Here is a 57671-nt window from a genome sequence, read left to right as displayed (position 1 = left end):
AAAATATTCTCCTAAAAACATTGCTCCTACTCCTACTAATGCAGAAGTAATGATTTTTGAAATATGGGCAATTTTAATCTCAGTAGAGTGAGACTGGTTTTCAGGGTTTGATAAATAAGAAATACTTTCTCTTATAGAACCAAATAATTGTTTAATCAAGTTTGGAAGTTTTTGTAATTTTTGGTTAAATCTGCCAATAATTTCTCCTACGATGCTTCCAACAATACTATCTACACCTACTTTAATAAAATCTTTGATTTTACCAAAAAATGAATGAAGTGCTTTTTTCATTTCCTCTATAAATGTATCAAAAGATTGTTTCTTTGCTTTAAAATATCTTACTAAAGCATTCATTATTTCTTTCAACATCCCAAATAACGCTGCAACAAACATAGCTTTAACTGCGTCTTTACCTGCCTTGTTCGCCATTCTAACTGCTGCTTTCTTTGCTATTGGTTTATACATAGCTTTCTTTGCTCTTTTCTCAACCTTCAGCATCTTCTTTGAATCAGCAGCCAATTTATCATTTAATTTTTTATTATTTTCAGCCTTAAGATTTCGCTTTTCGGCATCTGAGATCTTCATCTTATCAATTTTTTTATTAGCTCTTTCAACTTGTTCTTTTAGATTTTTTTCTCTTACTTCTCCATCCTTTATATACTCGCTATTAGATTTTGCACCTTTACTTTTATTAAGTGATTCATTAGTTGCTGCTAAATTTTCTGATTTATTGGCTAAATCAGAAGGTTCGATATCTGCTATTTTCCTCCATGGGTTTTCAAAAATCTGTTTTCTTGGTATGACGTGATCCAAATTTGCTTTATCATTAATTTTTAATGTTTTACCAGTATATTCATCCTTTAAGTTTCCAGATTTTTGCTTTTCTTTCATAGCATTATTTGCATTAGTATACCTTTTATCTTTCATTATTTTAGCACCTTCTTCTTTTGTATAACCATTAGGATGTTTATCGTTATACTGCTTAAGAAGCGTGTCACTTGTCATATCTAAACCAATTTGATTCGCAAATTGATTCCATATTTCATCTAAAATAACATCCCCTAATTTATCCGGTGAACTAATTTCTTTGCATTCGAGTTCTAATTTTTCAAGATTAGAAAACTCCATTGTAAATTGCTGTTCTAATAGTTCTTCTAGCTCATCATAGTTTAAATTTTCAGACACAAACACTTCTTCAGTATTCAATACTAATAATTCATTTTCCACTGCTTTCTCACTCCCCTTTAAGCGCTTCAAACTTAGCTTTCATAGTTGGATTTTTTCGAGTCAATTTTTTAACGGAAACATCGTCCAACTTATTGTTTGCGAGGCGGAGTTGGTTTTCTGATGTGGTTAGGAATTTCTTGACTTCTTCCATGCGTTTGATGGCCTTGTCAATTTCGTCAATAGCCTTGCTGAAGTTGACTGAAGCTGAATTGTAGTTTTTAGCAAAGGCAAGCTTAAAGGCATCCAAATCTTCTTCAAAATGAGTAATATCAATGTTTTGCTCACGGATAAGTGCCAATTCCTGCTTGTATTTTAGGGAATTAAGGGCAGCATTTCGTAAGAGTCCAATCAACTGAATAAAGAATTGAGGACGAATGACATACATCTTCTCATATTCATGGCTGACATCGACAATCCCAGTATTGAAGTAATCATTGTCAGCCTCAAGCATACTTACCAAAACTGCATACTCACAGTTCTTCTCACGACGATCCTTGTCCAACTCTTTGTAGAAATCGGCATTCTTATGCTTCTTCTCCGTTCCATCAGCTTCATTTTTCATCTCAAACATGATGGAGATGAATTCTAGCCCATTTTCATCAAAATCACGGAAGATAAAGTCCCCTTTAGAACCACGAGCTGAGACTTTATTGTCCTTTTCAAAGTAAGCATTTGGAAAGGCAAAGCTACGAACCTTGTTAAATTCACTCTCCGCATACTGCTCCAGACTTTCACCAATAGCCTTTGTAGATTGTTGGGCTTTGAAATTCTTATAGAACTCAACCTGCTCATTAGCTGCCTTAAGCTGGGCTTCATAGTTTTGCTTAACTGAAGTCAGAGAAAGCTCGTTTTCTTTTTCTTGTAAAAGGAGCTGATTTTTAACCTGGTCGCGTTCTTTTTCAAGATCAGAAAGAGTTTTTTGTAATTGATTCTCATGCTCTAAACGTAAGGTAGCCAGCTGATTCTCAAGTGCTTGAACTTCTTTTTCCTTCTCCAGTAGACTTTGACTAGCACTTTGCTCTACTTCCTTTTTGGCCAATTCTTTTTCGGTATCAAAGTTGTTAATTTGACTTTGTAGTTGGGCAATTTCTTGGTCCTTTTCCGCCAGTTTGGTCTGTTGCTCATTCAAGGATTTTTGCTCAGCTAAAGCCAACTCTTGCTTCATACGATCATGCAATTCTCTATCAAATTCTACCGTTCTCACCTGTGACAATAGCTCAGCATATTGACTTTCATTGACTGTAAATACTTCCCCACAATTAGGGCATTTAATTTCATTCATGATATTCCTCTATATCCTTTTGCTATATTCATTATAGCATGGATAAACAAAAAGAAAAAGTTGGAATCAATCCAACTTTTAATCGACGTATGTATCTTCGTCTTTGTTGAGGTAGGCATAAGGTAGACCGATTAAGAGACCACCACCAATAAGGTTACCGATAAAGGTAACACCCCAGTGACGAAGAATATTAGGAATATCAAAGTGAGCAAGCTGATCAGAAATCATACTAAATTTTGCAATGGCAAATGAAGAGAAGTTTGCAGCAAGGTGTTCATTTGATAAAAAGACAAACATATAAACTGCTGAAATTACCAAAAAGAGTTTTGTCGTACTATCTTTAACTAGAACAAAAGACATAATGGCAATATTAACAAAGAAATTAGCCAAAATTGCTTCGAGCAAGACTAAATCACTTGGTCGAGCCAGTTTCTTTTGGACTGTTGCGGCTAAGAAACCATCCGTTGTTAGATGAGAAAAGGCTGATGTATTAGCAAATGCCCATCCGATAAGGATTGCTCCGATAAGGTTGAAGAATGTACAGTAGAACAAAATAGCCAAGGCTTTTTTCAAATCAATCTTTTTTAAGAAAACACCAGCTGTTAGATACATCATATTTGAAGTTACCAGCTCAGCATTCAAGAAAACAATATAAGCCAGTCCCCAAGCGAAAATAAAGGGGAAAAGGAACTTACCACTGTTTGGTACGATAGAACTCGATAAATCTGCTGCAATAGCTCCAGCTGCAGTCGTTACGGTTAAAAATGCTCCAGCAAACATGGAACGGATAGCATACTTGAATTTATTTTTATTGAATAAACCCTCTTTTTTATGACAGTTATACTCTATTTTGGCAATGAACTCTGATGAAACCATAATAACTCCTAATTTTTTTCTTTGTGAATATTATAACATAAATAACAAAAATGTGATAGCTTCTTTTTTACCATAAAACACTAAAACTTTGGTAAAGATTTCAAAAAATCAATTCTTAATATATTTGATTTAGTTTAATATGGCACTTCTTGGCCACATTGGCAAGATTTTTCACTAACTCCTCGTTTCTTTTGCTTTTTCCAAAATGAAAAGTAAAAGATTTTCCATCTTTCCTTGTAAAGTACAGATGATACCTGTCCCCATTCATTCTTCTCCCTCGAACGTAATCAATATCAATCTGTCTAATTTCAGCTAGAGGAACAATCCTTTTTCTAAAAAGAATAATCGTGTGAATGTATAATCTTCCCTTTGCAATATGAAAAGGATCCAACATACTCCCACCACTTTTTAAAGATGTCTTAACTCTTTGGAAAAAAAGATAGAAATAAAATAGTGCTAAAAAAATTAACAAAAATCTAATGACCTGATTTTTCCAAAGGACTTCAAAAACTGAAATACGATAACCATACATATTAAAATAATCCCTTTTTTCTTTATTATACCACTTTTGTTGAGAGCCTGGGTCTATAGAAAAATAAGAAAAAGACTGAACAGAGTTCAGACCTTTTCATGAATATTTGATGTGATACCTTTATCTAGTCAAATCAATTCGTTGACCAATTTTTCCAATGATAATAGCTCCGATGATTAAGGAAGCAAATTCTCCGATACCTGTAGTGAACCATGTCAAGAAAAATGGAGCTTCAGCAACAAGATACAATTCAGCCGCAATTGTTACCATAGATATTGAGAATAGAATTGAAAAGAAGAAATGATCTTTTCGAATCAATCCATTAAATAGATAGTCTTTGCTGTATTTGCTAAACAAGATGACTCCAAGACTTAGGAATACTAAAGTCGATCCACCTCCAACAGCAACATCGATAACTCCAAAACTAAAGAAATTAGCAATCATACATCCAATAGTAACACCGATGATATACTTAGGATTGTAAAAAGCTAGGAAATTCATCATTTCAGAGATACGGAACTGATAAGCACCAAAGCTAATAGCATTAAGCGGTGGCGTAATTGTTAAAACCACATAGATAGCAGCGACAATGGCAATATCTGCCATATCACGAACAGTAAGTTTTTTCATGTTTTCTCCTTTAGCGGCCCTGCCGCGTGTAATATGCTTGGTGAAAGAAGCTAAGCACCAAGGGTTGAACAAGTCAACTTTACGAGTATAGCACATTTATCAGCTTTATGCTATACTAATCATATGAAAACATATATAAAAAAATTCTTTGATAACGAGATTTTATCCTATCTATTTTTCGGAGTTGCGACTACCGTAGTATCGATATTTGTCCGCATCGTCATCTTTTATCTAACACAGCAAGAGCTAGTTGCGACTGCTCTAGGGAATATTGCTGGGATTCTATTTGCCTTTTTTACAAATGACACATTTGTATTTAAGCAAGAAAGAAAAAACTGGTTTAATAGATTAATTAAATTCACCTCTGCAAGACTTATCACCTTTTTATTAGATCTTCTACTAACTTTTATTTTTGTGACAAGCTTCCCACAAATTATTGGTTACTTTGTTGGAAATGATATTAATACAATTAATACAGTTGAAATCTTCATTGCACAAGTTACGATGGTTGTTCTCAACTACGTTTTTAGTAAGCTTTTTGTATTTAAGAAGAAATAATCACTTTTCTTGCAATTAATATAAATTTACGATATAATGTAGTCTGTAAAAATTTGATTAAATTTCGAAAGGAAAAAGAAAATGTTAAAAGATCTTAAAGCATTTTTGCTCCGCGGTAATGTCGTAGACCTTGCTGTCGGTGTGATCATCGCTACTGCATTTGGTGCTATCGTAACTTCATTCGTTAACGATATCATCACTCCACTTCTATTAAACCCAGCTTTGAAAGCTGCGAACGTTGATCGTATCGCTGAACTTTCATGGAATGGTGTTGCTTACGGAAGTTTCTTGAGTGCTGTTATTAACTTCGTAGTTATTGGTACTGTTCTTTTCTTTGTTGTTAAAGGAATTGAAAAAGCTCAAAGCCTTGGTAAGAAAGAAGAAGCTGAAGAAGCTCCAGCAGGTCCAACTGAATTGGAAGTTCTTCAAGAAATCAAAGCACTTCTTGAAAAAAAATAAACATTTAAAAGGATTTAGATCTTGTCTAAATCCTTTTTTATTGTTATATTTCATCTTTTAGATGACTCTTGAGTTACACCATATTTTTTGATATAATGAGGGAAGTTTCCACCCTTAGTGTAATGGATATCACGTAAGATTCCGGTTCTTGAGATGGGGGTTCGATTCCCTCAGGGTGGATTATAGATAGAATATTATTAATAATTAAAAAAGCAGTGTATTATCACTGCTTTTTTTTTATATCTACACCTGCTCCGATAATTCTTCCCACTCCAGCATAGCTTCTTCTTGACGTTGACTAATCTTATCAAGTTCTGCTTGTAATTGCATGAGTTCATTGGCATCATTGCTAGTTAGCATTTGCTCAGAGATAGCTTGGGCTTGAGTTTCAAGTTCTTCAATTTCTGTCTCAAGATTTTCAACTTGTTTCATTAACTTCCGAAGCTCTTTTTGAGTCTCCTTCTGAGCTTGATAATCATTAAGGGAAGAACTTTCCTTCTCTTGATTGATAGCCCCTAATTGCACCTCTTGAGTAGCTGCTAGCTCTGCTTTCTTTTGGATATAGTAATCATAATCTCCAAGGTATAGGGTTGAGCCATTTTCGGACAATTCTAGAACATGAGTAGCTACTCGATTGATAAAGTAACGGTCATGGCTGACAAATAGAAGAGTCCCATCAAAGTCAATCAGTGCATTTTCTAAAACTTCCTTACTATCTATATCCAAGTGGTTTGTCGGCTCGTCCAATATCAAAAAGTTATTATTTTCCATAGAGAGTTTAGCCAGCAATAAGCGAGCTTTCTCTCCACCTGAAAGCATACCGACTGATTTCTTAACATCGTCCCCTGAGAAAAGGAAGGCACCGAGGCGATTACGGATTTCCACTTCTGGTGTTAATTTAAAATCATTCCAGAGTTCGTCTAGTACACTATTACTTGGTGTTAGTTTGCTTTGAGTTTGATCATAGTAACCAACCTCAACATTGGCACCAAAACGCTTCTCTCCTTTGATAAATGGAATCTGATCCACAATAGACTTAATAAAGGTTGTCTTCCCAATACCATTCGGACCTACAATTGCCATGGCATTCAACTTACGAAGATCGAGATTGATTGGCTCAGATAGTATTTCCCCATCATAACCTATAGCAGCATTTTCAACCGTCAAAACGACATTTCCTGAAACTTTATCAGAGCGAAATGTCATATTAGCTGATTTCTTAGCAGATTCAGGCTTGTCCAAACGCTCTATTTTCTCCAGTTGTTTACGTCGTGATTGTGCACGCTTAGTTGTCGATGCTCGAACGAGATTGCGATTGACAAAGTCCTCTAAGGCAGCAATTTCCTTTTGCTGCTTCTCGTAGTTTTTCGCCTCTGTCGCGAGCTTTTGCTCCTTTTGTTCTACGAAACTTGAGTAATTGCCAACATATCTATCTAAAGCATGTCTAGTCAAATCCAAAGTTATAGTCGCAACCTTGTCAAGGAAATAACGGTCATGGCTGACGATAATTAAAGCACCACTGTAATTTACCAAATAGTTTTCTAACCAAGCAATGGTTTCAATATCAAGGTGGTTAGTTGGCTCATCTAAAACTAAGAGATTTGGTTTTTCTAGGAGCATTTTTGCTAGTGCCAGACGTGTATTTTGACCACCTGATAATTCCTCAATTTTCATCTGCCACATAGATTCATCGAACTTGAAACCATTTAAGATAGCACGAATGTCCGCTTCATAAGTAAAGCCCCCAGCCTGACGGAAACTCTCAGACAAGCGGTCATAATTAGACATCAAATTTTCTAAATCTGCACCTGTCTTTTCACCCATCTCTAGTTCCATTTGTCGAAGATGTTTTTCGGTACTACGTAAATCATCAAAGACATGTAACATTTCGTCATAGATAGTATTTTTTGATTCAAAGCGACTATCTTGTGCTAAGTAGGATAGAGAAATGTCTTTTTTCTTATTTATTTCTCCACTAGTCGGTTCTTCTTCTCCAACCAATATTTTTAATAATGTAGACTTTCCTGCTCCATTTTTTCCAACGAGAGCGATACGATCTCTTTCATCTACTTGGAGATTGATATTATCAAATAAAACTTCTCCTGCAAATGAGCGTTCAATTTTATTAGCTTGTAAAATAATCATACAGTTAGTATAGCATGTTTCTCCTAGCCGTTCAAGACTTGAAATTAAGCTATATTTCATAACTTTTCAGAAACTCATGCTATCGTTTTACTATCACTTTAAATCATGATATAATGAGAACGATTAATACATTAGAAATAAGGAGTTGTACTATGACTTATCAAGAAAACTTCCAAAAATGGGCTGATTTTGCTGACCTCCCAGATTACCTTCGTCGTGATTTGGAAAGCATGGATGAAAAAACTAAAGAAGATGCCTTCTACACAAATCTTGAATTCGGTACTGCTGGTATGCGCGGATTGATTGGTGCCGGTACCAACCGTATTAACATCTATGTAGTACGTCAAGCAACTGAAGGTTTGGCTCGTTTGATTGAGTCAAAAGGTGGAAACGAAAAAGAACGTGGTGTAGCCATCGCTTATGATAGCCGTCACTTCTCTCCAGAATTTGCCTTTGAGTCTGCTGCAGTTCTTGCTAAACACGGCATTAAGTCGTATGTTTTTGTAAGTCTCCGTCCAACTCCAGAGCTTTCATTTGCCGTTCGTTACCTCAACTGCTTTGCGGGTATCATGATTACTGCTAGCCACAACCCAGCTCCGTTTAACGGATACAAGGTTTACGGTGAAGATGGTGGTCAAATGCCTCCACACGACGCGGACGCTTTGACAACCTACATCCGTGCCATCGACAATCCATTCGCTGTAGAAGTTGCGGATATTGAAGCTGAAAAAGCATCTGGTTTGATTGAAGTCATCGGTGAAGCTATTGATGCTGAATACCTCAAAGAAGTCAAAGATGTTAACATCAACCCTGCCTTAATTGAAGAATTTGGTAAAGACATGAAGATTGTCTACACTCCTCTTCATGGTACTGGTGAAATGTTGGCTCGTCGTGCTCTTGCTCAAGCAGGATTTGACTCTGTACAAGTCGTGGAAGCTCAAGCAACGCCAGACCCAGACTTCTCAACTGTAAAATCACCAAACCCAGAAAGCCAAGCAGCCTTTGCACTTGCTGAAGAACTTGGTCGCCAAGTAGGCGCTGATGTTCTTGTTGCAACTGACCCTGACGCTGACCGTGTTGGTGTTGAAGTTCTTCAAAAAGACGGTAGCTACCTTAACCTTTCAGGGAACCAAATCGGTGCCATCATGGCTAAGTATATCTTGGAAGCTCATAAAAACGCTGGAACTCTTCCTGAAAATGCGGCCCTCTGCAAATCGATTGTTTCAACTGACTTGGTAACGAAGATTGCTGAAAGCTACGGCGCAACCATGTTCAACGTCTTAACCGGTTTCAAATTCATCGCTGAAAAAATCCAAGAATTCGAGGAAAAACACAATCACACTTACATGATGGGATTTGAAGAGAGTTTTGGTTACTTGATCAAACCATTCGTACGTGATAAAGATGCTATCCAAGCTGTTCTTGTCGTTGCTGAACTTGCTGCCTACTACCGTTCACGCGGTTTGACACTTGCTGACGGTATCGAAGAAATCTACAAAGAATACGGCTACTACGCAGAAAAGACAATCTCTGTTACCCTTTCAGGTGTCGATGGTGCTGAACAAATCAAAGAGATTATGACTAAATTCCGCAACAATGCTCCAAAGGAATGGAACGCAACAGAAATCACAGTCGTAGAAGACTTTAAAGCACAAACATCCACTGCCGCTGATGGTACTGTAACAGCCTTAACGACTCCTCCAAGTGATGTCTTGAAATACACACTTGCTGATGGTTCATGGATTGCAGTTCGTCCTTCCGGTACTGAACCAAAAATCAAGTTCTACATCGCAGTTGTTGGTGAAAGTAATGAAGATGCGCAAGCAAAAATTGCTAATATCGAAGCTGAAATTAATGTCTTTGTAAAATAAGCAAGATAAAAGATGAGATAAAGCTATCTCATCTTTTTTTCGTATCAAATCTAAGCATTTTTAAAGACTTTATGGCATACTAGTTTTATCAAATTAAATGAGGTATTCTTATGGAACAATTCTTAGAAAATATTAAAGATCTTGAAGTGACAACAGTTGCGCGTGCACAAGAAGCCATCGACAAAAAAGAAACAGCGACTTTCTTTATTGGACGCAAGACTTGTCCTTATTGCCGTAAGTTCGCTGCTAAATTAGCAGCTGTCGTAGCTGAAACAAAAGCTCATATCTACTTCATTAATAGTGAAGAACCAAGTCAACTTGATGCTTTGCAAGCCTTCCGTTCTACCTATGTTATTCCAACAGTACCTGGATTTGTTCATGTTGCAAATGGTCAAATCAAGGTTCGTTGTGATTCATCTATGACAGAAGAAGAAATTAAAGAATTTGCTGGATTATAATAATCAAAATTATAAAAGGAAGGTTTAAACCTTCCTTTTTATATGTCCGTTAAAGGTGTTGCAGTATCTGGTGAAGTGTCATAAACTTGAAAGTCTACTCCTACTCCTAAATCTGCCTGAGCCAACTGATTGACCATCGTCATATGAGCTAGTTCTTTAATATTATTCTCTTTAGACAAATGTCCTAGGTAAATCTTCTTAGTACGATTACCAAGTGTACGAATCATTGCATCAGCACCATCTTCATTTGAGAGGTGGCCTAGATCAGATAGGATTCGTTGTTTGAGTCGCCATGCGTAAGAACCCGCTCGAAGTATTTCTACATCATGGTTTGACTCAATTAGGTAGCCATCGGCATTTTCGATTATACCTGCCATACGGTCACTGACATATCCTGTATCCGTCAGCATGACAAAACTCTTATCATCCTTCATAAAGCGATAAAACTGTGGAGCAACAGCATCATGGCTAACACCAAAACTTTCAATGTCAATATCACCAAAGGTCTTAGTTTTTCCCATCTCAAAAATATGTTTTTGTGATGAATCCACTTTTCCTAGGTACTTACTATTTTCCATAGCTTGCCAAGTTTTTTCATTAGCATAAAGATCCATTCCATACTTACGAGCCAGAACACCGATGCCATGGATATGATCTGCATGTTCGTGAGTTATCAGAATGGCATCCAAATCTTCAGGCTTCCGATTAATTTCACCTAAAAGACTCGTAATCTTTTTTCCAGATAAACCTGCATCTACTAAAATTTTTTTCTTGGGGGTTTCTAGATAAAAGGAATTTCCACTAGAACCCGATGCTAAAATACTGTATTTAAATCCTTTTTCATTCATTCTAGTCTTCTACTTCATCCTCCCAAATCTCGTCTTTTACAGCATCCTTATCATATGGAAGCACGATAGTAAAGGTTGAACCCTTACCATACTCACTTTTGGCCCAGATAAATCCGTTATGTTGCTTAATGATTTCCTTAGCAATGGCTAATCCTAAACCAGTCCCACCTTGTGCGCGACTTCTAGCTCGATCCACACGATAGAAACGATCAAAGATTTTTGGTAAATCTTGTTTTGGAATTCCCAATCCTTGATCGGAAATAGATAGAATCATTTGATCGTCAGTTGTTTTCATAGAAACAGTGATTTTCCCACCATCTGGTGAATATTTGATAGCATTGTTTAAAATATTATCTATCACCTGGGTCATTTTATCTGTATCTATCTCAATCCATACGGAGGTAATTGGATAATCTCTGATTAATTCATACTTCAGATTCTCATCCTGACTTTTGATTTTATCAAAACGATTAAGGATAAAAGTAATGAATGCAGTAAAATTAATTAATTCTACATCTAAGTTGCTAGTAGCATTATCAATACGTGATAGATGCAGGAGATCTGTTACCATTCGCATCATTCGATTGGTTTCGTCCAATGATACTTTTATAAAATCAGGCGCAACTGGTTCTGACAAAGCACCTTCATCCAAGGCCTCTAGATAAGATTTTACACTGGTCAAAGGAGTTCGCAGTTCATGGCTAACATTCGATACAAAGAGCCTTCGCTCTCGTTCTTCCTTCTCTTGTTCGGTTGTATCATGTAATACAGCAACAAGACCTGAAATAAAGCCAGATTCTCTGCGAACAAGAGCAAAACGGACTCGAATACTTATGTATTCACCATTCACATCCTGAGAGTCTATCATCAATTCCGGACTTTGAGTAATTAAGTCCCTCAACTCATACTCATCATCAATCTTAAGCAATTCTAGAATATTCTGATTCAGAGCCTCGTCTCTCTCAATACCAAGTTGTCTTTTAGCCATATCATTAATCATAATAATCTGACCACGACGATTGGTTGCAAGGACTCCATCCGTCATGTAGGAGAGAATACTATTCAATCTTTTAGTCTCTTGCTCAAGATTTTCTTGTGTTAGGCGGATAACTTCAGATAAGTCATTGAGATTATTTGTAATATTAGTTATCTCTGAACTTCCTTGCATATCCAAAACTTGAGAATAATCTCCCGCAATCAAATCTTTGACTTTTTGATTCAGTTGTTTGAGACGGATATTATCTCTGCGGTTTTCTAATAAAAGAAAGGTAACAAGCATGATAAATCCGATTAAAATGAGTCCAAAGACGAAATCTCTAGTTAATATTGTTTGTCTAATTATTTCAATCATTATTTCTCATGTAATATCCAACACCACGACGAGTTAGAATGTAATCTGGTCTACTTGGTGTATCTTCGATTTTTTCACGCAAACGTCTAATGGTCACATCAACAGTACGAACATCGCCAAAATAGTCATAGCCCCAAACAGTCTCAAGCAGATGTTCACGAGTGATGACCTGTCCAATATGCGTCGCTAAGTGATACAATAGCTCAAATTCACGGTGTGTTAAATCTAATTCTTCTCCGTATTTCTTTGCTACATAAGCATCTGGAAGAATTTCTAAGTCACCGATTTGAATACTTTGCAATTTTGCTTCTGTTTCTTGGCTATCTGATGCTAATAGCTCAGATCGGCGAAGCAAAGCTTTAACACGGGCCTGTAATTCACGGTTCGAAAACGGCTTGGTCACATAGTCATCAGCTCCAAGCTCTAGTCCAATAACCTTATCAAACTCGCTGTCTTTTGCTGAAAGCATGATAATTGGCACACTACTCGTTTTACGAATTGTTTTGGCAACTTCAAGTCCATCAATCTCAGGTAACATTAAGTCTAAAATAATAATATCTGGTTTTTCAGCTTCAAATAATTCAATAGCTTCACGACCATTAAAGGCAGTTACTACCTCGTAACCTTCTTTAGTCATATTAAACTTAATAATGTCCGAGATTGGTTTTTCATCATCTACAATCAATATTTTTTTCATTTTGTTCACCTTTTCCTTATCTCATTATACCAAAAAATCAGAAAGAAGACACGATACACTAATGTTAATGGTCTCTTTTTAAATACTCTTGCCAAATCTTTTGTTGGGGTTTAGCAATGGGATAATGTACAAACTCTTCTGGACTTAGCCAAAGAACTTCTCTATCAGAATAATCTTCAGACTTTTCTACCTTTCCTGTTAGAATTTGAATATGCCATTTACGATGACTGAAAACATGCTTAACCTCTTCAAATCTGTAGTCATCCCAATCAACAACAAGATTATAATCTTGTTCAAAACTTGCTTTAGGAGATGGTCCAAGCTGTGTGATTGGTTCCGATACCTGACTAAAAAGATTAAATTCATCTTCCTCTTTTGAAAATTCATCAACTTCTATCAATGGAAAATGCCAAAAACCAGCTAATAGCTTTTCGCTTTCGTTCTTTTCCAATAAGAATTGCCCTTTTTCATTTGATACCACTAATGCATTTAGATATATTGGAATTGGTTTTTTCTTTGGCGCTTTAATAGGATAGCGGTCCATAGTCCCGTGCTGATAAGCTGCGCTAAATTCCTTAATTGGGCTATCTTGAGGTCTAGGATTGACAGGCGCTTCAATATCAGAACCTAAATCCATCAAAGCCTGGTTAAAATCACCTGGTCGATCTGGATCAATTAAGATTTCCATCATAGCTTGAAAAATTTTTCGATTGCTGGGATTTCCTATATCGTGATTTACTTCAAATAAGCGAGCCAAAACACGCATGACATTCCCATCAACCGCAGGCTGGGGAAGATTAAAAGCAATACTAGAAATGGCACCAGCCGTATAGGGGCCAATACCTTTTAAGGATGAAATCCCCTCATAAGTTGAAGGAAATTCTCCACCAAATTCATTCATAATCTGTTGAGCAGCTGCTTGCATATTACGAACACGCGAATAATATCCAAGACCTTCCCATGCCTTTAATAAGCGTTCTTCAGGTGCATTTGCCAAACTCTCTACAGTCGGAAACCATTCTAAAAAACGTTCGTAATATGGAATAACCGTATCAACCCTTGTCTGTTGTAACATAATTTCAGATACCCAAATATGGTATGGATTTTTACTTCTTCTCCAAGGTAAATCACGCTTATTTTCATTATACCAGGCTAAAAGTTTTTGACGGAAAGAGAGAATTTTCTCCTCTTCCCACATGGTCACGCCGTATTTCTCCAAATCTAACATATATCTAGTATAGCATAACCTTAAGGGATACTCAAAAGCTAGTTAACCAAGCTATCTATTCATTGGGTTTTTTGATATAATATTTTTAACCTCATTCTCAAAGGAGATTATTATGCGCTATAATCAATTTAGCTACTTTCCTGTCTCAAAGGAAGATGCTTTAAAAGAATTAACTGAACTTGGTTTTAGTCTTGATCTTGCTAGTTCTGAAAAAGACCAGTTTGAGTCATTTGTTAGAACTTGTTTTTTTAATTACAAAAATACGGATTATCCACTTTCAACTTTGGCAGTGGATAAGAAAACAGACCTACTCACTTTCTTTAACTCCGATCTAGAGTTGACTACTGAAATCTTCTACACTGTAGTTTTTCAATTACTTGGATTTAGCTATCTATCAGACTTCGAAGATGCTCTTGCTTTCCATAAAGAAACAGCTTTTCCTATCGTCTATGGAGACCTGATTGATAATCTTTATCAGCTTCTTAATACCCGTACCAAAAAAGGGAATACTCTCATCGATCAATTGGTTAGTGATGGATTTATTCCTGAAGACAATCATTACCACTACTTCAATGGCAAGAGTTTGGCAACCTTTTCTACAAACAATGTCATTCGTGAGGTTCTTTATGTAGAAAGCCGTATTGATTCAGATAAGGATGGCTTACCTGACCTGGTCAAGGTTAATATTATCCGTCCAACTTTCTCAGGAAGAATCCCTGCAGTCATGACAGCTAGTCCTTATCATCAAGGAACTAATGACAAAGCAAGTGATAAGGCCCTCTACAAAATGGAGGAGGAATTAGCAGTTAAAGAACCTCGCAAGATTAGCTTGGAGGAGCCTACATTGGATTTAGTTGATCCTGTCGGCCAAGCTCAACTTGTCACTGAAGCGGAAGAAAAACTTACTCATATCAATAGCAGTTATACTTTAAATGACTACCTCCTTCCTAGAGGATTTGCTAATATTTATGTATCAGGACTTGGCACCAAGGATTCTCAGGGAATCATGCCTAATGGTGATTACCGACAAATCGAAGCCTATAAAAATGTCATTGATTGGCTCAATGGGCGCTGTCGTGCTTTTACTGACCATAGTCGTGAGCGCCAAGTAAAGGCTGATTGGTCAAATGGTAAAGTTGCTACTACAGGTCTATCATACCTCGGTACAATGTCCAACGGTCTTGCGACTACTGCAGTTGATGGCTTAGAAGTCATTATTGCTGAAGCAGGAATTTCTTCTTGGTACAACTACTATCGTGAGAATGGACTTGTCACAAGTCCTGGAGGTTATCCAGGTGAGGACCTGGACTCACTCGATGAACTGACCTACTCACGTAATCTCTTAGCTGGTGACTATATTCGTGGAAACGATGCTCATAAAGCTTCCATAGAAGAACTTAAGAAAAATCTAGACCGCAAAACTGGTGATTACAATCAATTCTGGCATGAACGCAACTATCTGCTCAATGCCCACAAGGTTAAGGCTGAAGTTGTCTTCACACATGGATCCCAAGACTGGAATGTGAAACCACTCCATGTTTATCAAATGTTCCAAGCGCTTCCAAATAACATTAACAAGCACCTCTTTTATCATAATGGTGCTCACGTATATATTAACAACTGGCAGTCTATAGACTTCCGTGAATCAATGAACGCCCTTTTGACACAAAGATTATTAGGACAAGAAACAGCATATCAATTACCTACAGTGATTTGGCAAGATAATACTGCTGAGCAAACCTGGTTGGCTCTTAAAGATTTTGGAAATCAAGTTGAACATAAAACTTTCTCTTTAGGTACTGAAGAAGCTGTCATTCAAAACCGTTATCAGGATTCTGATTTTGAACGTTTTGGTAAAAGCTATCCAACCTTTAATAATGAACTCTATCAAGGTAAGGTCAATCAAATTACTATCGACCTACCTATAACTGAAAATATCCATCTTAATGGACGTGTTAAACTTAATCTACGACTTAAGTCAAGTATCAATAAAGGTCTTCTCTCTGCTCAACTCCTTGAACTGGGGGAAAAGAAATACCTCCAGCCTTATCCAGGAATCCTATCAGTGCGTACCCTTGATAATGGTCGATATCATATGTTAGATAATCTCTTTGAATTACCATATAGTCAAAGTACTCAACGAGTAATCACTAAAGGATATCTCAATCTTCAAAATCGCGATGGTTTATTGGATATTAAGGAAGTTACACCAAATGAATGGATGGAATTCCAACTTGAACTTCAACCAACAATCTATAAACTTCAACAAGGTGATACTCTACGGCTAGTTCTATATACAACAGACTTTGAAATTACGGTTCGTGATAATTCTGACTATCAACTCACTGTCAATTTATCACAATCTTCAATGGAAGTACCAGTACAGTAAAACTCTAGTATTGGTCTATAAGCTGACTACCTAATGAATATATGAAAACCCGTGATTTTTATATCACGGGTTTCTTTATTATTCTGATTTACTACTTTCGTTTTGTTTCTTCATTCTCGCAATTCTCAATGCACGATTAGGATTGAGGCGATTAAATAGTTCTTCTAATTTTTTTTCATTCCAGACGTCTGCTGCAGAAACAAAATTTCCGTCAGCATCACGGAAAGATATAGGTTTATCTCCCATAATTTTCTCCTAGTCCACAAATTCAAACTCAAACTTACCGATTCTAACCAGATCACCATCTTTAGCACCACGAGTACGGAGAGCCTCATCAACTCCCATTCCACGTAACTGACGTGCAAACTTCATAACAGATTCATCGCGGTCAAAATTGGTCATATTAAAGAGTTTCATAAGTTTGTCACCAGAAAGTACCCAAGTAGCATCGTCATCTCGACTGATTTCAAAAGCTTTTTCTTCCTCATCAAATCCATAGTATACTTCTTCTTCCATCTCTGACTCATCATAAAGAGGGAATTCTGGAGTCTTGTCAAGAAGTTCTGCTGTTGCATCCAATAAAGGTGCTAAACCTTGCTTAGTTAGACCTGAAATTGGGAAGATTGGTGGTAATTCTTCGAATTCATCATAATTAGCAGCTAATTTTTTCTTGAATTCTTCGAGATTTTCTTTGCTTTCTGGCATATCCATTTTATTTGCAACAATGATTTGAGGACGCTCCATCAAACGAAGATTATACGATTCAAGTTCCTTATTGATAGCAAGATAATCCTCATAAGGATCACGTTCCTCACTAGCCGACATATCAATGATATGTAAGATAACGCGAGTACGCTCGATATGACGCAAGAACTGGGTTCCCAAGCCAACACCTTGACTTGCTCCCTCAATCAAACCAGGAAGGTCAGCTACTGCGAATGAATCCCCTGATTGAGTACGAACCATTCCAAGGTTTGGTACGATTGTTGTAAAGTGGTAGGCACCGATTTTAGGTTTTGCAGATGTGATGACACTTAGCAAAGTTGATTTTCCAACAGAAGGGAAGCCAACTAAACCAACGTCAGCTAGTATTTTTAGTTCTAGCTGTAATTCACGTTCCTGACCTGGTTCCCCGTTTTCAGAGATTTCAGGAGCAGGATTTTTAGGTGTTGCAAAACGAATATTTCCTCGACCGCCACGACCACCGTGGGCAACGACAAACTCTTGACCATTCTCAATCAAATCTGTGATAACTTTTCCAGTTTCCGCATCACGAACAGTTGTTCCTTGAGGCACACGGACAATCAAGTCTTCAGCTCCTCTACCGTGCATTCCTTTAGTCATCCCTTTTTCTCCAGATTGGGCTTTAAAGTGACGATTATAACGGAAATCCATTAGGGTACGTAAGCCTTCATCTACTACAAAAACAACGTTACCACCACGACCACCGTCTCCTCCCCATGGTCCTCCATTAGGGACATATTTTTCACGACGAAAGGCAACCATTCCATCGCCACCATTACCAGCCTTGACCTTTATCTTAGCTGTATCTAAAAACATACTCATATTCTTCTCTCGCTTCAAAAAGGGCTGGGATAACCCAGGCACTAACTATAGTTTATAAATCCTAATATAGCTTTTAGAATCTGCTCAAGACACCTAATGCTGTCGCAAAGATTCCTGCTAAAGTAACAAACAACATGATCATAACAATAAAAAGTGTTAATTTTTCAAAAAAAGTTTTTTTACGTTGACCGTTATCTCCAAATGCCATCTTATTCTCCTTCTTTAAATAAATTTCAATTTCCTAAAAATCTTCTGAAACTGGAGCTACTGCCCATAAAATTAAGTAGGCTAAAACCCCTGCTCCATAACAGAAAGCTAATACTCCCCAAATAACACGTACAAGTGTTGGATCAATATTAAAATATTGAGCTGCACCAGCACAAACTCCACCAATTTTTTGGTCTCTACCACTTCTCATAAACTGCTTCTTCATTTTGTATCATCCTTTAATTATTTATTCTTTCAAAAAGTCCCTAAAATTGTTCAATTGTTTTTTAGAAGCTTTTAACATACGCTTCGAACCTTTAACTGGCATCGTAACAGCCTGTTGCGGAATATAGAAGACTGTCTTTAAAATACGTTTTGTAACAGGTTCGTCAGCTCCTGTTTCTTTGGCAAAATTATTTGAAATAATGACGTCTAGATAAAATTCATGGACTCTTCTACCAAAATTCTCAGCAGAAATTTCATATAATTTTTCAGCCAAGTGTTTTTCATCCATTGACGGTGTAGCAAGTAAGGCTTCGAGAATCGCTCCTGCCAAGTCCCTTTCCTCATAATAAAGGGTTCCGAACATTTTATCATTGATGAGATTATCCAAATAAGGATTTCCATGGGCAATAACAGGTGTCTTACTAGCTAAACTTTCCAGATAAGTCAATCCCTGAGTTTCACTTGTAGAAGCCGATATGAAGAAATCAGCTGCCTTATAATAGAGTGCCGTCTCATTTGGCGGTATCATACCTGTAAAGATAACAGAATCTTGAATTTTTAAATCTTCTGCTTGCTCCTTAAGGTTGTCTAAATAAGGTCCATCTCCAGCTACAACCAGTTTAACATTTGGTTCTTCTTTTAAAACATCTGGTAAAGCTGCAAGAACTGCTTGAATATTCTTCTCGTAAGAAACTCGAGAAAGACTTAGAAGCATCTTTTCGTCTTGTTGGATCCCTAGTTTATCCCGTAAGTCACTAATGTGTTCAGGACCAATCTCAGGGCGTTCAAATTTGGCAAGTTCAATACCAGTAGGAATGACACGCTTTTCAACTTTTACCTTATAGTCAGATAAAAGGTCGCGCACAATTTCACTCGGGCAAATAACCCCATCAACGTCATGAAGAAATCCTCTCACAAGATACTTGACCATACCTGGACGAATCAACATCCCCTTAGCAATATAATGAACATAGTCCTCGTACTGGGTATGATATGTATGAATGACTGGGATTTTCAGTTCACGAGCAATCCAAATTCCCAATAAACCAAGAGAAAACTCTGTCTGGGTATGAATTATATCGAGTTTGTATTGCTTAGCAATTTCAAGAGCTTTGGTAAATCCACGGTAAGCGAAACGACGGTCTTTAAAGGCAAAGAAAGGAACACTAGGAATACGGATAATTTGCCAGTCTTCATAACGATTAACGTCCTTATCAGTTGTCGTGAAGATAAAGACTGCATGCCCTTGCTTTTCGAGCTCTGTTTTTAAGGTTCGAATACTAGTTGCAACACCCGAAACCTGTGGGAAATAAGTATCTGTAAATAATCCAATTCGCATATACTACCTCATTTTTTTCCTAAAGCTGCTTGCTCCCGATAGAATTTAAGCCAGATTTCTAAGAGATGCTCTTCTGAATATTCTCTAGAAATAGCCTTAGCTTTCTCTTTTAATTCTTTTAGTGCTTCTGGATGCGCTCGATATTCCAAAATTGCTTCTTTCATTTCTTCTACATCGGTGGTTGGTCTGTAATTTCCTTCTAGAATCACCTTATAAAGATCTAAGTCCCGAAGCATAATGGGAGCTTCACAACTCGCAGCTTCTAGAATAGTCATCGGAAAGAGCTCGTTATAGCTAGGAAGTAAGAACAAATCTGCCAAAGCATACAGTTCTCTCATCCGTTCTGGCTCAACAATTCCTGGGAAAATTAAGTTCTTTGGAGGATTATCCATGATCTTTTTATAACGTTCATATCCGTCAGTAATTCCACCAAATGAGAAACCACCGGCCCAAATGAAGGTAACTTGTGGTAACTCTTCAGCTAAGGTGATAAAATCATCAATACCTTTACGTTTCTGAACCTGTCCCGCTCCTACTATCACGAATTGATTTTCAGCGATCCCCATGTCTTGTCGAAGTTGACTTACTTCTTCTACAGGAAGTGGATGCCATTTTTCTTTATTGACAAAGTTAGGAATATAGGTCACTTTTTCACGTGGAATTCCAGCTGCTACCAAATCCTCAATGAAGGTAGGGTTTACCACAACCAAGTGTTCCATTCTATCATAAAATGAAAAGACGTAGCGCTTGACGATTCCCTTTAAGAAAAATGGAATCTTCAAACTACCTTCCAAGGTATCCGGCAAGAAATGAACATAGCCAATTCGCCGTCCAGAGCGTTTCTTTTGGAAAGTAGATAAATAGTATGGAAGGTCTATCGTGTGAAAATGAGTTACATCAGCCTCCACAGGCAAGTTTTCTGTTACAATAAGTTGGTCTTTCGCATCTCGTTTTAAAAGCTGTACGAGTTCACGGTAAGCTCCAGAAACACCTTGACCTGCTACTTTTTCACTGGAACTTAACATATTGATGCGTAATTTCTCTTTTTCCATACTTTCCATTATACCATTTTCTTCAAATAAAATCAGCAAATTAAAAGAGAGATAGTATAAAAGCAAGGAATTCTACTTTTATACTACTTCTCTTTTTAATAATAATTACTTGATACCTAATGCGATGCGAGCATAGCGGCTCATTTTTTCAACAGTCCAAGCTGGATACCAAACTAATTTGACTTCGGTATTGGTAACTTCTGGTACATCTGTCATAGCATCATAAATCTGATCCGTTAAAAGATCGGCCAAAGGACAACCCATTGTTGTCAAGGTCATATCGATCTCAGTTTCTCCAGTTTCTCCATCAAAACGAATTTCATAAATCAAACCAAGATTAACAATATCTATACCCAACTCAGGGTCTATTACTTCTTCTAATGCAGATAAGATTTTTGTTTTGATAGTTTCAATTTGCTCTTCTGTATAAGCCATGTTCAATTCTCCAATCTTAATCTTCGATAAAGTCACGAAGTGGTTTACTACGGCTAGGCTGGCGAAGTTTTCTCAAGGCCTTAGCTTCAATTTGACGGATACGCTCACGAGTGACATTAAAGACTTTACCAACATCCTCAAGAGTACGCATCTTACCATCATCTAGACCAAAACGAAGACGCAAAACATTTTCTTCACGGTCAGTCAAGGTGTCTAGCACTTCATCTAACTGCTCGCGCAAGACGATACGAGTGGTGTAGTCCACTGGATTTTCAATCACTTCGTCCTCGATAAAGTCACCAAGATGACTATCGTCCTCTTCACCAATAGGTGTTTCAAGAGAAACAGGTTCCTGAGCAATTTTCAAAATTTCACGAACCTTGTCAGGGGTCATATCCATACGTTCAGCGATTTGCTCAGGTGTAGGATCTTGTCCCAACTCTTGAAGAAGATTACGCTGCTCACGAACAAGCTTGTTAATCGTTTCAACCATATGTACTGGAATACGAATGGTGCGAGCTTGATCAGCAATAGCACGTGTAATTGCCTGACGAATCCACCAAGTTGCATAAGTTGAGAACTTGAATCCTTTTGAATAATCAAACTTATCAACGGCCTTCATCAAGCCCATGTTACCTTCTTGGATTAGATCAAGGAATTGCATACCTCGTCCAACATAGCGTTTAGCAATAGATACTACCAAACGAAGGTTGGCTTCTGCTAGACGTTGTTTAGCTTCAACATCTCCTGCTTCAACGGCCAAGGCCAATTCTTTTTCCTCTTCGTTGGTAAGAAGAGGCACGACACCGATTTCCTTTAAGTACATGCGGACAGGGTCATTCACTTTGGCAGATGTAGAACCAATTAAGTCCTCATCACTTAGTTCCGGTTCTTCCTCTGTACTTAGAACACGTTCACTTGGATTTCCTTCGTTATCAGTGATTGCAATACCAGCATCTTGAATACGTTGCAAAAGATTTTCAATACCATCTACGTCCAAGGCAAAAGGAATTACAAGGACATTATTAATTTCATCATCTGTCGCAGTACCAGTTTTCTTATGGTTACGAATAAACTCAGCGACTTGGACATCAAAAGTGGTTACTTCTTTTTGTTTTTTTGTCATTCTTACTCCATTCTTCTTTTTTGGGCAATTAAGCGTTCAAGCTCTTCCAAAGCGGTATCAGTATCCCCGATATGACTTGCTTCCTGAACCTTCTTTTTAATTTGTAAATTTTGTTGATTTATTAGCGCACGTTTTCTAGATTCTTCAACCTCCACCAACTCTTGTGGCGACATTTCTGCTGGCAAATCTAGAGATAAGACTTGGTACCATGCACTCTCAACCTCTTTTGTCTGACGTGACAAATCTTCTGACGAAATAGACCCATTATCAATTAAAAGTCCATACAAGGTTTGAAACTCAGGTGTCTCAAAAACAAAATCATCTCTTAGTCGATAATCATTGAGAACTAATGGGTGCTCCATCATCCGATAGAGGATATGAGCCTCAGCTCGCATCACAGCAGTTAACTGTTTTGTCACTGACATTGTGATAGGCGTAGGATTTGTTACCTGCTTAACCCTTTCCTGTCTTTGTCTTACACGGTTCTCATTAATAATGTGTTCAACTTGCTGATAATCGAAAGAAGGTAAATGATCCGTCAGTAAATGAATATAAGTATTCTGAGCTGTGATAGATGGTTCTTTGACGATAAGAGGAGCTATTTTCTCAATAAACTCGATTTGTGCTTGTAGATTCTCATTATTACTAGGTTTATAATGATGAATATAAAACTCAATCGGACTTATTCTAGTATTTGCTAAGAGATATGCCAGATCCTCTGGAGAATTCTTTTGCAAGTATTCATCAGGGTCCATAGCATCAGGAATCTGAACGATCTGAACAGGTAAATCACCAAGCTCTTCGAGAGCTTTTGCTGTCGCAGTTTGACCTGCCCTATCTCCATCATAAGTAATGATAACCTTTTTGGTAAATCGTTTTAGATGATTGACATGCTCACTTGTTAGAGCAGTTCCCATGGAAGCTACTGCATTTTCAATACCAGCACGGTATGCAGCAATAACGTCCATAAATCCTTCCATCAGGTAGATTTCAGGAGCTTTTCCAGAACCTTTTTTTACACTATCCAAATGATATAATTCATAACTCTTATTAAAAATTGCTGTTGCACGACTATTTTTATACTTTCCTGTTTGAGAATCTGCTTCTTGCCAAACACGACCAGAAAAAGCAATAACCTTACCTTGGTCATTTGACAGTGGAAACATAATACGATTATGGAAAGTATCAAAGAATTGATTAGTCTCAGACAGGTAAAATAGACCTGAATCCAGTATATCTTTTTCACTATAATCATCAGACAAACGCTGATAAAGATAAGACCGTTCTGCTGGAGCTAGACCAATCATAAAGTGTTTAATGACATCATCAGTCAAGCCACGTTTATAGAGATAATTCCTAGCTTCCTCACCCATCTTAGTTGTCATGAGAATAGCATGATAGAATCTAGCTGCTTTTTCATGCATCTCATAGAGATTTTGATGAGGCGAAGTATGCTGTACTTGATTTTGGATAGGTCTAACAATCTCAATTCCGAGACGTTCACCTAGAATTCTTACTGCATCAGAAAAATTAACTTGTTGGTATTCCTCGATGAACTTGAAAACATCTCCAGAACGACCACATCCAAAACAATGATAAAATTGCTTATCTTCAACTACGTTAAAGGAAGGGGTCTTTTCACCATGAAAAGGACAGAGCCCCAAATAGTTCCGTCCAGATTTTTGTAAAGAAATCACTTCTCCTATGATTTCGACAATATTGGTATTGTTCTTGATCTCTTCGATGACTCTCTTGTCAACCATAGACAATACCTCCATTTTATCACAGTTTACTTTATATAGTATAGCCTATTTCAGAAAAAAAGTAAACCATTTCATACTCCTTACATGTTTCTATTTCATTGATAAATGTTACTTTCTTAATAAAATTTTCAGAAAAACACAAAAATCTATAAAAATTATCAAATATAGAGGCTTCTTTGCTACCTAAAACTATTAAAAAACTTAGAAGCAGAGAACTTACTTCTAAGTTTGTAATAATCAATCTTTTACTCAAATAGTTGATAGTAATCAGAAATTTTCATCTTAGCTTTTTCATCCTTGTTTAAATCTTGGATGATTCGTCCTTCTTTCATGACAATGAGACGATTTCCATACTTGAGAGCATCCTCCATATGATGTGTAATCATCAATGCTGTTAGATGGTCCTTGATGACAAAGTCATCTGTCAATTCCATCAAGGCCACACTTGTTTTAGGGTCAAGGGCTGCCGTATGTTCATCCAACAAAAGGAGTTCTGGACGTTTTAAGGTTGCCATTAAGAGACTCAAGGCCTGTCTTTGTCCACCAGATAAGAACTCAATCGGTGTATCCAGGTGTTTTTCTAGACCATTTCCAACCTTCTCAATGGTTGCTTGAAATTCTTCCTTGTAAGCTGAGAGCCTTCTCGGAAAAAGTCCACGTTTTTCACCACGAAACTTAGCAATCAAGAGGTTTTCTGCAACCGTCATACGAGGGGCTGTTCCCATCTTGGGATCCTGGAAGACACGAGAAAGGTACTTAGCACGTTTTTCAGGGCTAAAATGAGTTACATCTTCTCCCATAATACGGATAGTCCCACTAGTTAAAGGTAGAGTTCCTGCAATGCTATTAAAGAGCGTTGACTTTCCTGCTCCATTTCCACCCAAGATTGTAATGAAGTCATGTTCATAAATATCAAGCGAAACATCGTTTAGGATAATTTTTTCCTCGTCAAAGCCATTTTTAACAATTTTAGTGGCATTTCTTAATTCTACAATTGCTGTCATTTGCTTAACTTGACTCCTTTCAAGTATTTATCCTTAAGTGTTGGAATGACTAGACAAGTTGCTAGGATAAGAGCACTATATAGTCGAAGGTAGCTTGTGTTAAAGCCTAGAGCAATGACTCCCCATACTAGGAATTGGTAGCTAATAGAACCAACGACAATAGTAACCAAACGTTCTGCCAGGGTCAAACTCTTAAAGAGTACTTCTCCGATAATCAAGCTAGCAAGCCCAACTACGATAACTCCGATACCACGAGAAACATCCGCATAGCCTTCTTGTTGCGCAATTAAGGCACCTGCGAGAGCAATAACCCCATTTGATAAAATCAGACCCATAAGCTCCATACGTCCTGTATTGATACCAAAACTACAAGCCATATCTGGATTATCTCCTGTTGCGATATAAGCTTGTCCCAATTTAGTGTCTAGGAAGAAAAGCATAAGAAGGATAACCAAAGTCACAAAAATCAAACCTGTAAATAATTGATTAACCTCAGATGAGAAAGGAAGAACGTCCTGGATTTGTTTGGTTCCCAAGAGCCCAAGGTTAGCCCTTCCCATAATCATGAGCATGATAGAATGGCAAGAAGTCATCACCAAAATACCAGACAAGAGTGTTGGAATCTTTCCTTTCGTGTAAAGAAGACCAGTCGCTAAACCTGCAAGACATCCTGCTCCAACAGCTACTAAGGTAGCAAGAAAAGGATTAAACCCTTGTGTAATTAGAGTTACTGCTACAGCTCCACCTAGAGGGAAGGAACCCTCTGTTGTCATATCTGGAAAGTTGAGGATTCTAAAAGTCATAAAGATTCCCAAACCTAGAATAGCCCAGACAAATCCTTGTGAAATAATCGATACTATCATGTTACATTCATTTCCTTCTTTTAAAAATTGGAGGAGATGTCTCCAACTCCTCCCGTTTTCTTATTCAATCACTTGACCAGCTTCTTTTAAGACTGATTCAGGAATTGTAATTCCAAGTTCTTGAGCCAATTTCTTATTGATAACTGATTTACCAGTTGAGAAGACATTGACTGGAGTATCAGCAGGTTTTTCACCCTTCAAGACTTTAGCGATCATCTTACCAGTAGCTACACCAAGATCGTGTTGATCCACAACGACTGATGCCAAACCACCCGCTTCTACCATTGCAGTTGCACTTGGATAGATTGGTTTTTTAGCTGTTTGGTTACTTGATACTACAGTTGAGAATGCTGACGCAATAGTGTTATCGATTGGAACCCAAATTGCATCAACTTTACCAGTCATAACGTTTACTGTTGAAGCAATTTCGTTTGTTGAAGGAACTGCAAATGTTTCTACTTTCAAACCTGCTTTTTCAGCGTAAGCTTTGAACTCTTCGACTTGTGATTTTGAGTTATCTTCGCTACTTGAATAAAGAGCTCCAACAGTCTTAACATCAGGAGTCAATGTTTTAATCAATTCAACCTGTTGTTCAGCAGGGTTATGGTCAGATACCCCAGTGATGTTTCCGCCTGGTTTTTCCAAGTTTTGTACAAGGTTAGCTCCAACTGGGTCTGTAATAGCTGCCATGATCACAGGTAGGTCTTTTGTTGCACTTGCTAGACCTTGAGCTGCAGGTGTCGCAATTCCGACAACAACATCATTTCCATTTGACACCAATTGTTTACTCATTGTGGCAACCTTACTTTGGTCACCTTCTGAATTCATAAAGTCGATTTTAACTTGGTCGCCTTTATAACCTTCTTCAGCAAGTCCATCTTGGATACCTTGGTAGATTAAGTCCAGCGATGGGTGACTGACGAACTGTAGAACACCAACCTTGGCTGTTTTGTTAGTTGTCTCAGTTTTAGTTTCTTGTTTCGTTAAGTTCGAATAGACCAAGCTTCCTCCAACTACAAGTGCTAATGCTGCAATAATACCAATTAAACGTTTATTCATATTTATTTCTCCTTATTTCACTTAAGCTTCGTAATGTTCATGTCACTTTCAATATAACTTTACCAAGAGTCGCCATCGTTTGAATTCCATCATATACCTCCAAAACAAAAGAAAAAGTCCTCACACAAAAAACTTGTGTGAGGACGTCGATGCGCGGTGCCACCTCAATTATAGGGAATCCTCCCTATCTCTCAATCTCGCTTCACGAGTTGCACTGTAAGGTGTGCACACCGAATTCTTATGATTTCAAATTCTTTATAATATTCAGCCCAATTTTCATCATCTCCATCTATCTGTTTCCACCAACCACAGACTCTCTAAAAAATTTTAATGATTACTTTCTGAATGATTCGATTATATCATTTTAAAAATGCTTGTCAAGTGATTTTATGAATTATTTTTTTTAAAAAGTAAAATTCTTACGGATTTTATAAAAAAATATCTTAAAATTAACCTGAATTACGTAGTCCTGTAGCGATTCCGTTAATAGTCGTATGAATTAATCTTTCTTCATGCGAAGATAACTGTCCATGACGTTGACGTTTAATCAGCTCTAACTGAATATAGTTTAAAATATTGAAGTAAGGCATACGATAGTTTAGACTGGCTTTCAAATATGGGTTTTCAGCCAATAGCTCATCATGTCCTTCGATTGCTAAAATCACATTCTTAGTTAATTGCCATTCGTCTAAAATAGTATAATAGATTGCTTGTACTTCTTCGCTTTCACATAGCTTAGCGTACTCAAAGGCAATATTCATATTTGATTTTGACAAGACCATATCTACATTAGATAGGAGTGACTGGAAGAATGGCCAGTTTTGATACATATCTCGAAGGTATTCGATATTTTGTGGATCTTGGTCGATAAATTCTTTAAAGCTAGAACCTACACCATACCAACCTGGGAACATAACACGACTTTGTGACCAGGAGAATACCCATGGAATAGCACGCAATCCACCAATTTCAGTGATGGTTTTACGAGCAGCTGGACGAGAACCAATATTAAAGCTTGAAATATTTTTGATTGGACTTGACTCAAAGAAGTAGTCATAGAAATATTCATTTCCAAATACCAAATCACGATAGATATCATAAGAACGGTTAACTACGTGGTCCATAATGGCTTCATAGCGATTTGAAGTATTAGTGTCGCTCTTCTTCTGCGTAATCATACGGTTGATGGCCGCAGATACTAACATTTCTAAATTATAATATGCTGCATCTTTATTACCATATTTATTGCCAATTACTTCACCTTGTTCAGTCAATCGAATACGATCTTTGATTGATTTGAGTGGTTGAGAAGCAATGGCATCATAAGTTGGTCCACCACCACGGCCAACGGTACCACCACGACCATGGAAGAAGGTTACTTTGACTCCGTATTCATCACCAATAGCGGTCAATTGTTTTTGAGCCTTATAGAGTGTCCAACAAGATGAGAGATATCCACCATCTTTGTTACTATCAGAGTAGCCAAGCATGATTTCCTGGTAATTATCTCTAGAAGCAATCCATTTCTTAGCAAGTGGTAAAGAGAAATACTTTCTCATTGTTTCTTCAGAATGATCCAAGTCTTCAATCGTTTCAAACAGAGGAACAATTTGAACACGCGCTTTTTCAGCATCTACAAGACCTACTTCTTTAAGCATGATAGCTAATTCGAGCATATCAGACACGCTTGTAGCATGAGAAATAATGGTTTGTCGAATAACATCTTCACCTAGTCGATCTTTTAACTCACGAGCAGTTTGGAAAATAGCCAATTCTTTTTCAAGTAATTCTGATTTTTGCGCATGTGTAGCAGATAAAATTCGAGGGTCCTCTATCAATTCATGTAAGAGCAAGTCACATTTCTCATCTTCAGATAAATCACTGTAGTGGTCATTAATTCCTGCAGATGCAAGTAATTCAGCCACACAAGCTTCATGTACACTAGAATCTTGTCGCATATCAATAGAAGCCAAGTAGAAACCAAAGACTTCTACTGCTTCTAAAAGCTCTGCAAATTCTCCCGTAATTAAGGCTTCTGCCTTATTCTCAATCAATGAATCATGAATGATATATAGGTCATTTTTAAACTCTTCGACTGTTTGGTAATAAGGAGGTCGATCCTCGGCCAATTCCTGAATAGCCCCAGTAATTCGATTTCCAATATAATCAGAAACCACACCTTGTTGGTGAGTATTAGCTCTAAGAAGAGCTTCAACAGGATGGTGTTCATCAACCGATGAACCAACAAGTGCCCACTCTTTTAAATTCAATAAAGTTTGAATTAATTTTGATTGAATCAAATGGAAAGCTCTACGATAAGGCTCTTTTTCACGAAAAACTGATGTATCACCTGATTGTGCCGCCATTTCTTCAACAGCTTTACTAGTTTTAGATAAATTAGTTGATAGTGAGAAATTCAAATAGAGAGTAGAAATTTTACTGATATAGTAGTTAAGGATTACTTCACTTTGAATTGTAGCTGAACGTTTGAGAGTCTCAGCTGTTACAAATGGATTCCCATCTCGGTCTCCACCAATCCACATACCCATAGTAATAGGCTTGGCCTGTTTCAAATCAATTCCTTGCTCTTTTGCAAGACGTTTATACTCTAGCATTAGATTAGGAACAGCTTGTAAGAAGGAGCTATTGTAGTATTCCATGACATTGGTAATCTCATTAGTTACCTTTAATTTCTTCTCACGTATCATGTCAGTCTGCATGATGATTTCAATGTAGCGACGGAGATCGTTATGCCATTTGTCCTTGTTAATTAATCCCCTTCTTACATCACGGTATTTACGTAATAGTGTATGGATATGATTCGTTAAGTCCAACATACTTTTACGTTGTACTTGAGTTGGATGAGCAGTTAGAACTGGCACAACATTTAATTGCTCAAGAATCTCTGATGCATTATCTTTTTCAGCGACCATTTTAATGGTTGTAGAAAGTTTACCTAGATAATCTTGATCAACATTATTTAAGTGGTTAATCTCATACGCCAAGTCAACATCTTCTGAGATATTGATTAGTAGGGGTAAAATTGAAAAATAACGAGAAATGTAGACCATCTCCTCATTTGAGAGTGTGGTGACAATTTTATTGAGTCCTTGATAATCTTCTGAAGATGATAATTCTTTCAACTGCATAATTTTATCAAAAGTCTCAGGTGAAAGCATATTCCTTGTGATATCTTCAAGCAAGTTAGTCAAAATTTGTACTTCTTCTTGAACAACAGTTTTATTACTAAAATTTTCTAATTTTTGAAGAGACATTTATTTTCTCCTTGTTACCTATGTCTTCTTAGAATTGAGATTCTAATTCATTATAAAGGCCCGCACGTTTCTCACTGGCATCAATATTCAGAACAAAAGCAATTGCTACTGACAGAACTAAGAGACTATTTCCTCCCTGTGATAGGAATGGGAAGGTCACTCCTGTAGAAGGAATCAAACCTGAAATTCCACCAATATTGACAAATACCTGTATCAGAATCATGCCGCCAATACCAATGGCCATCATAGAGTTAAACGGATTCTTAGCACGAATACCTACTAAGATAATGCGCAAGATTAAAAAGAATACTAATGCTAGGATAAGACTAGCTCCAACAAATCCAAATTCTTCGATTACAATCGAAAAGACGAAATCCGTATGGGCTTCTGGTAGATAACCTCGTTTCTCAATAGAATTTCCTAAACCTAAACCAAACCATCCACCATTAACCATGGCATAATAGGAATTGGCCAATTGGTGCCCAGCTCCAGCAACATCATCAAAGGGATTGAAAAAGGCACTAAAACGTTTTGCTACATAACCAAATACAGGGATTTTAGAAAATTTCTCTACACCAATAACCTTAATAGCCGTCAATGATAGGGTAGACGCTCCTATTAGTAAACCTATGATAGTTCCAAACCAGCGATGGGCAATACCACTAATTGTATACATTAGTATAGATACCAATAGTAAAATGGTTGCATTTCCCAGGTCTGGGAAAATAGCCAAACTACCAATCATTACCAAAAGAACAAAACGCCAATCGTTAAAAGCTCTGGGAAACCACTGATTTTGTGTCAAAACTTGGAAATCATATATGCCAATTTCATCTTGTTGTTTGGAGAAACGTTGAGCAAGATACCAAATAATAATAATCTTTAGATACTCAGCAGGTTGAATCGTGACTGGTCCAACCTTAATCCAACCATAAGCTCCATTGACAGGAACACCGACTAAGCGAGCTAAAGCCAATAAGACCAACTCAACAAACATAACAATGAAGAGCAAGCGTTCATTTTTTAAGAATCCTAATTTTAATTTATAAATTAGAGCAATTAAGAATAAACTAACAATCCAGAACAGACCTTGATTTCGAACTAATTGAAAGGCACTCTTCCCTTCTTCGATTAAAGATGCACTAGTTGTTGAATAAACTACTATCAAGCCCAATACAGATAAAAGAAGATAAGGGACTAAGATGGAATAATTCAACAGGTGCCGTTTACTAATTTTCATACTTCACCATCTATCAGAAAATTCATTTTTTTATTATTTATAGTTTTACTTGCTATTATACCATTTTTTAGACCAGAAAAAAACTCTTACCCATTAAACTACCTTTTTGACCAAAATATATAAAATCAGATAGTCTATTTCAATTTGTAGTCAACAATACTTTAAACAAAAAACTATCTTTCATAAATTGAAAGATAGTTTTATTTAAATTAGTTAGATGATGTAGTTGTGTTATTTTCGCCTTTAGATTCACCTTGAATATATTGTGTAAAGATATTTTGGAAGGCTTGATCTTTAACTTTAATATTTGCTGCTTGGAGTTCTTTTCCGATCACTCCTTGAACAAAGGTAGCATCATTCTGTTTTTGAGTTAAGATAACTGACTGAAGTTTTTCTTTGTAGTCTTCCCAGTTAGCTGATTTTTCAGATTTCTTCGTTAATTTAACAATATAGAAATTGCTTGTGTATGCTTGGGTTCCTGGAGCAGTAATAACATCTGATACTCCATCAACATCTAGTGCAAAAGCAGCTTTCTTAACAGCTGCTGGCAATTCTGTAGACGCAGAGTCAAATGTGATTTCGCCCCCGTTTTCTTTTGCCTTCTCGTCTGTTGTATTGTCTTTTACAAGTTGAGTAAAGTCAGCTCCTGATTCTTTTGCTTTTGCAAGTACCTCCTTAGCCTTTTCTTCACTATCAAGACGGATGATTTGAGCAGTTACTTCTGGAGTATACTCTTCATATGCTTTTTTGTAGTTTTCATCAGTTAATTCTGCTTCAGCAGCCTTTTTCACAGCATATTCTACTAACTTACTTGTACGAATTTGTTGTTTACGGCTTTCAGCAGTCATACCTGCACGAGCAAGAACAGTTTGATAACTGTCTCCATATTTTTTTTGTTCTTCAGCTACTGCATCATCAACGTCTTTATCACTAACTTCTGAACCATATTGTTTTTCAAAAACCTTTTGAATCGTCATGTTAAGCAAGACTTGTTGAGCAGTTGGATTATTCTTAACTTCTTCAAAGAATTGATGTTCAGTGATAACATCACCTTTCATACTGATTAAGTCAGTTCCTTGAGAACTAGTTGAACATGCAGCTAAAGTAGCTACTGACAATAATGTAATGGCACCAGCCAAAAATTTTTTCTTCATGTTTACTCCTTTATGTTAGAAAAACGATTACCTTATCTATTTTACTAAATTGTCTTAAAAATATCTAAAAATTACTCAAAATCTGGTAATTCAACATCAGCCTTATTTTTTCTCAGCATCAATATCCCATCACCTAGAGGAACTAGGCTTGCTGTCAAACCCGGATTGTCCAAAGTTGCTCCAAAAAGTCTTTGTAATCCTCGATAGATGGTTCGTTGCCCGCGTCGGACTTCCATAATATCCTTAGCAATATCTCCACCTTGGAAAATATCATCCAAGACAACTACTCCACCAACCTCAAGATGTTTGAGGATTTCTGGCAAAAATACGATGTATTTAGATTTTGCAGAATCCATAAAAACAAAATCATAAGATTCTGTCAGAGTGGATAAAATATCTACTGCGTCACCTTCAAGCAATGTGATTTGCTGGCGATTATCAAACTTGGCAAAATTGGCCTTGGCAAAGCCAATCATTTCAGGATTACGATCAATCGTGGTAATCTTGGACTCTGGCGAATGTTGAGCCATCAAGAGAGCAGAAAAACCGATAGCAGTCCCAATTTCTAAGATATTCTTAGGCTGCATAGTCTCCATCAAAAAACGAAAATATGCAACTGTTTCATGAGGAATAATTGGAATATTTTCTTTGCGGGCAAAGTCCTCAAGTTCTTTTAGTGGCCCTGTCACCTGCTTTTGACGATCTCTCATAAAATCGACGATTTCTTGTTTGACAACAGGTCTACGCATGTTGTGATTGGCGTTTTTACTGTAAGATTCTACCATGGATCTTATGCCAATCCTAATTTTTCTACAAGTGCTCCAAACTCATTTAAGCGACGTTCAAAGACTGCAAAAGCATCATTGAGGTAATCTTCCTTCTCCATATCAACGCCTGCTTTTCTCATAACATTGAGTGGGTAATCAGACTTACCTGCCTTGAGGTAGTCAATATAGCGATCTCGATCTTCTTGACTACCATGAACAATCTTTTCAGCTAAGGCTGAAGCTGCTGCAAAACCTGTTGAATATTGATAAACATAATAGTTATAGTAGAAATGAGGAATACGAGCCCATTCATATTGAATTTCAGGATTATCTTCTTTTTTCAAACCATAATATGTTTCATTCAAGTCAGCATAAAGTTCATTTAAGAACTCACTAGTCAAGACTTCTCCATTTTGGTCAGCTTGGTGAATGGCGTGCTCAAATTCCGCAAATTGAGTTTGACGAAAGACCGTTCCTCGGAAGCCGTCCAAGAAGTTATTGAGAATTGCAAAGCGAGTTGCATCATCTTCAACTTCCTCTAACAGTTTTTCCGTTAGGATATTCTCATTAGTTGTTGAAGCAATCTCAGCTAAGAAAATTGAATAGTCTCCATAAACGTATGGTTGTGTTTCACGAGTATAGCTAGAGTGCATACTGTGTCCAGTCTCATGTACAAGAGTAAAGAGATTGTCTAAGTTATCCTGCCAGTTAAGAAGCATAAAGGCGTTAGTATCGTATGATCCACCTGAATAAGCACCTGAACGCTTGCCTTGGTTTTCATAAACATCAATCCAACGTTCGCTAAAGGCACGTTTTACACGAGTCAAATAATCATCACCAAGAACAGCCAAAGCTTCTTCGGCTTTCTTCAAGGCTTCTGGATAAGTAAAACTATATTCAACCGATGAAAGTGGTGTGTAAACATCGTACATTTTGAGATCTGGAATACCCAAGATTTTTGAACGAAGGTCAAGATAACGTTGCAAAAGTGGCAAATGCTTACGAACAGCTGACACCAGATTATCATATACACTTTCAGGGACAAAGTTAGCTGCAAGAGCTGCCTGACGTGCACTTTGGTAATTGCGCACTTTAGCACGATAGTTTTGTACCTTTACATTTGTTTGAAGTGTTTTAGCATATGTATGTTGGAACTGCTTATAAGTTGAATAAAGGGCTTCATAAGCTCCACGACGTACCTCACGATTTTTTGATTCCATCAAGCGTGAGTAGGTCCCGTGTGATAGTTGCACTTCATTTCCTTCATCATCTAGTACATAAGGGAAGGTAATATCAGCATTGTCCAAGATTGCAAAAGTCTCACTAGCCGAACCAAAAATTTCTCCGGCTCCAGCAAGTAGTTCTTCTTCACGTTGAGAAAGAACGTGATCCTTGTTTTGCAATAATGTATCAAAAAAGTGTTTATATATCTTAAGCTTTGGCTCTGCCTCTAAGAAAGCATGATACTGTTCTTCAGTAATCTTCATAAACTCAGGCTCATAGAAAGAAAATACTTGATCTAATTGACTATATAGTGTCATAGCCTTGGCGTAGTATTCTTGGTACTTTGCTTCGCGTGTATCTTGGTCATTTTTCATATGAGCATAGACATATAGTTTTTCAAGACGACGATTTAAATCCAAATAAAGTTCTGTAATCTCTAATAAGCTAGCAGCACTTTCCAAAAGTCTTCCCTCAAAGTTAGAAGATTCTTTCGTGTCTTTGCTTAGAAGTGCTAACTCTTCTTCCCAAGCTTGATCAGTAGCGAAGATAGTAGATAGATCCCAAGTATATTTTTCATTGATTTCATTTCTTTGTAATACCATAAATTTCCTCCATCCTTTCTATTTTACCACATTTTTCAGAAAATACTGTTGATAAAAGGCTGGCGGATAAAGCTTTTGATGTTTCAATTGAGGATTTTTTTCATAGTAAGATTTAAAATGTAGATAATAATCACTGATGTCTTTGTCAACTTGATAAAAATTCCCATTTTCAATAGGACTTACTTGAGGGCACCAATCTTGAAACTTTAGATTAAGTAAATTTTTCCCCACTAGATATGCTTGTGATTGCTTTTTCATCCAGTAAGAATTTTGATAGTAGAGTTGCTGTCGAATGTAAGAACAGATATATCTATCTTGCTCAACAGTAAAGCACTGTAGTCTTTGTTTCTGATAAGGGATACGCAATATTTCTAAAAGATTACCTTTCCCATAGGGGAACTCTTTGGTCTGATAATGTAATTTCCCACGTAAGTCTTGATGAAGCAAGTATTTAAGCCGCAGCAATTCGTTCTTCAGATCCAATTCCCATACATAGAACCCCATATTATTACTAAAGTAAAGGAAGCCTCTTTGTAGTTGCGTCAAACGTTCTTTTAACCACAGTTTTTCTCCTAATAGCCAAAGAACTTTAAAACCATGACTACGGTAGCCCCTACTTCTTTCAGCCAAAATACTTTGTCTTATGGGACTGCATTGAATTTCTAGAGCCAAGTTTCCTCTTACTAAAATGTCTGCGATTTGTTGACATTGAGATATAGGAAATTCCAAAGACACATCATCATCCTTTTTGGCCCAATAAAAAAGAGCCTGTTTGTTTCCTAAATGTTCAGGGCTTTCGTTTTCATGAAACAGCTGACAGTTCTTTAGAGATTGATGGGCAAAATGTGCCCTATTACTCTGTCCTCTTCTTAGTTGTACCATGGATCCACATGCTGGACAAGTGTAATCTTGTTTAACTAAATCATCTTCTAAAGAATTCACTAAATTCCCTTTTTCATCTCTTGCTAAAAACATTTAGTCCTCCTATATTTTTCTATTCGAAAAAAATTAAAAAAGACTGGAAAGACCAGTCTTTACGCAACTATAAAACAGTTTTAGGATTTACTTCTTCTTATCTTATTTTTCTTTTTATTCTCTTTTCTAACATTGGAATGAGATTAGAAATCTGATTATTCTTTATAACTATGACACCATACTCATGACAGCGATTCGCATAGACAGGATTAATTTTTCCCGAACACACGATTAATTTCAGGCAAGTTTCTCCAGCAAAATGGTTGGCATAAACTTCCAGTTCATTGATGGCTTCAACTGATAAGTCTGTCATTTTACATGATATAAAAATAATAGATCTTCCTTTGCGAAGCACGACATCAATCTCATTTTGAACATTATCAGCTTCTGGAAAAATTCCATTCCAATCTATTTCAGCTCCTATCATACATTCATCGAAAAAACCTGATTCTCTTGCTAAAAGGTAAAGATATAATTCTAAGATATGGCCCTTGTTTCGGCAAATTTGTTGAGCTTCTGGGCTAGGAAAAGAATAGATAACTTTATCAGTCTTTTCTTCATCAATATGAATCATACCAGCTTCGGTTAATAGGGAAATCAATGCTGCTGGATAGGGATAACGCTTCCCGTTATTCATTAAAACCTTACCTGTTTCAGCATGAAAATCTCCAGTTTTTGCTAAAGCGAAAAATTGAGTAACTTGATACCATTGTTCTGGGTTTGAAATCGCATAGTTTGCTAGTTTTTTGATGGCAGCAATTTGTTTCTGACTACATCTATGTTGTTTCGATTTAATGAGTTTACCACCACGCAATTCTATCAATTGCTGGATCGATAAAGAAGGAATATTTAAATTACTTTCGACTAATCTCCCAGCATCCCAGGAATATTGTTTCTCTCCCTCAACATCTATGGCATGAATAGAAAGTTTTCTTTCCATTCCGTACTCATATAGCTTGATAGCAAGTAAAGAATCGTTACCGAAAACATCTAAGGCAACCTCTTTATAATTTGTTAAGACAGGATCCAATTCTTCGGAAAATTTTTCAAGGCTTATTTGACGAAAAGTCACTTGTTTAATGTGAGGCACCTGCTCCATCAAAAAATGTTTTAAGGATATTTTCTCTTCCTCCTTGATTTTACTTAAGGATAAAAAAAGAATCGCATCACTTTCAGTTAAGAAGGCTGGATAGACATTTTTCTCAATGGTGTGATGGTTAAAAATTTTAACTAAAAGACGGGACATTTTTTCCTCCTGAACGAGAACATATTACTAATTGTAGTAAATTTAAAATAAAAGAGCTGAAATTCCATTAGCTATTTATATCTAATTTAATTGAAAGCGTTATCTACACCCTAGTATAGCATAAATAGGATTATAAAAGATCAAACTTTACAAAAAATGAGTAGATAATGGAAATTATCTACTCACTTAATGTTTATTTTACCTTTTTAGCCAACATAGTCGCAAAGCGTAGTTGGATACGATTGCCATTCTCATCACGACGGTGGAGATACCCAGGATTTTCATTGTACTTGATTAATTCCCAATCCTTGTAGTAATTTGCCAACTCACCCTCTTTGAAGGTAAATGGGAAATTAACTGAACATGGATAATCTTCTGTATCCATAGCACACACAATCAAATTGTAACCCCCAATTGAGGTTTGCTCCTGCATGTTTTGGATAATAGCCGGAATACGATCTGCTTGTAAAAACATGAGCACAACTGTCGATACGATAAAACCGTAAGTTTGTCCGATGCTTGCTGAATTGATATCGTATAGACCAACAGGCATTTCCAAATCTTCTTGCTCCACGATACTTTGCAAGATTTCAAGGGAAAGTTCATTTTGGTCAACTGCTGTAACATCAAAGCCATGTTGAGCGAGAAAGAGTGCATTTCTTCCTTGACCACATCCTAGGTCTAGTGCTTTACATGGTTTCACGGTCTGTATAGCTTCTAAAACCTCCGAATGAACTGGATTGCTATTGTATTTCTTTGGGAAATAATCCTCTGGTTTACAATAAAATTCCAAATACCACTCCACATCATCTGTGGCAGCTTCTACTCTGTGCCAAGCTTGAGGTTGTGCCATAGGATTATCAGCACCTGCTTCAAAGAGGTGCTCAGCTATAACTTCTCCCTCTTCAGTCAATTCAATAAACTTAAGAGTTCCTTTTAATACGGTAATCTTGCCCCAGGTTCCGACCTTAGTATTGTGTTTTCTTTGAACAGCCTCTGGCATGGTGTCTTTATTCCAAACAGGCATGCGTTTGTAGGCAACTAGTTTTTCCATATTCTTCACTCTTTCTATCGGTGATTAACAGCTTTCATAACACGCGCAATATCACGATCCTGCTCACGACGTTTGATAGACTCACGTTTATCGTAATCGTGTTTCCCTTTTGCAAGTCCTAAAAGGAGCTTGGCATAGCCATCTTTGATATAAACTTTAAGAGGAACCAAGGTCATCCCTGTCCCTTTAGTTTCTTGCTCCAATTTCTGGATTTGTTTTTTATGAAGAAGAAGTTTACGACGACGCTCTGGCTCCTGGTTCCAGATATTGCCCTCTTCATAAGGAGCGATATGGACATTACTCAGCCAAACTTCCCCATTCTTAACCTGGGCAAACCCATCTTTCAGATTAATGCGGGCTGCTCGAACACTCTTGATCTCAGTTCCTGTCAGGACCATTCCTGCTTCTAGCGTATCTACGATTGTATAGTCGTGGTGCGCCTTTTTATTTTGCGCGACGACCTTTCCCTCGCCCTTTGCCATGCTTGGCTCCTTTCTTTGCTACTTCCTTATAAAAAGATTTCTTGCTTTTTTTCTTCTTGTCTTTTGGAGAATGCTTGCGCTTATCACCTAAGCGACCAGATTTTCTCTTGTCTTCTTTCTTATCCAAACGACGACCTCTATTCTTACGACCAGAGTCTTTCAAACCTTTTTCAATCACATCAAATTCACTTGGAATAAAGGAGAAATCAATCTCGCCAGTGATCTTATCGGCTCTTTCGACACGAATACGGATCTGCTGTCCCACTCGGAAAGTGATTCCTGATTTCTCCCCACGGAGGGTTAAATCGCGTTCGTTAAAATGGTAAAATTCAGGTAGATTGGTAATGTGAATTAAACCTTCGACTGTATTAGGTAATTCAACAAAAAGACCAAATTTGACGATACTTGATACAACAGCATCATACTCTTCACCAACATAATCTTCCATGTATTCAGCTTTTTTCATAGCCTCGACTTCGCGCTCTGCCTCGATAGCACGACGCTCACGATTTGAAGATTGAGTTGCAATCTCAGGAATTACTTGTTCAAAATGCTCCGCTACTTCCTTAGAACGTCCATAGTCACGAATCATACGGTGAACAAGGAGGTCCGGATAACGGCGAATCGGACTGGTAAAGTGAGTGTAATAGTCTGCAGCTAAGCCATAATGCCCATGATTATGCTCAGAATAACGAGCCTGCTGCATAGAGCGCAGAAGCATCATGGACAATACATCCGCATAAGGCTCACCTTCAACAGCACTCATGATCTCTTGAAGGGCTCCCTGGCTTATCTCACTGGCAGTCCCATAAATTCTCAAGCCAAAACTTGAAGCATAATCAATAAACTTTTGAACTTTCTCAGCTTTAGGTTCCTCATGAATACGATAGATAAAAGGTAGGTCCAGCTTGCTAAAGTGCTCGGCAACCGTTTCGTTAGCAATCAACATAAAGGACTCAATCATACGTTCAGCGACACCACGATGACGAAGAACAATATCAACTGGCTTGCCTTTTTTATCGACTAAAATCTTAGCTTCATTGGTATCAAAATTTAAAGCACCACGCTTGATTCGCATACTTTCCAAAGTCTCATGGAGCTTGGCCATAAGTTCGATACTAGGAACAATTTTCTTATACTCTAGTCTCTTTTCCTCGTCACCTGCTAGGATGTCATTGACATCACTATAAGTCATACGGAAACTTGTCTTGATAACAGTCTGTGTAATCGTATAATTACGAACACGACCATTTTTATCAATCTCCATAATAGCAGATTGAGTCAAGCGGTCCACTTGAGGGTTAAGGGAACAGATACCGTTTGACAGACGTTCTGGAAGCATTGGAACCACTCGGTCTGTTACATAAACAGAGGTCGCACGATTTAAGGCTTCCTTATCAAGTGCAGATCCCTCTGTTACGTAGTAAGAAACATCTGCGATGTGAACACCTAGTTCGATATTGCCGTTCTTCAGTGGTTTGATATGGACAGCATCATCCAAGTCTTTTGCGTCAGCTCCATCAATGGTAAAGGTAATTTCATCTCTTAAGTCCAGACGGCCTTCCATATCCGCTTCAGATGGTGCATTTGGAACGCTATCTGCTTCCTTAAGAACAGCTTCTGGAAACTCAGATACAATGTCCATTGATTCCAAGACCTCGAGGACATCAATCCCTGCATCTGTAGAATGTCCAACAACATCTAGCACACTAGCGACAAAGAAATCGTGTTTCTTACTTGGGTACTTATCGATAAAGACCTTGAGAACTTCTGTACCGTCTAATTGAATAGCTGGCTTCTTAACGTAGATTGGTTGACTAATCTTTTGATTTTTAGAACGGATATAACCCGCATACTTAGGCTTTTCCTCATTAAGAACAATTTGACCAACAACCGTCGTCAAACTGTGTTCCAAAATATCAATAATCTTAGCTTCAGCTGCTGTTCCTTTTTGGCGGTCCGCAACCTTCTTGATCACAATTTCAACAGTATCGCCATCAATGGCATAGTTAACATCATTTTTACCAACAAAAAGATCGTCTTCTTCTCCCTCTAAGCTAACGAAACCAAAGCCATTTTTATGAGCGTGAAAAATTCCTTTAAGGGTAATTTCCTGTTTCTTCTTTTGATTGATGGTCAAACTTCCATCTTCTTCAAAACGGATCTGGTGTTTTCTTTCCATGAGGGACAAGTTTTTTATCAACTCACGAAAATCCTTGGATCCATCCTTTCCTAGAGCTTGGGCTAGGTCATTAACTGAGACTCGTCCCTTCTCTTTTAAATATTCTTTTATTTTATCTTTCATGTTTTCTTTCTAGATTTATAAATTTTTCCTTTGGTGTAAAACCTTATGTCTTTAAAAACAAAAATAGGCTAAGACCTAGTCTCGCCCATTATTTTCTTATCTACTTGATAATACCGTCAATGCTAAGGCAATGGCTAGCCAGAAAAAGACCAAGATTCCTGTCAAACGCTGCATCACGGCTTCAAAACCACGAGCCTTGCTACGTTCGAATAAGTCACCTGCACTGGCATCAAATACATTGCTAGATTGATTCTTAGTTGGTTGCATGAAGATTGCAATCACAATCACAACGGATAATACTAATAAAATGGTTAATAATAGGTTATACATATCAAACTCCTTAAAATCCTTATTATTTTATCATAATTTCTACTTAGATTCAAGATGTAAAGTAACTTTTCTTTCCTTTGGACAATATTTTAGAACTTCAATCTTATCTGGATGAGTTTTTGAGTTCTTACTGGTTAGATAATTCATGCTTCCACAAGAGGAACATTTCAGATTAATTTTGACACGCACTAGATTTCCTTCACTTTTAATAATGTTCTAAATTGGATTAGGTTAAAAATACAACTCAGAGCAACACAGGCTGCTGTTGCATAAAATACAGACTTATAACCAAATTGATTTGCGACTAAAGAACCTGCTAGAGGACCAATCACCCCTCCTAGGTAAAAAAATACTTGGTTGAAAGCAAACACCCTCGAAATAGCTGATTTTGGAGCCATTTTACTAAGAATAGCATTGATACCGGGAACTAAGGCCCCTGTTCCTAGACCGAAAAGAAAGCGGTAAATTCCCAGTTCAAATGGACTTGTAGCATTGGCACAAAGTACGTATATTACAGCTGAATAGACTTGAGCTGAGATCAGAAGTCGATGATTGCCAACCTTATCTCCCAATCGTCCCATAATACCTGCACTCATCATACTCGATAAACCCATGCTAGAAACTATTACACCAGAGACAAAGAGAAGATTCTCCTTCTGCCCTAGTTCTCGAACATAGAGAGCGAGAATAGGCCCGATAGATTGAGCTGCAAATTGAATGACAAAACTTGTTGCAAATAAGTTAAATAAAAGGTATGGATACTTCAGACTAGCATATAAATATTTTGTTGGAATTGCAGTTTCTTTGGTTACAGGCTGAAAATCTTCCTTGATAAAGAATATAGTCAAGATAGCAGCTAAAGATACTAGAGCCCCAACCATTAAAAAGGCATTTCGAATCCCAAATAATTCTGCAATCAAACCTCCAACAAAAGGGCCTGAAAGTGTTCCTGCTAAAACTCCAGATGTTATTGTTCCCAGAGCATAACCCGACTTATCCTTTGGAACTTGACTGGCTATTAAGGCAGTTGCATTTGGTACGTATCCAGTAAATACTCCATTCAAAAAACGTAAGACTAAAAGCCAAAAGATATTTGGTACAAAGGCCAAGCCTCCCATTGTAATAGTCATAGCAATCCCTGCTCTAATCATCATAGGTTTACGGCCATATTTGTCTGCTAAAATCCCCCAAATAGGCGATATAAAAGCAGCCGAAACAGCAGAGATTGAAATAGCTATCCCTGAATAGAATGTGATCTGACTTGGTTCAACTCCTAATTCTTCAACAAAAATTGGCATAAAAGGGAGAACCAAGGATACACAAGCTCCTGTCAAGAAACAACCAATCCAAGCTATACGAAGATTATTTTTCCAATTAATCTCTTTCATAGAACTCACCTCTCTCTAGTAGAGAAATGATTTGACTCAATAGTTGATCAAGACTTCCACTGTTATCAATAATGTGAGTCGCAAGTTTTTTCTTTTTGTCTAAAGGCCACTGTGAAGCAAGTCGAGATTCAGCAGCTTCTAGAGATAGTTTGTCTCTATTCATCAATCTTTCTATCTGAGTTTCTCTGTCGAGATAGATTAACCATACTTCATCAAACCAAGATTCATAACCTTGTTCAAACAAGAGAGGAATATCCATAAAAAAGAGAGCTTCAGTTTGAGCCAACTGATTTTTTAAAGCAGCTAACTCTTCTAAAATGACTTGACCTTGAGTTTCTTTAGACCATTCTTGTTCTTCAGGATTAGAAAAAATCAGACTAGCTAGTAGAGGGCGGTTTAGTTCTCCATTCTTTAAAACAACCTGTTTACCAAAATGCTCAACTAAAATATTATAGAGTCGACCTCCTGGAGCTTGAAGCTGATGTACAAGTGAATCAGCATCGACTACTTGAAAACCTCTCTGACGTAAAAAATTTGTTACTGTTGATTTACCAGAAGAAATCCCTCCTGTGATACCAATAATTTTTCCCATCAACTTCTCCTTTGACACCTAGGACAAAAATGAGTTCCACGTCCACCTAGTTGAATTTTTTCTATAATAGAACCACAGCGTGAACAAGCTAATCCCGCTTTATCATATACTTGGTGTAGTTCTTGCATAGTCCCATCCTCACCAAAGGCATTGGTGTAGCTTCTAATGGTAGAACCACCCTTGTTAACAGCTTGCTCTAAAACTCTTATAGTTTGTTCGTGAATAGCTTTTGCTTCTTTTTTTGTTACTTTTTGTGAAGATTTAACGGGGTGAACCATAGCCCTCCAGAGAACTTCATCCACATAAATATTTCCCAAGCCAGCAACCAAAGTCTGATCTAACAAGTGAGTTTTAATTGGTTTTTTCGATTTCTTCAATGCCTTTTGAAAGGTTAGGAGATCAAAATCCTGTTCTGTAGGTTCTGGACCTAATTTTTTTGAAAGAAAGTAGGATTCCAGAAGCTCAGGTACTAACAGTTCCATAGTTCCAAACTTTCTGACATCCTCGTACACCAAAGTACCACCATCTTCAAAGCGAATCAAAACATGGGCGTGTTTGCGTTCTGGAACTTGGTCTTGGTAGTAAAAATACTTGCCTTCCATTCGCAAATGTGAAATCAAAATCTTGTCTGACAGGTGAAATAGCAAGTACTTTCCACGACGTCCCATCGACTCGATAATTTGACCAGGCAATTCCTTTTGAAATTCTTCCAAGTCGGTCTTGATCATTTTGGGATAATGGACCTCTATACTAGAAATCTTTTTTCCAAGAATCAATTTTTCTAGACCACGGCGAACTGTTTCAACCTCAGGTAATTCAGGCATACATCCTCCTTCTGTAAAAACAAGAAGCAGGCATGAGCCCACCTCTACTTAATATTCTTTCTCATTATAGCCAAAGTCAGCCAAATCTAGCTTTTTATCACGCCAGTTTTTCTTGACCTTTACCCAAGTTTCTAAGAAGACTTTATCCCCTAGCATGAGCTCGATATCCTTACGCGCAAGGGTTCCGATCTTCTTGAGCATGGCGCCACCTTTTCCGATGACGATACCCTTTTGACTGTCACGTTCAACCATGATGGTTGCTCGAATATGAACCTTGTCCGTCTCCTCATCACGCTTCATAGAGTCCACCACAACTGCAACAGAATGAGGGATTTCCTCACGAGTTAAGTGAAGAACTTTCTCACGAATCATTTCTGAAACCAAGAAGCGCTCTGGGTGGTCTGTAATTTGATCAGCTGGGAAATATTGAAAACCTTCTTCTAAATTCTCACTTAAGATATCTACTAAATGTGATACATTATTTCCCTGAAGAGCCGAGATGGGTACAATCTCTTTGAAGTCCATTTGATTACGGAAATCATCGATTTGTGCCAAAAGTTGATCCGGATGAACCTTATCAATTTTATTAACTACTAAAATTACGGGAACTTTTGCAGCTTTAAGACGTTCGATAATCATATCGTCACCCTTACCACGTGGCTCATCTGCAGGAACCATAAAAAGCACGGTATCCACTTCACGAAGGGTGCTATATGCTGACTCTACCATAAAATCTCCGAGCGCAGTTTTAGGTTTGTGAATCCCTGGAGTATCGATAAAGACAATTTGTTCTTTATCAGTGGTATAAATTCCCATGATTTTATTACGCGTTGTTTGCGCCTTATCACTCATGATGGCAATTTTTTGCCCCATTACGTGATTCAAAAATGTTGACTTCCCAACGTTAGGACGTCCTAAAATAGCTACAAAGCCTGATTTAAATGTCATTATTTCCTCATTATCATAAATAGTGTATCCCAAATTCTAGGGATAAAGATTAGTAAACCGATCAAAGCTGCTAAAACAGAAACAACAAGGACTGCACCTGCAGCCATGTCCTTAGCCTTCTTTGCCAGCATGTCGAAGTGATAATGGCTAGCCAAATCCACAACATTTTCGATAGCTGAGTTAAGAATCTCAAATGCTATTACCAAGAAAATGCTTAAAAGAAGAAAAAGCCATTCGATTCGTGATACCCGAAAAACAAAACCTGCAAGAATAACAATTATGGCTGTCACCACATGTTTTCTCATATTTCGTTCTTCCTTAATCGCAGTCAAAATTCCTGTAAAAGCAAATTCCAAACTTGTGATTAGGTCACGATTTTTCCATTTTCTTTTATTGTCTTGTGAGTCCATAGGCAGTCAAAATTTCTTCCTGTAAACCGAACATCTCCGCTTCTTCTTCGGGAGTGTAGTGATCATAACCGTTAATATGTAAAAAGCCGTGTACTGCCAAGAAGCCCATCTCACGTTCAAAACTATGACCGTACTCTTGAGCTTGCTCATGCGCTTTATCAATAGAGATGAATAGTTCGCCAATATAGGCATCAAATTCTGACAACATATCTGCCAAATCAGGATCATTAGCTAAATCTTCTTCATCAAAAGAAATCTCTAGCTCGGGCTTGTATTCAAGACTGATGACATCAGTTGGACGATCTGTATCTCGATACTCTAAATTGAGTTCATGACTCCGCTCATTCGTCACAAAAGTAACTGCCATCTCCTTGTCTTCTTTTCCTAACTTTTTGGCAGCAAACTCTAAAATTTCTTGAGTTTGTTGTAGAATTTCGTTTGAAACTTTTCCAGTTTCATCTACTATTTCAATAAACATGTGTTTCTCGATTCTCTTTACTTGGCTTTATTATACCATATTTCTATGATTTTATTCTACCTTTTTGATATAATACTATGTAATACAATCACGAGGAGAGAACCATGTCATTTGACGGATTTTTTTTACACCACATGGTTGAGGAATTACGAACAGAATTAGTAAATGGTCGTATCCAGAAAATTAATCAACCTTTTGAGCAAGAATTAGTCTTGCAAATTCGAAGCAATCGTAAAAGTCATCGTTTGCTCCTTTCTGCCCATCCAGTTTTTGGTCGTATTCAATTAACTGAATCAACTTTTGAAAACCCTGCACAGCCATCAACCTTTATTATGGTTTTAAGAAAGTATCTTCAAGGTGCTGTCATTGAATCTATCCAACAAATTGATAATGATCGTATCGTGGAAATCACAGTTTCTAATAAAAATGAAATTGGAGATCATATCCAGGCTACACTCATTATTGAGATTATGGGAAAACATAGCAACATCTTGCTTGTAGATAAAGCAAATAACAAAATACTTGAAGTTATCAAGCACATTGGTTTTTCTCAGAATAGCTATCGGACCTTATTACCGGGAGCTACTTTCATCGCTCCTCCAAGCTCAGATGACTTTAATCCTTTTACTATTAAGAATGAAAAACTATTTGAAATTCTCCAAACTCAAGAATTAACTGCAAAGAATCTTCAACATCTTTTCCAAGGATTGGGACGTGATACAGCTATGGAATTGGAGAAAATTCTCCTTGATGATAAATTAAATACCTTCCGTAATTTTTTCTCTCAAGGAACCAAACCATACCTAACGGAATCCTCATTTAGTCCTGTACCTTTCTCAAATCGTGTAGGTGAACCTTTTTCTAGCCTTTCCGAATTGCTGGATACCTACTATAAAGACAAGGCCGAGCGCGACCGTGTCAAACAACAGGCTAGCGAACTCATTCGCCGTGTGGAAAATGAACTACAAAAAAATCGTCAAAAGCTTAAGAAGCAAGAAAAAGAACTCCTTGCTACCGAAAATGCTGAGGAATTCCGACAAAAAGGTGAGTTATTAACGACTTTTCTTCATCAAGTTCCAAATGATCAAGACCAGGTGGTTTTGGATAATTATTACACTAATCAACCGGTTACCATCGCACTTGATAAAGCTTTAAGCCCAAACCAAAATGCACAACGCTACTTCAAGCGATATCAAAAATTAAAAGAATCAGTCAAGTATTTAACAGACTTGATAGAGGAAACTAAGTCAACCATTCTCTATCTTGAAAGTGTTGAAACAGTCCTCAATCAGGCTGGACTGGATGAGATTGCTGAGATTCGCGAAGAATTAATTCAGACAGGATTCATCAGAAGACGTCAACGTGAGAAACTTCAGAAACGAAAAAAACCTGAAAAATATCTTGCTACTGATGGTAAAACCATTATCCTAGTCGGTCGTAACAATCTTCAAAACGACGAATTAACCTTCAAAATGGCTCGTAAAGAAGAACTTTGGTTCCACGCCAAAGACATACCTGGTAGTCATGTCGTCATTACTGGAAATCTCGACCCTTCTGACGAGGTTAAGACAGATGCTGCTGAGCTTGCTGCCTACTACTCAAAAGGACGCTTATCAAATCTAGTACAAGTTGATATGATACAGGTTAAAAAACTCAACAAACCTACTGGTGGGAAGCCTGGATTTGTTACCTATACCGGTCAAAAAACTCTTCGTGTTACTCCAGATCCGGATAAAATCCAATCCATGAAATTAAATTAAGCTCCCATGTCACAATTTTCAGTGCAATAGAAAGGAGGTCTTTCTCTGAATGTATAACCATATAAAGTCTATCATGACTATCATACTAGGTGCTGCTATATTTGCCTTCGGACTTACATATTTTGTAGTCCCCCATCATCTATTTGAAGGTGGAGTCACTGGTATCACCCTAATTACCTATTATCTCTTTAATATCCCTATCTCATTGATGAACATCATCATCAATATCCCTCTCTTTATCCTTGCCTGGAGAATTTTTGGAGCAAAAACCCTATATTCGAGTCTCCTTGGAACTATATCCGTATCCGTCTGGTTGGCTATCTTTGAAAAAATCCCTCTTCAGTTTAATCTTGAAGGTGACTTAGTCATCGTAGCCCTTGTCTCAGGAGTACTCTTAGGAGTTGGCTTAGGAATCATTTTTAACTCTGGTGGAACTACAGGTGGAACTGATATTGTCGCTCGAATCCTTAATAAATATACTAATATTTCAGTCGGAAAATTACTTTTTGGATTAGACTTCCTAATCCTGATGCTGATTTTAATCATCTTCCAAGATCTTCGTCTAGTAACCTATACCCTTCTATTTGACTTTATCGTATCTCGAGTTATCGATTTGATTGGAGAGGGTGGTTATGCTGGTAAAGGCTTCATGATCATCACTCAAAAGCCAATCGAACTAGCTGATAAAATTAATGACGAGCTTGGACGTGGTGTTACTTTTATTTCAGGTCAAGGCTACTACAGTAAAAACGATTTAAAAATTGTCTATTGTATCGTAGCAAGAAATGAAATGGTTAAGATGAAAGAAATGATCCATTCTGTAGATCCTATGGCCTTTATCACTATTACTGAAGCCCATGAAATCCTAGGAGAAGGATTTACATTTGACCCAAGGTAAACTAGCAATTTAAAACAGAAAAGCAACCTAATCATAGGATTGCTTTTTTATTTCAATATACAAAAAAACAGAAGAGCATGCTCTTCTGTTTTAATAGATATTATTTTTCAGCTGACAATGCTGCCATTGTGATGTAGTTGTATGGTTTGTTGAAGTGTGGCAAGAAGAATAGGTCAGTCAATGCCAATTTATCAATTGTAACATGTTCTTGGATAGCAAGTGAGAACATGTGGATAGCCATACCGATAGCTGAATCGCGAGATACCATTTGAGCACCAAGGATTTCACGGCTGTCTTTATCAAAGACAATCTTGATAGCTACTTCATGGTTGTCATGTTTCATAAATTCTGGTTTTTGAAGGTCGTTAAATCCAGTTTCAGTAGCATTGTAACCAGCAGCTTTAGCTTTTTCAAGTGTCAAACCAGTTGAAACCATGTGGAGACCATAGATTGAGATACCATTTGATCCTTGAACACCAATTCCTTCAAGTTCATGTCCACAAGCGTTGTAAGCACCAACGATACCAGTACGAACAGCGTTTGAAGCAAGCGCGATGTAGCTAGTGTCTTTACGAGCGTTGTCATAAACAGTCGCACAGTCACCAACAGCGTATACACCTGGGATAGATGTTTCTTGTTTCTTGTCTACAAGGAAAGCACCGTTACGGAAGAGTTCGATCTTACCGTCAGCAAGAGCAGTGTTTGGACGGAAACCAACTGCAAGAACAACCATATCAACGTCAAATGTTTCTTTGTCAGTTACCAAGCGTTCAACTTTACCGTCACCTTCGATAGCTTTAACAGTTTGACCAAGTGCCAAACGGATGTTGTTGTCTTCCAAGTTCTTAGCCATCATTTGAGTGAAGTCTTTGTCGTAGTATCCGTTCAATACTGTGTCAACGATATCAACAAGGACAACTTCTTTTCCAAGACGTTCGAAAGCTTCAGCAAGTTCAACACCGATGTATCCACCACCTACAACAGCGATGCGCTCAAGGTGTTGGCTCTTGTCAGCAAGTTTGTTGATAACTTCTTCAGCATTTTGGTACAACTTAACAAATTGTACGTTTTCAAGAGTAGTCTTGAATTCACGGTTTCCTTTAACAATTTCAACACCTTCAATTGGAGGCAAAATTGGTGTAGAACCAGTAGCGAAGATCAACTTATCGTATGATTCTTTGTGTTCTTTTCCTTCAACTTCTGCAGTAACAACTTTGTTATCGTAGTCGATTGAAAGTACAGGTGAGTTCATGTAAACTTTCGCACCTTTAGCTTCAAGCTTTTCTTTATCAGAGTAGAACAAGCCTTCAGCACCGTCGATTTGCTCACCAATCCAAAGTGCCATTCCACATCCAAGGAATGAGATATTTGAGTTTTGGTCAAATACAACGATTTCGTTTTCGTTTCCAAAGTTGTCCAACATAGTGTTGATACATGCAGTTCCAGCGTGGTTAGCACCCACAACTACGATTTTACTCATAAGATAAATCCTACCTTTAATTATTTTTTTCCTTAATATTATAACACTTTCTGTTAGCGTTTACAAGTTTTTTTGTTTGAAATTACTTAATTTTGACTATAAATAAAAAGTTAATCTATTATAATTAAAACTTATTTAATATCTAATTTTTAATAATTATTATTTTGAGCATTTTTCTTGACTTTTTATAAAAAGCAATTTGTGAAAACGCTGACTTTATGATATTCTATTTATATGGAAATAAATTATAAATTTCTTATTAATTCAAGATTTATAGCTATTTCCGAGTGATTTGAAGGGAGTTGATTCTTTGTCTCTCAGTTCATCATCTGAGCGATTAATGGGAACTACGATTACTATTTCCTTAGTACATGAACAAGCGGATAATCTTCTCCGTCAAGCTTTTGATTTGCTCAAGGAACTTGAATTTCGCTTCAATGCTAACAGTACTGAATCTGAATTAATGGAAATTAACTACAAGGCAGGTATTGCCCCAGTTAAAGTCCACCCAGATTTGTTTGAACTGATTTCATTAGGTCTAGAACACAGTCTAGCACCTAAAAGTCATCTCAATATTAGTATAGGGCCTTTGGTTCAAACCTGGCGTATTGGTTTTTCCGATGCAAAGCTTGCAAGCCCTGAAGAAATTGCTTCAGTCTTACCACTAATAGATCCTCATTTTATTAAACTCGATTCAGTCAATTCTACAGTTTTCCTAGAAAAAAAGGGAATGAAAATTGACTTAGGGTGTTTAGCAAAGGGGTACAGTGCAGATAAGGTTGCAGCTTTCTTAAAAGAAAACGGCGTCACTTCTGCTCTTATCAATCTTGGAGGAAACATCCTCACAATTGGGAACAACCAATCAAAAGATGGACGTCCGTGGCAAATCGGCATTCAAGATCCAACTCATACACGTGGTAATCACCTGATGACCTTATCTGTTACTGGAAAATCAGTTGTTACTTCGGGTATTTATGAACGGCACCTTGAAATTAATGGAAAGGATTATCATCACATTTTTGATAGTGAAACCGGCTATCCCATTGAAACGGATTTAGCGAGTTTAACCATAATATCTGACCGTTCAGTTGATGGGGAGATATGGACCACACGATTATTTGGCGAACGTAGCGCTTCTATTATGTGGCAAGTCGAAAATATTGAAGGTATAGAAGCCATCCTCATTGACAAAGATGGACGCTTAGCTTGTTCATCTGGTATCCAACGATAAATAATTAATAATGCAAAAAGAGAAAGGAAAGCCCATGCTTAAACTTATTGCTATTGTAGGAACTAACTCAAAACGTTCCACAAACCGTCAACTGCTTCAATACATGCAGAAACACTTTGCTGATAAAGCAGAAATCGAATTGGTAGAAATTAAAGATCTACCTGTATTTAACAAACCAGCCGACAAACAAATTCCAGCTGAAGCTATGGAAATCGTAGCTAAAATCGAAGCAGCTGATGGTGTTATCATAGGTACACCAGAATACGACCACTCAATTCCGGCTGTTCTTATGAGCGCCCTAGCTTGGATTTCTTACGGAGTATTCCCACTTTTGAACAAACCAATTATGATTACAGGTGCTTCATATGGTACACTCGGTTCATCACGTGCTCAATTGCAACTTCGTCAAATTTTGAATGCACCTGAGATTAAAGCAAATGTTCTTCCTGATGAATTCTTGCTTTCTCATTCTCTTCAAGCATTTGATCAAAATGGTGACTTGGTAGATCTTGATGTCATCAAGAAATTGGATGCCATCTTTGATGACTTCCGTATCTTTGTTAAAGTTACTGAGAAATTGCGTAACGCACAAGAGCTTCTTCGCAAAGATGCTGAAGATTTTGATTGGGAAAATTTGTAAGATAGGAGATCGAAAGAATGAAATTTGTTGGACTTGTTGGATCAAACTACGATCAATCATATAACCGCAAACTCTTGGAGTTCATCCGCCGTCAGTTTAAATTTAAATTTGAACTAGAAGTTTTGGAAATCGATGAAGTTCCAATGTTTAACCAAGACGAAAAATGGGACAAAAGTTTCCAATTGCGTTTCTTGTATAATAAGATTACACGCGCTGATGGTGTCATCATCGCCACTCCTGAGCACAACCACACTATTTCTGCTTCACTTAAGTCAGTCCTTGAATGGCTTTCATACGAAGTTCATCCATTTGAAAACAAACCTGTTATGATTGTGGGAGCATCATACTACGACCAAGGTACTTCACGTGCCCAAGTTCATCTACGAAAGATTCTAGATGCACCAGGAGTAAATGCATACACATTACCAGGAAATGAATTCCTTCTTGGAAAAGCCAAAGAAGCTTTCGATAACGATGGAAACATCACCAACGAAGGAACTGTTAAATTCCTTGAAACTTGCTTAGATAACTTTGTTAAATACGTAGGAGTCGTTTCGAAATTGAAAAAACCAAAACCAATCGAACCAGAAGACTTGGATTGTGGAAGACCAATTGCCACAACTATTACAGAAGTTGATCCAGATGATCCAGAATGGGTAGAAAAAGTTGCAGAAATTACAGGTGCTGTTTCAGGTGATACATACGTCAAACTTGACCATGGTATTCTTACAGTAAACCAAATTGATATGTTCTTGAAAGCTATGCCTTTCGAATTGACATATGCTGATGATAACAACCAATTCCTTTACTACAACAATGTTCATCAAGACCCTAATACTATGTTTGCGAAGCGAGTTCCTTCCCAATCAGGTGGCCGAATGTCAACAATCCATGGTTCACTACCACCCGCACGTATGAAAAATGTAGAGTGGGTTATCGGTACACTTCGCAATGGAAACCAAGAATACGTACGTACCATTGTTCCAGGTTCTCCAGCTGGTGTCATTAATACTCACAACTACCAAGCTATGTACTATCCTGACGGATCATACGCCGGTATCAATGAAATCGTATTCAACTTCCAACCATGGCTTGACTGGTACCTACAAGAAACTGGTCAACGGCTAGTCGCTGGTAACGGTTCTGTTCTCCCATCAACAAACCATGGTAGCGGAGCTGAATCTTCTAATAATAGTGCAGACGCAACTTCTGGAGCAAGCAAATAGTTATATTGTCAACTACATTTAGCTTCATCTTTACATAAAAACTCGGTTAGGTAAATCTAACCGAGTTTTTCAATTTATGAATTTGGATCATCCAAACTTCTTCCGTGCAAACCTTTTTCGCGTTGGACTTGACGAAGTTTTTCTGGGGTAACATCATTACCCTCTTCATCGACGATTTTGATTCCTTCAACGTGATGACGAACTGAACGACGATAGCCTTCGATATACTCTTCACGAAGTTTGGCTTGTTCTACTTTTTCTTCCGCAGTCAAGCCTTCTGTTTTTTTCTTTTTAGCAAGTTCATTAATACGAGCGATTTTTTCTGGTGTCATATTTGGATCTCCAATCTACTTTTCAATTACTATTTTGTATTAAGAAGGTTAAAAGCAGCCACTGTTTTTGCTTTATTGACAAGTTCAGCTAGAATAGCCAAACGGTTATTCTTAACCTTCTGATCTTCAGCCATAACCATAGTGTTATCAAAGAAAGCATCAATAACTGGGCTAAGGCCAAATAGTTGATCTAATTTATCACTTGCTGAACCTTTCAATTCAAGTTTTTCTACTGCTTGAGCTAATTCTTTTTCCTGGTCATTTTCAAAGAGACTACCATCAACTTTGACTGAAGCTTCTGCTTTCTCTGCTAGGTTAAAGGCACGAGATAATGACTCAACGGCTGGTTTGTAGCTACTGTTTTTAGATGCATTTGTCAATGCTTCTGCGGTTGCAATCATATCAGAAACAACAAAGTTTGAACTTGCCAGAACAGCCTCTTTAATATCTTTTGCAGTTGAACCCATCATCTTATCAACACGAGCTTTAATGAAGTTAAGTACCTCTTCTTGGTTATCGTAGGTTAAACTATCAAACGATAAAGCATAAAGGCTCGCAATCAACTCGTCCATTGGAATATGCCAACCGAAGTCTTCTAAAATTCGAACAATTCCTTGTGTTGCACGACGGAGGGCATAAGGGTCGTTTGAACCAGATGGAATCAAGCCAACCGAGAAGAAAGATAAGAGAGTATCTAATTTATCAGCTAGTGCAAGGATAGCACCAACTTTAGACTCAGGAAGGGCTCCGTCAGCTGAATCTGGAAGATAGTGCTCACGAATAGCTTGTGCTACTGCCGCATTTTCACCTGCAAGAAGAGCATACTTCTCACCCATGATCCCTTGAAGCTCATCAAATTCACCAACCATACCGGTTAAGAGGTCAAATTTATAAATGGCTGCAGCACGAGCAAGATCAATAGATTCATCAACCGATAAACCAGCTTTTTCTGCTAGCAGGATAGCAATCTGCCCTGTACGAATCATGTGTTCACGAAGAGAACCAATCTTTTCATGGAAGGTAACGTGTGAAAGTTTAGCAACTAAATCTTCAATCTTGAGTTTTTGGTCTTCACGCCAGAAGAATTCACCATCTTCCAAACGGGCAACTAAGACTTTCTCATTTCCTCGAATGACATTTTCCAAGTGTTCAGCATTTCCGTTACGAACTGAAATAAAGTTTGGTTTTAGATTTCCTTCAAGATCACGGACAACAAAATAGCGTTGATGAGTTTCCATTGAAGTAACCAAAACTTCTTCTGGAACCTCTAGGTATTTAGGATCAAAATTACCAATAAAAGCAGTTGGATATTCAACCAGATTCAAAACTTCATTCAAAAGTCCCTCATCAACCTGAACTTGAACACCTTCTGATGCTTCAATAGCCTTGATTTGTTCACGAATCATATTTTCGCGTTCAATACTGTCAGCAATGACATAGACTTTTCGTAAATCCTCTTCGTAACTATCAGCATGACGAATTTCCACTTCATGTCCAAGGAAACGATGCCCACGGCTTACTCGTCCAGAGTGAATATCCAAGAAGTCCATATCAAGAGCTTCATCATCCAAAAGGACTATCAAAGTATGGACAGGACGAATGTATTCAAAGGTATTATTTGCCCAGTGCATACTTACTGGGAAGCTAAGGCTAGCCAATACTTCTGGAATCCCTGTCAACACTTCCTCAGCAGATTTTCCAGCTTCATGCTTGGTTACATAGACATATTCTTCACCTTTAATTTCACGGAATTCAATGTCATCTACCGTCAAACCTTTTCCACGGACGAATCCTTGAGCTGCTTTAGAAAAGTTCCCTTCTGCATCCAAGGCGATTTTCTTAGAAGGTCCTTTAAAATCTTCAGTCAAATCTGTTTGCTGGTCTGCTAAACCAAGTACACGAACAGCCAAACGACGTGGAGTTGAGAAAGTTTGAATCCCTTCGTATGAAAGGCGATTTTCATCCAAGAAGGCTGCCATTTTTACACCTAGTTGTTTTTCACTTGGTGTGACAACGTAGGCTGGTAACTCTTCGAGTCCTAGTTCTACTAATAAGTTTTTTGTCATGTTTCTTCCTTTACAAAATTCTTTTTCTGATAGGCACCTTAGGTACTGGGGACGTCGCTAACTAACTTTGTGAGTCTGTAGGGAAATCTTTTGTTTTCTTGACATAGATTTCCAACAGTCTCATCAAAGTGGATTTAGCCAACTGATTTTTGAACCTCACGTTTCAAAAATCCCCATATACCAGTACGGCGGTGCCTATCCCATTAGCAAGTCTCCGACTTGCCTCTGGGTTCCATATGGGCTCACTTTGTTCGCCCCTTTTCCATTCTTGTAACTCTTTTTTATTCTTCCTCTTCTGCTAGGAGTTTTGCACGGGTTGCTTCGTCGAGAAGTGGGTAGCCTAGTTTCTTACGTTCTGCGACGAAGGTTTTGGCTACAACACGGGCCAAGTTACGGATGCGGGCAATGTAGCCGGCACGTTCTGTAACAGATACAGTACCACGAGCGTCGAGTAGGTTGAAGGTATGTGAACATTTCAAAACGTAATCATAGGCTGGATGAACAAGGCCTAACTCTAACGCACATCCTGCTTCTTTTTCAAATTTCTCGAAGTTAGAAAGAAGCATATCTTGGTCTGAAACTTCAAAACTGTATTTTGAGTGCTCGTATTCTGGCTGAAGGAAGATTTCTCCATATTTAACTCCTGGAGCCCATTCGATATCATAAACAGAATCTACTTCCTGGATGTAGGAAGCCAAACGTTCTAGCCCATAGGTTACCTCAGCAGTAACAGGACCAGTTGCCAAACCACCGACTTGTTGGAAGTATGTGAACTGCGTGATCTCCATACCGTCAAGCCAAACTTCCCATCCAAGACCAGCTGAACCAGTTGATGGATTTTCCCAGTTATCTTCAACGAAACGAATATCGTGTTCCAAAGGATTGATCCCCAATTTTTCCAATGACTCCAGGTAGAGTTCTTGGATATTTGATGGTGATGGTTTCATGACCACTTGGAATTGGTGGTGTTGGTAAAGACGGTTTGGGTTTTCACCGTAACGCCCATCTGCTGGACGACGAGAAGGCTCTACATAAGCCGCGTTCCATGGCTCAGGACCGATGGCACGGAGGAAAGTATAAGGACTCATGGTTCCCGCACCCTTTTCATTATCATACGCCTGCATGAGCATACAACCCTGGTCATTCCAGTATTGTTGCAAAGTAAGGATGATTTCCTGGAAAGTCAATTTTTTAGACATGTTTTACTCCTTTTTTCTATAATTTCTTGCGACACGAGTCTGCCTCGTCGATTATACGATGCAAGACAAGTAAGTACTGCGTCTAGCTCAGGCGCCCTAGTGCTGAGCGTGGGGCAGACCGACTGTAAGGAGGTCTCTGCCACTAACGCAGTAGAAGGTTAGTTTTTTAGACATCCTCTTCTCCTTTTTATAAATTCTTGCGACTTTGGATACAAAAAGAACCGTGTCTTTACTCCTAAGTCAAGCGACCTAGGGGCGTTAGAAACGCGGTTCCACCCTAATTTATTACTTCATTTATTTAAAAATTTTACCAAAAGCGCCACACTTATCTCTCAACCACCTGACTCTCACTACC

53 protein-coding genes, 1 tRNA gene, 1 pseudogene, 1 riboswitch and 1 other annotated feature (1 of these 57 only partly in view) are annotated in these 57671 nt (G+C 37.7%); of the genes and pseudogenes, 11 read left to right on the top strand and 44 right to left on the bottom strand.

Annotated elements, in window-relative coordinates:
* From PAN07_RS01835 to PAN07_RS01815, 5 genes are all read right to left on the bottom strand, one after another.
* Positions 1-1227, bottom strand: the 5' portion of a protein-coding gene (locus PAN07_RS01835; RefSeq protein WP_269796829.1) for a hypothetical protein. The gene continues 444 nt to the left of window position 1, outside the view; the window shows 1227 of its 1671 coding nt (coding positions 1-1227); it begins with the start codon at positions 1225-1227; its stop codon lies beyond the left edge, outside the window.
* A gap of 7 nt (positions 1228-1234) precedes the next feature.
* The gene (locus PAN07_RS01830) at positions 1235-2509 is read right to left on the bottom strand and encodes a DUF2130 domain-containing protein (RefSeq protein ID WP_269796828.1); all 1275 of its coding nucleotides are present in this window, start codon (positions 2507-2509) and stop codon (positions 1235-1237) included.
* A 78-nt stretch (positions 2510-2587) separates the two neighbouring features.
* Positions 2588-3385: a formate/nitrite transporter family protein gene (locus tag PAN07_RS01825; RefSeq protein ID WP_269796827.1), complete on the bottom strand. Its 798-nt coding sequence runs from the start codon at positions 3383-3385 to the stop codon at positions 2588-2590.
* 115 nt (positions 3386-3500) lie between these two features.
* Entirely contained in the window at positions 3501-3917 is a 417-nt protein-coding gene (locus tag PAN07_RS01820; protein WP_269796826.1) for a hypothetical protein, read from the bottom strand.
* Between the two features lie 120 nt (positions 3918-4037).
* Complete coding sequence (locus PAN07_RS01815) at positions 4038-4547, bottom strand: QueT transporter family protein (RefSeq protein ID WP_269796825.1); 510 nt, start codon at positions 4545-4547, stop codon at positions 4038-4040.
* Positions 4545-4642: riboswitch (PreQ1 riboswitch) on the bottom strand. Its footprint overlaps the gene before it by 3 nt.
* 28 nt (positions 4643-4670) lie before the next feature.
* Here PAN07_RS01815 and PAN07_RS01810 point away from each other — a divergent pair.
* The 3 genes from PAN07_RS01810 to PAN07_RS01800 all read left to right on the top strand — a co-directional run bounded on the left by PAN07_RS01810 (position 4671) and on the right by PAN07_RS01800 (position 5744).
* On the top strand, positions 4671-5105 hold the full coding sequence (locus tag PAN07_RS01810; protein WP_006148438.1) for a GtrA family protein: 435 nt from the start codon (positions 4671-4673) through the stop codon (positions 5103-5105).
* 81 nt (positions 5106-5186) lie between these two features.
* A complete protein-coding gene (mscL, locus tag PAN07_RS01805; protein WP_269796824.1) occupies positions 5187-5564 on the top strand; it encodes a large conductance mechanosensitive channel protein MscL in 378 nt (125 codons plus the stop codon).
* 108 nt (positions 5565-5672) lie between these two features.
* Positions 5673-5744 (top strand) — tRNA-Arg (locus tag PAN07_RS01800).
* A gap of 63 nt (positions 5745-5807) precedes the next feature.
* Here the strand turns inward: PAN07_RS01800 and PAN07_RS01795 are convergent.
* Positions 5808-7709, bottom strand: a complete 1902-nt coding sequence (locus PAN07_RS01795; protein ID WP_269796823.1) for an ABC-F family ATP-binding cassette domain-containing protein — start codon at positions 7707-7709, stop codon at positions 5808-5810.
* A gap of 152 nt (positions 7710-7861) precedes the next feature.
* Here PAN07_RS01795 and PAN07_RS01790 point away from each other — a divergent pair, with 152 nt between their 5' ends.
* Positions 7862-9580, top strand: a complete 1719-nt coding sequence (locus tag PAN07_RS01790; protein WP_269796822.1) for a phospho-sugar mutase — start codon at positions 7862-7864, stop codon at positions 9578-9580.
* 110 nt (positions 9581-9690) lie between these two features.
* Positions 9691-10038, top strand: coding sequence for a thioredoxin (locus PAN07_RS01785; protein ID WP_269796821.1), 348 nt, complete (start codon positions 9691-9693; stop codon positions 10036-10038).
* A gap of 38 nt (positions 10039-10076) precedes the next feature.
* On the opposite strand, the gene PAN07_RS01780 is transcribed toward PAN07_RS01785, so the two are convergent.
* From PAN07_RS01780 to mutY, 4 genes are all read right to left on the bottom strand, one after another.
* Positions 10077-10886, bottom strand: coding sequence for an MBL fold metallo-hydrolase (locus PAN07_RS01780; RefSeq protein WP_269796820.1), 810 nt, complete (start codon positions 10884-10886; stop codon positions 10077-10079).
* 1 nt (position 10887) lies between these two features.
* Positions 10888-12237, bottom strand: coding sequence for a cell wall metabolism sensor histidine kinase VicK (gene vicK, locus PAN07_RS01775; protein WP_269796819.1), 1350 nt, complete (start codon positions 12235-12237; stop codon positions 10888-10890).
* Complete coding sequence (gene yycF, locus PAN07_RS01770; RefSeq protein ID WP_269796818.1) at positions 12230-12934, bottom strand: response regulator YycF; 705 nt, start codon at positions 12932-12934, stop codon at positions 12230-12232. Before yycF ends, vicK begins: the two co-directional genes overlap by 8 nt.
* A gap of 64 nt (positions 12935-12998) precedes the next feature.
* Positions 12999-14162, bottom strand: coding sequence for an A/G-specific adenine glycosylase (gene mutY, locus PAN07_RS01765; RefSeq protein WP_269796817.1), 1164 nt, complete (start codon positions 14160-14162; stop codon positions 12999-13001).
* Positions 14163-14274: 112 nt separating this feature from the next.
* On the opposite strand from mutY, the gene PAN07_RS01760 reads away from it, so the two are divergent.
* On the top strand, positions 14275-16551 hold the full coding sequence (locus PAN07_RS01760) for a Xaa-Pro dipeptidyl-peptidase (RefSeq protein WP_269796816.1): 2277 nt from the start codon (positions 14275-14277) through the stop codon (positions 16549-16551).
* A 78-nt stretch (positions 16552-16629) separates the two neighbouring features.
* Here the strand turns inward: PAN07_RS01760 and PAN07_RS01755 are convergent, their stop codons facing one another.
* The 30 genes from PAN07_RS01755 to ybeY all read right to left on the bottom strand — a co-directional run bounded on the left by PAN07_RS01755 (position 16630) and on the right by ybeY (position 46484).
* A complete protein-coding gene (locus PAN07_RS01755; RefSeq protein WP_269796815.1) occupies positions 16630-16797 on the bottom strand; it encodes a hypothetical protein in 168 nt (55 codons plus the stop codon).
* 9 nt (positions 16798-16806) lie between these two features.
* A complete protein-coding gene (gene obgE / locus PAN07_RS01750) occupies positions 16807-18117 on the bottom strand; it encodes a GTPase ObgE (RefSeq protein ID WP_269796814.1) in 1311 nt (436 codons plus the stop codon).
* Between the two features lie 73 nt (positions 18118-18190).
* Entirely contained in the window at positions 18191-18325 is a 135-nt protein-coding gene (locus PAN07_RS01745) for a DUF4044 domain-containing protein (protein WP_075567478.1), read from the bottom strand.
* 33 nt (positions 18326-18358) lie between these two features.
* Positions 18359-18550 (bottom strand): PspC domain-containing protein, encoded by a 192-nt coding sequence (locus tag PAN07_RS01740; RefSeq protein WP_075567477.1) that lies wholly within the window; start codon positions 18548-18550, stop codon positions 18359-18361.
* A gap of 21 nt (positions 18551-18571) precedes the next feature.
* On the bottom strand, positions 18572-19888 hold the full coding sequence (locus PAN07_RS01735) for a glycosyltransferase family 4 protein (RefSeq protein WP_269796813.1): 1317 nt from the start codon (positions 19886-19888) through the stop codon (positions 18572-18574).
* 8 nt (positions 19889-19896) lie between these two features.
* Positions 19897-20949, bottom strand: coding sequence for a glycosyltransferase family 4 protein (locus tag PAN07_RS01730; protein ID WP_269796812.1), 1053 nt, complete (start codon positions 20947-20949; stop codon positions 19897-19899).
* A 96-nt stretch (positions 20950-21045) separates the two neighbouring features.
* Entirely contained in the window at positions 21046-21375 is a 330-nt protein-coding gene (locus PAN07_RS01725) for a metal-sulfur cluster assembly factor (protein WP_251936546.1), read from the bottom strand.
* 16 nt (positions 21376-21391) lie between these two features.
* Positions 21392-22501 (bottom strand): RNA polymerase sigma factor RpoD, encoded by a 1110-nt coding sequence (gene rpoD, locus PAN07_RS01720; protein ID WP_269796811.1) that lies wholly within the window; start codon positions 22499-22501, stop codon positions 21392-21394.
* Positions 22502-22503: 2 nt separating this feature from the next.
* On the bottom strand, positions 22504-24264 hold the full coding sequence (gene dnaG, locus PAN07_RS01715; RefSeq protein WP_269796810.1) for a DNA primase: 1761 nt from the start codon (positions 24262-24264) through the stop codon (positions 22504-22506).
* A 245-nt stretch (positions 24265-24509) separates the two neighbouring features.
* A complete protein-coding gene (locus PAN07_RS01710) occupies positions 24510-25268 on the bottom strand; it encodes an ABC transporter ATP-binding protein (RefSeq protein ID WP_269796809.1) in 759 nt (252 codons plus the stop codon).
* Positions 25265-26131, bottom strand: a complete 867-nt coding sequence (locus PAN07_RS01705; RefSeq protein ID WP_269796808.1) for an ABC transporter permease — start codon at positions 26129-26131, stop codon at positions 25265-25267. The genes PAN07_RS01710 and PAN07_RS01705 overlap by 4 nt, the downstream gene beginning before the upstream one ends.
* A gap of 60 nt (positions 26132-26191) precedes the next feature.
* A complete protein-coding gene (gene trpX, locus PAN07_RS01700; RefSeq protein ID WP_269796807.1) occupies positions 26192-27190 on the bottom strand; it encodes a tryptophan ABC transporter substrate-binding protein in 999 nt (332 codons plus the stop codon).
* A 136-nt stretch (positions 27191-27326) separates the two neighbouring features.
* Positions 27327-27548 (bottom strand) — a binding site (T-box leader).
* Positions 27549-27639: 91 nt separating this feature from the next.
* A complete protein-coding gene (ppc, locus tag PAN07_RS01695; protein ID WP_269796806.1) occupies positions 27640-30465 on the bottom strand; it encodes a phosphoenolpyruvate carboxylase in 2826 nt (941 codons plus the stop codon).
* A gap of 28 nt (positions 30466-30493) precedes the next feature.
* Positions 30494-31705 (bottom strand): FtsW/RodA/SpoVE family cell cycle protein, encoded by a 1212-nt coding sequence (locus PAN07_RS01690; protein WP_269796805.1) that lies wholly within the window; start codon positions 31703-31705, stop codon positions 30494-30496.
* A 209-nt stretch (positions 31706-31914) separates the two neighbouring features.
* A complete protein-coding gene (gene prsA / locus PAN07_RS01685; protein ID WP_269796804.1) occupies positions 31915-32859 on the bottom strand; it encodes a peptidylprolyl isomerase PrsA in 945 nt (314 codons plus the stop codon).
* Positions 32860-32930: 71 nt separating this feature from the next.
* Positions 32931-33644: an O-methyltransferase gene (locus PAN07_RS01680; protein WP_269796803.1), complete on the bottom strand. Its 714-nt coding sequence runs from the start codon at positions 33642-33644 to the stop codon at positions 32931-32933.
* Positions 33645-33649: 5 nt separating this feature from the next.
* Entirely contained in the window at positions 33650-35452 is a 1803-nt protein-coding gene (gene pepF / locus PAN07_RS01675; protein ID WP_269796802.1) for an oligoendopeptidase F, read from the bottom strand.
* A gap of 18 nt (positions 35453-35470) precedes the next feature.
* The gene (locus tag PAN07_RS01670; protein WP_269796801.1) at positions 35471-36427 is read right to left on the bottom strand and encodes a competence protein CoiA family protein; all 957 of its coding nucleotides are present in this window, start codon (positions 36425-36427) and stop codon (positions 35471-35473) included.
* A gap of 97 nt (positions 36428-36524) precedes the next feature.
* A complete protein-coding gene (locus PAN07_RS01665) occupies positions 36525-37673 on the bottom strand; it encodes a hypothetical protein (RefSeq protein ID WP_269796800.1) in 1149 nt (382 codons plus the stop codon).
* A 193-nt stretch (positions 37674-37866) separates the two neighbouring features.
* A complete protein-coding gene (gene tehB / locus PAN07_RS01660; RefSeq protein ID WP_269796799.1) occupies positions 37867-38727 on the bottom strand; it encodes an SAM-dependent methyltransferase TehB in 861 nt (286 codons plus the stop codon).
* Between the two features lie 14 nt (positions 38728-38741).
* Complete coding sequence (gene smpB / locus PAN07_RS01655; RefSeq protein ID WP_001051741.1) at positions 38742-39209, bottom strand: SsrA-binding protein SmpB; 468 nt, start codon at positions 39207-39209, stop codon at positions 38742-38744.
* Positions 39172-41514, bottom strand: coding sequence for a ribonuclease R (rnr, locus tag PAN07_RS01650; protein ID WP_269796798.1), 2343 nt, complete (start codon positions 41512-41514; stop codon positions 39172-39174). Before rnr ends, smpB begins: the two co-directional genes overlap by 38 nt.
* Positions 41515-41610: 96 nt before the next feature.
* Entirely contained in the window at positions 41611-41844 is a 234-nt protein-coding gene (gene secG / locus PAN07_RS01645) for a preprotein translocase subunit SecG (RefSeq protein ID WP_000282514.1), read from the bottom strand.
* Between the two features lie 39 nt (positions 41845-41883).
* On the bottom strand, positions 41884-42033 hold the full coding sequence (rpmG, locus tag PAN07_RS01640; protein WP_007519517.1) for a 50S ribosomal protein L33: 150 nt from the start codon (positions 42031-42033) through the stop codon (positions 41884-41886).
* Positions 42033-43232 (bottom strand): multidrug efflux MFS transporter, encoded by a 1200-nt coding sequence (locus tag PAN07_RS01635; protein ID WP_269796797.1) that lies wholly within the window; start codon positions 43230-43232, stop codon positions 42033-42035. The genes rpmG and PAN07_RS01635 overlap by 1 nt, the downstream gene beginning before the upstream one ends.
* The gene (coaE, locus tag PAN07_RS01630) at positions 43219-43824 is read right to left on the bottom strand and encodes a dephospho-CoA kinase (protein ID WP_269796796.1); all 606 of its coding nucleotides are present in this window, start codon (positions 43822-43824) and stop codon (positions 43219-43221) included. Before coaE ends, PAN07_RS01635 begins: the two co-directional genes overlap by 14 nt.
* Complete coding sequence (gene mutM, locus PAN07_RS01625) at positions 43824-44648, bottom strand: DNA-formamidopyrimidine glycosylase (protein ID WP_269796795.1); 825 nt, start codon at positions 44646-44648, stop codon at positions 43824-43826. The genes coaE and mutM overlap by 1 nt, the downstream gene beginning before the upstream one ends.
* 48 nt (positions 44649-44696) lie before the next feature.
* Positions 44697-45596, bottom strand: coding sequence for a GTPase Era (gene era / locus PAN07_RS01620; RefSeq protein ID WP_269796794.1), 900 nt, complete (start codon positions 45594-45596; stop codon positions 44697-44699).
* Positions 45596-46006, bottom strand: a complete 411-nt coding sequence (locus PAN07_RS01615; RefSeq protein WP_269796793.1) for a diacylglycerol kinase family protein — start codon at positions 46004-46006, stop codon at positions 45596-45598. Before PAN07_RS01615 ends, era begins: the two co-directional genes overlap by 1 nt.
* Positions 45987-46484 carry an rRNA maturation RNase YbeY gene (gene ybeY, locus PAN07_RS01610; RefSeq protein ID WP_269796792.1) on the bottom strand — a complete coding sequence of 166 codons (498 nt, stop codon included), beginning with the start codon at positions 46482-46484 and terminating at the stop codon, positions 45987-45989. Before ybeY ends, PAN07_RS01615 begins: the two co-directional genes overlap by 20 nt.
* Positions 46485-46588: 104 nt before the next feature.
* Between ybeY and PAN07_RS01605 the strand changes: the two genes are divergently transcribed.
* Together PAN07_RS01605 and PAN07_RS01600 are read left to right on the top strand one after the other, a co-directional pair.
* Positions 46589-48244 carry an NFACT RNA binding domain-containing protein gene (locus PAN07_RS01605; protein ID WP_269796791.1) on the top strand — a complete coding sequence of 552 codons (1656 nt, stop codon included), beginning with the start codon at positions 46589-46591 and terminating at the stop codon, positions 48242-48244.
* A gap of 49 nt (positions 48245-48293) precedes the next feature.
* Positions 48294-49142 (top strand): YitT family protein, encoded by an 849-nt coding sequence (locus PAN07_RS01600; protein ID WP_269796790.1) that lies wholly within the window; start codon positions 48294-48296, stop codon positions 49140-49142.
* A 100-nt stretch (positions 49143-49242) separates the two neighbouring features.
* Here PAN07_RS01600 and PAN07_RS01595 read toward each other — a convergent pair whose 3' ends face one another.
* Positions 49243-50622, bottom strand: coding sequence for an FAD-dependent oxidoreductase (locus PAN07_RS01595; protein ID WP_269796789.1), 1380 nt, complete (start codon positions 50620-50622; stop codon positions 49243-49245).
* A gap of 310 nt (positions 50623-50932) precedes the next feature.
* On the opposite strand from PAN07_RS01595, the gene PAN07_RS01590 reads away from it, so the two are divergent.
* The 3 genes and pseudogenes from PAN07_RS01590 to PAN07_RS01580 all read left to right on the top strand — a co-directional run.
* Positions 50933-51853, top strand: coding sequence for an FAD:protein FMN transferase (locus PAN07_RS01590; RefSeq protein WP_269796788.1), 921 nt, complete (start codon positions 50933-50935; stop codon positions 51851-51853).
* A gap of 34 nt (positions 51854-51887) precedes the next feature.
* A complete protein-coding gene (locus PAN07_RS01585; protein ID WP_075567449.1) occupies positions 51888-52493 on the top strand; it encodes an NADPH-dependent FMN reductase in 606 nt (201 codons plus the stop codon).
* 17 nt (positions 52494-52510) lie between these two features.
* A pseudogene (locus PAN07_RS01580) lies at positions 52511-53635 on the top strand (NAD(P)H-dependent oxidoreductase); the annotation flags it as partial.
* Positions 53636-53793: 158 nt separating this feature from the next.
* Here PAN07_RS01580 and PAN07_RS01575 read toward each other — a convergent pair.
* The 3 genes from PAN07_RS01575 to glyQ all read right to left on the bottom strand — a co-directional run bounded on the left by PAN07_RS01575 (position 53794) and on the right by glyQ (position 57316).
* On the bottom strand, positions 53794-54051 hold the full coding sequence (locus PAN07_RS01575) for a DUF896 family protein (RefSeq protein ID WP_036754683.1): 258 nt from the start codon (positions 54049-54051) through the stop codon (positions 53794-53796).
* Positions 54052-54080: 29 nt separating this feature from the next.
* A complete protein-coding gene (glyS, locus tag PAN07_RS01570) occupies positions 54081-56117 on the bottom strand; it encodes a glycine--tRNA ligase subunit beta (protein ID WP_269796787.1) in 2037 nt (678 codons plus the stop codon).
* A 281-nt stretch (positions 56118-56398) separates the two neighbouring features.
* Positions 56399-57316, bottom strand: a complete 918-nt coding sequence (gene glyQ / locus PAN07_RS01565) for a glycine--tRNA ligase subunit alpha (RefSeq protein ID WP_269796786.1) — start codon at positions 57314-57316, stop codon at positions 56399-56401.
* Positions 57317-57671: the final 355 nt, after the last annotated feature.

It is taken from the genome of Streptococcus sp. SM5, assembly GCF_027497975.1.
The sequence above is the reverse complement of the archived record's forward strand: the minus strand, read 5'-3'. Positions and strand labels throughout refer to the sequence as shown.

Excerpts from the sequence above, each read along its gene's own strand:
- mutY (WP_269796817.1), bottom strand. The coding sequence starts at position 14,162 with ATGTTAGATTTGGAGAAATACGGCGTGACCATGTGGGAAGAGGAGAAA.
- PAN07_RS01665 (WP_269796800.1), bottom strand. The coding sequence starts at position 37,673 with ATGTCCCGTCTTTTAGTTAAAATTTTTAACCATCACACCATTGAGAAA.
- PAN07_RS01595 (WP_269796789.1), bottom strand. The coding sequence starts at position 50,622 with ATGAGTAAAATCGTAGTTGTGGGTGCTAACCACGCTGGAACTGCATGT.
- PAN07_RS01690 (WP_269796805.1), bottom strand. The coding sequence starts at position 31,705 with ATGAAAATTAGTAAACGGCACCTGTTGAATTATTCCATCTTAGTCCCT.
- PAN07_RS01705 (WP_269796808.1), bottom strand. The coding sequence starts at position 26,131 with ATGATAGTATCGATTATTTCACAAGGATTTGTCTGGGCTATTCTAGGT.
- era (WP_269796794.1), bottom strand. The coding sequence starts at position 45,596 with ATGACATTTAAATCAGGCTTTGTAGCTATTTTAGGACGTCCTAACGTT.
- PAN07_RS01725 (WP_251936546.1), bottom strand. The coding sequence starts at position 21,375 with ATGGCTTATACAGAAGAGCAAATTGAAACTATCAAAACAAAAATCTTA.
- PAN07_RS01735 (WP_269796813.1), bottom strand. The coding sequence starts at position 19,888 with ATGCGAATTGGATTATTTACAGATACTTATTTCCCACAGGTTTCGGGT.
- mscL (WP_269796824.1), top strand. The coding sequence starts at position 5,187 with ATGTTAAAAGATCTTAAAGCATTTTTGCTCCGCGGTAATGTCGTAGAC.
- pepF (WP_269796802.1), bottom strand. The coding sequence starts at position 35,452 with ATGGTATTACAAAGAAATGAAATCAATGAAAAATATACTTGGGATCTA.
- smpB (WP_001051741.1), bottom strand. The coding sequence starts at position 39,209 with ATGGCAAAGGGCGAGGGAAAGGTCGTCGCGCAAAATAAAAAGGCGCAC.
- trpX (WP_269796807.1), bottom strand. The coding sequence starts at position 27,190 with ATGAATAAACGTTTAATTGGTATTATTGCAGCATTAGCACTTGTAGTT.
- PAN07_RS01730 (WP_269796812.1), bottom strand. The coding sequence starts at position 20,949 with ATGGAAAGTATGGAAAAAGAGAAATTACGCATCAATATGTTAAGTTCC.
- PAN07_RS01785 (WP_269796821.1), top strand. The coding sequence starts at position 9,691 with ATGGAACAATTCTTAGAAAATATTAAAGATCTTGAAGTGACAACAGTT.
- PAN07_RS01615 (WP_269796793.1), bottom strand. The coding sequence starts at position 46,006 with ATGGACTCACAAGACAATAAAAGAAAATGGAAAAATCGTGACCTAATC.
- PAN07_RS01810 (WP_006148438.1), top strand. The coding sequence starts at position 4,671 with ATGAAAACATATATAAAAAAATTCTTTGATAACGAGATTTTATCCTAT.
- secG (WP_000282514.1), bottom strand. The coding sequence starts at position 41,844 with ATGTATAACCTATTATTAACCATTTTATTAGTATTATCCGTTGTGATT.
- glyQ (WP_269796786.1), bottom strand. The coding sequence starts at position 57,316 with ATGTCTAAAAAATTGACTTTCCAGGAAATCATCCTTACTTTGCAACAA.
- obgE (WP_269796814.1), bottom strand. The coding sequence starts at position 18,117 with ATGAGTATGTTTTTAGATACAGCTAAGATAAAGGTCAAGGCTGGTAAT.
- rpoD (WP_269796811.1), bottom strand. The coding sequence starts at position 22,501 with ATGACAAAAAAACAAAAAGAAGTAACCACTTTTGATGTCCAAGTCGCT.
- PAN07_RS01670 (WP_269796801.1), bottom strand. The coding sequence starts at position 36,427 with ATGTTTTTAGCAAGAGATGAAAAAGGGAATTTAGTGAATTCTTTAGAA.
- dnaG (WP_269796810.1), bottom strand. The coding sequence starts at position 24,264 with ATGGTTGACAAGAGAGTCATCGAAGAGATCAAGAACAATACCAATATT.
- mutM (WP_269796795.1), bottom strand. The coding sequence starts at position 44,648 with ATGCCTGAATTACCTGAGGTTGAAACAGTTCGCCGTGGTCTAGAAAAA.
- PAN07_RS01680 (WP_269796803.1), bottom strand. The coding sequence starts at position 33,644 with ATGGTAGAATCTTACAGTAAAAACGCCAATCACAACATGCGTAGACCT.
- PAN07_RS01790 (WP_269796822.1), top strand. The coding sequence starts at position 7,862 with ATGACTTATCAAGAAAACTTCCAAAAATGGGCTGATTTTGCTGACCTC.
- PAN07_RS01710 (WP_269796809.1), bottom strand. The coding sequence starts at position 25,268 with ATGACAGCAATTGTAGAATTAAGAAATGCCACTAAAATTGTTAAAAAT.
- PAN07_RS01745 (WP_075567478.1), bottom strand. The coding sequence starts at position 18,325 with ATGGCATTTGGAGATAACGGTCAACGTAAAAAAACTTTTTTTGAAAAA.
- PAN07_RS01760 (WP_269796816.1), top strand. The coding sequence starts at position 14,275 with ATGCGCTATAATCAATTTAGCTACTTTCCTGTCTCAAAGGAAGATGCT.
- prsA (WP_269796804.1), bottom strand. The coding sequence starts at position 32,859 with ATGAAGAAAAAATTTTTGGCTGGTGCCATTACATTATTGTCAGTAGCT.
- PAN07_RS01825 (WP_269796827.1), bottom strand. The coding sequence starts at position 3,385 with ATGGTTTCATCAGAGTTCATTGCCAAAATAGAGTATAACTGTCATAAA.
- PAN07_RS01600 (WP_269796790.1), top strand. The coding sequence starts at position 48,294 with ATGTATAACCATATAAAGTCTATCATGACTATCATACTAGGTGCTGCT.
- PAN07_RS01795 (WP_269796823.1), bottom strand. The coding sequence starts at position 7,709 with ATGATTATTTTACAAGCTAATAAAATTGAACGCTCATTTGCAGGAGAA.
- PAN07_RS01815 (WP_269796825.1), bottom strand. The coding sequence starts at position 4,547 with ATGAAAAAACTTACTGTTCGTGATATGGCAGATATTGCCATTGTCGCT.
- yycF (WP_269796818.1), bottom strand. The coding sequence starts at position 12,934 with ATGAAAAAAATATTGATTGTAGATGATGAAAAACCAATCTCGGACATT.
- PAN07_RS01585 (WP_075567449.1), top strand. The coding sequence starts at position 51,888 with ATGCTTAAACTTATTGCTATTGTAGGAACTAACTCAAAACGTTCCACA.
- ppc (WP_269796806.1), bottom strand. The coding sequence starts at position 30,465 with ATGTCTCTTCAAAAATTAGAAAATTTTAGTAATAAAACTGTTGTTCAA.
- PAN07_RS01820 (WP_269796826.1), bottom strand. The coding sequence starts at position 3,917 with ATGTATGGTTATCGTATTTCAGTTTTTGAAGTCCTTTGGAAAAATCAG.
- PAN07_RS01780 (WP_269796820.1), bottom strand. The coding sequence starts at position 10,886 with ATGAATGAAAAAGGATTTAAATACAGTATTTTAGCATCGGGTTCTAGT.
- coaE (WP_269796796.1), bottom strand. The coding sequence starts at position 43,824 with ATGGGAAAAATTATTGGTATCACAGGAGGGATTTCTTCTGGTAAATCA.
- PAN07_RS01755 (WP_269796815.1), bottom strand. The coding sequence starts at position 16,797 with ATGGGAGATAAACCTATATCTTTCCGTGATGCTGACGGAAATTTTGTT.
- glyS (WP_269796787.1), bottom strand. The coding sequence starts at position 56,117 with ATGACAAAAAACTTATTAGTAGAACTAGGACTCGAAGAGTTACCAGCC.
- PAN07_RS01605 (WP_269796791.1), top strand. The coding sequence starts at position 46,589 with ATGTCATTTGACGGATTTTTTTTACACCACATGGTTGAGGAATTACGA.
- PAN07_RS01830 (WP_269796828.1), bottom strand. The coding sequence starts at position 2,509 with ATGAATGAAATTAAATGCCCTAATTGTGGGGAAGTATTTACAGTCAAT.
- PAN07_RS01635 (WP_269796797.1), bottom strand. The coding sequence starts at position 43,232 with ATGAAAGAGATTAATTGGAAAAATAATCTTCGTATAGCTTGGATTGGT.
- ybeY (WP_269796792.1), bottom strand. The coding sequence starts at position 46,484 with ATGTTTATTGAAATAGTAGATGAAACTGGAAAAGTTTCAAACGAAATT.
- PAN07_RS01740 (WP_075567477.1), bottom strand. The coding sequence starts at position 18,550 with ATGAAGAAGCAGTTTATGAGAAGTGGTAGAGACCAAAAAATTGGTGGA.
- rnr (WP_269796798.1), bottom strand. The coding sequence starts at position 41,514 with ATGAAAGATAAAATAAAAGAATATTTAAAAGAGAAGGGACGAGTCTCA.
- PAN07_RS01575 (WP_036754683.1), bottom strand. The coding sequence starts at position 54,051 with ATGACACCAGAAAAAATCGCTCGTATTAATGAACTTGCTAAAAAGAAA.
- vicK (WP_269796819.1), bottom strand. The coding sequence starts at position 12,237 with ATGATTGAAATAATTAGACAAACAATATTAACTAGAGATTTCGTCTTT.
- tehB (WP_269796799.1), bottom strand. The coding sequence starts at position 38,727 with ATGGAAAAACTAGTTGCCTACAAACGCATGCCTGTTTGGAATAAAGAC.